The organism is Paraburkholderia silviterrae (assembly GCF_004353915.1).
GTDB classification, from domain to species: domain Bacteria; phylum Pseudomonadota; class Gammaproteobacteria; order Burkholderiales; family Burkholderiaceae; genus Paraburkholderia; species Paraburkholderia silviterrae.
The window spans coordinates 118620-174326 of sequence record NZ_SMRP01000013.1; the positions used below are offsets into that span (position 1 = coordinate 118620).

General features: G+C 64.4%; 45 protein-coding genes. 28 read left to right on the forward strand and 17 right to left on the reverse strand.

Annotated features, from left to right (window positions below):
• Nucleotides 1-176: 176 nt before the first annotated feature.
• From EYW47_RS23965 to EYW47_RS23985, 5 genes are all read right to left on the reverse strand, one after another.
• A complete protein-coding gene (locus EYW47_RS23965; RefSeq protein ID WP_133197323.1) occupies nt 177-1709 on the reverse strand; it encodes an amino acid permease in 1533 nt (510 codons plus the stop codon).
• A 174-nt stretch (nt 1710-1883) separates the two neighbouring features.
• Entirely contained in the window at nt 1884-2348 is a 465-nt protein-coding gene (locus EYW47_RS23970; RefSeq protein WP_133197324.1) for an Lrp/AsnC family transcriptional regulator, read from the reverse strand.
• A 99-nt stretch (nt 2349-2447) separates the two neighbouring features.
• A complete protein-coding gene (locus EYW47_RS23975; protein ID WP_133197325.1) occupies nt 2448-3206 on the reverse strand; it encodes a dimethylarginine dimethylaminohydrolase family protein in 759 nt (252 codons plus the stop codon).
• A 234-nt stretch (nt 3207-3440) separates the two neighbouring features.
• Nucleotides 3441-4265: a sensor histidine kinase gene (locus EYW47_RS23980; protein WP_133197326.1), complete on the reverse strand. Its 825-nt coding sequence runs from the start codon at nt 4263-4265 to the stop codon at nt 3441-3443.
• An 18-nt stretch (nt 4266-4283) separates the two neighbouring features.
• Complete coding sequence (locus tag EYW47_RS23985) at nt 4284-4949, reverse strand: response regulator transcription factor (RefSeq protein ID WP_133197327.1); 666 nt, start codon at nt 4947-4949, stop codon at nt 4284-4286.
• A gap of 265 nt (nt 4950-5214) precedes the next feature.
• Here EYW47_RS23985 and EYW47_RS23990 point away from each other — a divergent pair, with 265 nt between their 5' ends.
• Nucleotides 5215-6024 (forward strand): acetoacetate decarboxylase family protein, encoded by an 810-nt coding sequence (locus EYW47_RS23990; RefSeq protein ID WP_133197328.1) that lies wholly within the window; start codon nt 5215-5217, stop codon nt 6022-6024.
• A gap of 29 nt (nt 6025-6053) precedes the next feature.
• Here EYW47_RS23990 and EYW47_RS23995 read toward each other — a convergent pair whose 3' ends face one another.
• Entirely contained in the window at nt 6054-6467 is a 414-nt protein-coding gene (locus EYW47_RS23995) for a response regulator transcription factor (RefSeq protein ID WP_165976661.1), read from the reverse strand.
• A 157-nt stretch (nt 6468-6624) separates the two neighbouring features.
• On the opposite strand from EYW47_RS23995, the gene EYW47_RS41010 reads away from it, so the two are divergent.
• The 5 genes from EYW47_RS41010 to EYW47_RS24015 are packed head-to-tail and all read left to right on the forward strand — an operon-like array spanning nt 6625 to nt 11759.
• Nucleotides 6625-6786, forward strand: coding sequence for a hypothetical protein (locus EYW47_RS41010; protein ID WP_165976662.1), 162 nt, complete (start codon nt 6625-6627; stop codon nt 6784-6786).
• Complete coding sequence (locus EYW47_RS24000; RefSeq protein ID WP_133197330.1) at nt 6783-7085, forward strand: YtcA family lipoprotein; 303 nt, start codon at nt 6783-6785, stop codon at nt 7083-7085. The genes EYW47_RS41010 and EYW47_RS24000 overlap by 4 nt, the downstream gene beginning before the upstream one ends.
• A gap of 22 nt (nt 7086-7107) precedes the next feature.
• Nucleotides 7108-8163, forward strand: coding sequence for a multidrug transporter subunit MdtN (gene mdtN / locus EYW47_RS24005; RefSeq protein ID WP_133197331.1), 1056 nt, complete (start codon nt 7108-7110; stop codon nt 8161-8163).
• Between the two features lie 22 nt (nt 8164-8185).
• Nucleotides 8186-10273, forward strand: a complete 2088-nt coding sequence (locus tag EYW47_RS24010) for an FUSC family protein (RefSeq protein ID WP_133197332.1) — start codon at nt 8186-8188, stop codon at nt 10271-10273.
• Complete coding sequence (locus EYW47_RS24015) at nt 10266-11759, forward strand: efflux transporter outer membrane subunit (protein WP_240763887.1); 1494 nt, start codon at nt 10266-10268, stop codon at nt 11757-11759. The genes EYW47_RS24010 and EYW47_RS24015 overlap by 8 nt, the downstream gene beginning before the upstream one ends.
• 48 nt (nt 11760-11807) lie before the next feature.
• Here the strand turns inward: EYW47_RS24015 and EYW47_RS24020 are convergent, their stop codons facing one another.
• Nucleotides 11808-12209, reverse strand: a complete 402-nt coding sequence (locus EYW47_RS24020) for a DUF3331 domain-containing protein (protein ID WP_165976663.1) — start codon at nt 12207-12209, stop codon at nt 11808-11810.
• 133 nt (nt 12210-12342) lie between these two features.
• The gene (locus tag EYW47_RS24025) at nt 12343-14529 is read right to left on the reverse strand and encodes a PAS domain-containing sensor histidine kinase (protein ID WP_133197334.1); all 2187 of its coding nucleotides are present in this window, start codon (nt 14527-14529) and stop codon (nt 12343-12345) included.
• A gap of 374 nt (nt 14530-14903) precedes the next feature.
• On the opposite strand from EYW47_RS24025, the gene EYW47_RS24030 reads away from it, so the two are divergent.
• The 3 genes from EYW47_RS24030 (at nt 14904) to EYW47_RS24040 (ending at nt 18202) form a co-directional block, all read left to right on the forward strand.
• A complete protein-coding gene (locus tag EYW47_RS24030) occupies nt 14904-15542 on the forward strand; it encodes a response regulator transcription factor (protein WP_133197335.1) in 639 nt (212 codons plus the stop codon).
• A 130-nt stretch (nt 15543-15672) separates the two neighbouring features.
• Nucleotides 15673-16458, forward strand: a complete 786-nt coding sequence (locus tag EYW47_RS24035; RefSeq protein ID WP_133197336.1) for an SDR family oxidoreductase — start codon at nt 15673-15675, stop codon at nt 16456-16458.
• A 31-nt stretch (nt 16459-16489) separates the two neighbouring features.
• A complete protein-coding gene (locus EYW47_RS24040; protein WP_133197337.1) occupies nt 16490-18202 on the forward strand; it encodes a thiamine pyrophosphate-dependent enzyme in 1713 nt (570 codons plus the stop codon).
• A 65-nt stretch (nt 18203-18267) separates the two neighbouring features.
• Here EYW47_RS24040 and EYW47_RS24045 read toward each other — a convergent pair whose 3' ends face one another.
• The 3 genes from EYW47_RS24045 to EYW47_RS24055 all read right to left on the reverse strand — a co-directional run bounded on the left by EYW47_RS24045 (nt 18268) and on the right by EYW47_RS24055 (nt 19682).
• Nucleotides 18268-18609: a DUF4148 domain-containing protein gene (locus EYW47_RS24045; RefSeq protein WP_133197338.1), complete on the reverse strand. Its 342-nt coding sequence runs from the start codon at nt 18607-18609 to the stop codon at nt 18268-18270.
• A 143-nt stretch (nt 18610-18752) separates the two neighbouring features.
• Nucleotides 18753-18977 (reverse strand): zf-HC2 domain-containing protein, encoded by a 225-nt coding sequence (locus EYW47_RS24050; protein ID WP_133197339.1) that lies wholly within the window; start codon nt 18975-18977, stop codon nt 18753-18755.
• Between the two features lie 288 nt (nt 18978-19265).
• Nucleotides 19266-19682: a plastocyanin/azurin family copper-binding protein gene (locus tag EYW47_RS24055; protein WP_133197340.1), complete on the reverse strand. Its 417-nt coding sequence runs from the start codon at nt 19680-19682 to the stop codon at nt 19266-19268.
• A gap of 510 nt (nt 19683-20192) precedes the next feature.
• Between EYW47_RS24055 and EYW47_RS24060 the strand changes: the two genes are divergently transcribed.
• From EYW47_RS24060 to EYW47_RS24075, 4 genes are all read left to right on the forward strand, one after another.
• Nucleotides 20193-21347 carry an NHL repeat-containing protein gene (locus tag EYW47_RS24060; protein WP_205710148.1) on the forward strand — a complete coding sequence of 385 codons (1155 nt, stop codon included), beginning with the start codon at nt 20193-20195 and terminating at the stop codon, nt 21345-21347.
• Nucleotides 21348-21592: 245 nt separating this feature from the next.
• Nucleotides 21593-23191 carry an ABC transporter substrate-binding protein gene (locus EYW47_RS24065; protein WP_205710142.1) on the forward strand — a complete coding sequence of 533 codons (1599 nt, stop codon included), beginning with the start codon at nt 21593-21595 and terminating at the stop codon, nt 23189-23191.
• Nucleotides 23192-23238: 47 nt separating this feature from the next.
• Entirely contained in the window at nt 23239-23871 is a 633-nt protein-coding gene (locus EYW47_RS24070) for a gamma-glutamylcyclotransferase family protein (RefSeq protein WP_240763888.1), read from the forward strand.
• A gap of 269 nt (nt 23872-24140) precedes the next feature.
• Nucleotides 24141-26372, forward strand: a complete 2232-nt coding sequence (locus tag EYW47_RS24075; protein ID WP_133197343.1) for a tetratricopeptide repeat protein — start codon at nt 24141-24143, stop codon at nt 26370-26372.
• A gap of 921 nt (nt 26373-27293) precedes the next feature.
• Here EYW47_RS24075 and EYW47_RS24080 read toward each other — a convergent pair.
• The gene (locus EYW47_RS24080; protein ID WP_133197344.1) at nt 27294-27743 is read right to left on the reverse strand and encodes an ester cyclase; all 450 of its coding nucleotides are present in this window, start codon (nt 27741-27743) and stop codon (nt 27294-27296) included.
• A 1157-nt stretch (nt 27744-28900) separates the two neighbouring features.
• Here EYW47_RS24080 and EYW47_RS24090 point away from each other — a divergent pair.
• Nucleotides 28901-29584, forward strand: coding sequence for a hypothetical protein (locus tag EYW47_RS24090; protein ID WP_133197346.1), 684 nt, complete (start codon nt 28901-28903; stop codon nt 29582-29584).
• Between the two features lie 111 nt (nt 29585-29695).
• Here EYW47_RS24090 and EYW47_RS24095 read toward each other — a convergent pair whose 3' ends face one another.
• The 3 genes from EYW47_RS24095 to EYW47_RS24105 all read right to left on the reverse strand — a co-directional run bounded on the left by EYW47_RS24095 (nt 29696) and on the right by EYW47_RS24105 (nt 32056).
• A complete protein-coding gene (locus EYW47_RS24095; RefSeq protein ID WP_133197347.1) occupies nt 29696-30016 on the reverse strand; it encodes a DoxX family protein in 321 nt (106 codons plus the stop codon).
• 137 nt (nt 30017-30153) lie between these two features.
• Complete coding sequence (locus EYW47_RS24100) at nt 30154-31044, reverse strand: NAD-dependent epimerase/dehydratase family protein (RefSeq protein WP_133197348.1); 891 nt, start codon at nt 31042-31044, stop codon at nt 30154-30156.
• 103 nt (nt 31045-31147) lie between these two features.
• Nucleotides 31148-32056 (reverse strand): LysR family transcriptional regulator, encoded by a 909-nt coding sequence (locus EYW47_RS24105; RefSeq protein ID WP_133197349.1) that lies wholly within the window; start codon nt 32054-32056, stop codon nt 31148-31150.
• Nucleotides 32057-32581: 525 nt separating this feature from the next.
• Here EYW47_RS24105 and EYW47_RS24110 point away from each other — a divergent pair.
• From EYW47_RS24110 to EYW47_RS24135, 6 genes are all read left to right on the forward strand, one after another.
• Entirely contained in the window at nt 32582-32917 is a 336-nt protein-coding gene (locus EYW47_RS24110) for a septal ring lytic transglycosylase RlpA family protein (RefSeq protein ID WP_133197350.1), read from the forward strand.
• Between the two features lie 180 nt (nt 32918-33097).
• Nucleotides 33098-35503, forward strand: a complete 2406-nt coding sequence (locus tag EYW47_RS24115; RefSeq protein ID WP_133197351.1) for an eCIS core domain-containing protein — start codon at nt 33098-33100, stop codon at nt 35501-35503.
• 435 nt (nt 35504-35938) lie between these two features.
• Nucleotides 35939-37141, forward strand: a complete 1203-nt coding sequence (locus EYW47_RS24120; RefSeq protein WP_133197352.1) for a nitrate/nitrite transporter — start codon at nt 35939-35941, stop codon at nt 37139-37141.
• 46 nt (nt 37142-37187) lie between these two features.
• A complete protein-coding gene (nirB, locus tag EYW47_RS24125; protein WP_133197353.1) occupies nt 37188-39620 on the forward strand; it encodes a nitrite reductase large subunit NirB in 2433 nt (810 codons plus the stop codon).
• Between the two features lie 14 nt (nt 39621-39634).
• Entirely contained in the window at nt 39635-39967 is a 333-nt protein-coding gene (nirD, locus tag EYW47_RS24130) for a nitrite reductase small subunit NirD (RefSeq protein WP_338117839.1), read from the forward strand.
• A 40-nt stretch (nt 39968-40007) separates the two neighbouring features.
• Nucleotides 40008-42701 carry a nitrate reductase gene (locus EYW47_RS24135; protein WP_133197354.1) on the forward strand — a complete coding sequence of 898 codons (2694 nt, stop codon included), beginning with the start codon at nt 40008-40010 and terminating at the stop codon, nt 42699-42701.
• Nucleotides 42702-42727: 26 nt separating this feature from the next.
• Here the strand turns inward: EYW47_RS24135 and gcvA are convergent, their stop codons facing one another.
• On the reverse strand, nt 42728-43645 hold the full coding sequence (gene gcvA, locus EYW47_RS24140) for a transcriptional regulator GcvA (protein WP_205710143.1): 918 nt from the start codon (nt 43643-43645) through the stop codon (nt 42728-42730).
• Nucleotides 43646-43848: 203 nt separating this feature from the next.
• Here gcvA and EYW47_RS24145 point away from each other — a divergent pair, with 203 nt between their 5' ends.
• The 7 genes from EYW47_RS24145 (at nt 43849) to EYW47_RS24175 (ending at nt 52684) form a co-directional block, all read left to right on the forward strand.
• Nucleotides 43849-44694 carry a transketolase gene (locus tag EYW47_RS24145; RefSeq protein WP_133197356.1) on the forward strand — a complete coding sequence of 282 codons (846 nt, stop codon included), beginning with the start codon at nt 43849-43851 and terminating at the stop codon, nt 44692-44694.
• On the forward strand, nt 44691-45689 hold the full coding sequence (locus tag EYW47_RS24150) for a transketolase family protein (protein ID WP_133197357.1): 999 nt from the start codon (nt 44691-44693) through the stop codon (nt 45687-45689). The genes EYW47_RS24145 and EYW47_RS24150 overlap by 4 nt, the downstream gene beginning before the upstream one ends.
• A gap of 78 nt (nt 45690-45767) precedes the next feature.
• Complete coding sequence (locus tag EYW47_RS24155) at nt 45768-46532, forward strand: SDR family NAD(P)-dependent oxidoreductase (RefSeq protein WP_133197358.1); 765 nt, start codon at nt 45768-45770, stop codon at nt 46530-46532.
• 161 nt (nt 46533-46693) lie between these two features.
• Nucleotides 46694-47737, forward strand: a complete 1044-nt coding sequence (locus EYW47_RS24160) for a TRAP transporter substrate-binding protein (RefSeq protein WP_133197359.1) — start codon at nt 46694-46696, stop codon at nt 47735-47737.
• Between the two features lie 5 nt (nt 47738-47742).
• Nucleotides 47743-49602 carry a TRAP transporter large permease gene (locus tag EYW47_RS24165; RefSeq protein ID WP_133197406.1) on the forward strand — a complete coding sequence of 620 codons (1860 nt, stop codon included), beginning with the start codon at nt 47743-47745 and terminating at the stop codon, nt 49600-49602.
• A 97-nt stretch (nt 49603-49699) separates the two neighbouring features.
• Complete coding sequence (gene tkt, locus EYW47_RS24170) at nt 49700-51688, forward strand: transketolase (protein ID WP_133197360.1); 1989 nt, start codon at nt 49700-49702, stop codon at nt 51686-51688.
• Nucleotides 51689-51727: 39 nt separating this feature from the next.
• Nucleotides 51728-52684 carry a D-2-hydroxyacid dehydrogenase gene (locus EYW47_RS24175; protein WP_133197361.1) on the forward strand — a complete coding sequence of 319 codons (957 nt, stop codon included), beginning with the start codon at nt 51728-51730 and terminating at the stop codon, nt 52682-52684.
• Nucleotides 52685-52761: 77 nt separating this feature from the next.
• Here the strand turns inward: EYW47_RS24175 and mdtD are convergent, their stop codons facing one another.
• Nucleotides 52762-54147, reverse strand: a complete 1386-nt coding sequence (mdtD, locus tag EYW47_RS24180; RefSeq protein WP_133197362.1) for a multidrug transporter subunit MdtD — start codon at nt 54145-54147, stop codon at nt 52762-52764.
• 161 nt (nt 54148-54308) lie between these two features.
• Here mdtD and EYW47_RS24185 point away from each other — a divergent pair, with 161 nt between their 5' ends.
• A complete protein-coding gene (locus EYW47_RS24185; RefSeq protein ID WP_133197363.1) occupies nt 54309-55169 on the forward strand; it encodes a LysR family transcriptional regulator in 861 nt (286 codons plus the stop codon).
• Nucleotides 55170-55707 lie beyond the last annotated feature (538 nt).

A 55707-nucleotide genomic window follows, 5' to 3' on the forward strand; every position in this document is an offset into this window, starting at 1 on the left:
CTGTAACGCACACCAAACACATCGTGCATTGCACAGAATGCCGCTGCACGTCAGGCAGAACTCATGTCCGCGCGGGCCTGGCGAGTACTGCAACAGTCCGGCGAGGCGGGGGGCGCCGGGTGAGGGCGCCGGGATGAAGGCGCCTAACGACGCCACCTAACGACGCCACCTACTGATCACTGCGCCTGCTCGCGCCGCGCCACCACTTCATCAACTGCCTCGACCGAGCGCGTCAACCACGGCCGGATCTCCATCTCCTCATACGGCACGAGCCGGCTCTTCCTCACACGCCGATAAGCCCACCAAATCGCCACAAACAGCGGAATCCAGACATAGATGGAAAGCACTTCCATCCAGTCAACGCGAGCCGCGAAAAACGCCTGATAATCCTGCCCAACCGAGATAACAATACACACAGCGATAGCAAAAAGCGGCCCAAACGGAAACCACTTCGCCCGATACGGCAACTGATCGAGCCGGAAGCCCTGCTTCAGAAAACCCTTCCGAAACCGGTAATGACAGACCGCAATCCCAAGCCACGCAATAAAGCCAGTGATACCCACCGTATTCAGCAGCCACAGATAGATACTCTGATTATTGACCAGCGAAGTGAGAAAGCACAGCCCACCCACAGCCATCGTCGCATACAGCGCATTGCGCGGCACGCCGCCCGGCGACAACGTCGCGAACATGGCGGGCGCGCGCCCTTCCGCCGCGAGGTTATACAGCATCCGCGTGGCCGCATAGGTACCCGAATTTCCAGCCGACAACACAGCCGTAAGGATCACGAAATTCATCGCGTCGGCAGCAAGCCTGAAGCCCGCGTGGCTGAACACCAGCGTGAATGGGCTCACGCCGATGTCGGTCACGTCGCTCTTGAGCAGGTTCGGGTCCGTGTACGGAACCAGCAACCCGATCACGAAGATCGCGAGCACATAAAACAACATGATCCGCCAGAAAATCTGCTTCACCGCGCGCGGGATCGTCTTGCGCGGATTCTCCGATTCGCCTGCCGTGATCCCAACCAGTTCAGTGCCGAGAAATGAGAATCCGGCGATCAGCGCGACGCTCATCATCGCGTGCACGCCGCCGACGAACGGCGCGTCGCCAGTCGTGAAATTGTGCCAGCCGACCGTGTGCCCGTGCCCAAGCACGCCGGCCCCGATCAGCAGCCCCGCCGCGATGAACGCAACCACCGTGACAACCTTGATCAGCGAGAACCAGTACTCGGATTCGCCGAAGCCGCGCACGGACAGCGTGTTCAGCAGGAAGATCAGCACAAGGAAGCCCGCGCCCCACCAGATGCCCGGCACGGCTGGGAACCAGTACCGCATCACGATCTGCGCGGCGACCAGCTCGATCGCGATCGTGACAGCCCAGCTGTACCAGTAGGTCCAGCCAAGCGCGACGCCGAAGCCTTCGTCGACGTACTTCTCGCCGTAGATCGCGAACGATCCCGACACCGGCATCAGCGCGGCCATCTCGCCCAGGCCGGTGACGACGAAATAGACCATCAACCCAATCGCGATATACGCGGCGATCGCGCCGCCTGGCCCCGCCTGCGCGATCGACGCGCCCGAGGCCACGAACAGCCCCGTGCCAATCGAGCCGCCAATCGCGATCATCGCGACGTGGCGGCCCTGCAGACGGCGCTTGAGCGTCGTCCCGGGCGATACGGCCGTCTCACCTGCCGCTTGTACAGCATCCATAGTGCTCACCTTATAAGAGTTCGGGCTCATCGATTGAATTTGATTCGGAATGCAGATCGATGAGCCGGTTGTTTGAGCCGGAACCGTTACTGCCGACTGGCCGCGCGTCCGATGGCGTCGTATCGAACGCATATCGAACGCGAATCGAATACGTTTCGAACGCACCTCGCCGCGTCAGACGACGCTGCGCTTGATCGCCTGCAGCTCGGCCGTCGTCACGATCTTCTCGATCCGGTAGCGTGTGCTTTCGAGCCAGTCGTTCGCGATCCGCCGGTACTCGTCGAGGTCTTCGCACGCGAGCCGCACGAGAAAATCGAACGTGCCGCTGACGAGCCAGCAATCAAGCACGGCCGGATTCGCGCGCATCTCCTCTTCGAACGGCGCCTGCGAACGTCCATGATCGGCCAGCACGATCTGCGCGATCACGACGATCGGCTTGGTCGCGCGCGGCGCCTTGATGACCGCCCGGTAGCCTTCGATGACCCCCAGCGCCTCGAGCCGTTCCACGCGGGCCTGGCACGGGCGCGGCGTGAGATTCACGAGTTCCGAAAGCTTGCGGTACGAGATGCGTCCGTCGTTGCGCAGGATGTCGAGGATCCGGAGGTCGATCTTGTCGAGCTGCATTTTCTTGTCGGTCATCCGCGTTCGCTCCGGTCGGGTCGTGGCTCGTGCGCGCAACGTCTCCCATTGCGCGCGGGACCCACATTATCCGGCCGAAGCGGGCAGTACGCCAGCCGGCTAGAAGCGCAGCGACAGGCAGGTCAGGCCGCCATCCATCTTGCGGAACTCGCTCGTATCGATCACGTGCAGCGGCAGGCCGAGCGTGGCGATTGCGTCGTGCACGCGCGGATAGCCGGCCGGCGTGATCAGCGCACCGTTCACGAGCAGCGTGTTGCCCGCGTATTCGTCGGCGGCCGAGACCGCGATTCGGCGATAGTCGGCGAACGCGGGATGCGCGCTCAACGCTTCGGTGACGAGCAGCGTGTCGTCGCCGAGTGCGTTGACGACCGACTTCAGGTGCAGGCCGGCGCCCACCGGCACCGCGACGACTGTATAGCCGTAGCGCGACACGAGCGACTCGAATGCAGCGATGCCGTCGGCGTCGGTGCGGCCGGTCAGGCCGATGTAGAAGCGCTTGCCCACCTGCATCACGTCGCCGCCGTCGAGGCGGCCGTCGCGCATCGGCAGCAAGTCGCGATGCGCGGCCAGCGCCGCTTCGATATGCTCGGTCTCGCCACGTCGTGCGGGCGCGCCGGGGCGCGTGATCACGGCGAATTCCGGCGTCACGACCGCGGTGTCCTCAACGAAATGCGAATCGGGGAAGGCGTTCAGCGGCGGCAGCTCGGTCAGCTCGACGCCGAGCTGGCGCAGCGTCGCGCAGTAGGTGTGGAACTGCGTGAGCGTCTTGTCGTAATCGGGCGTGCCGAGCGCGGCGGTGGTCAGGCCCGCGCCGCAGGACGGCGCGGGACGGCGAACGATCGCTTGCGTGAATTGCATCGACTCCTCCATGGGTATTTCCGTACCCGTGCGGCGCACGGGGCAGGTGTGTTGTGTCCAGACCATTATCGGAGGTCAAATTAAGCAATTCGTGTCGAATTCGGCTGCGCCTGCAGCCGATCGCGTCGAATTGCATGGGGCACGCAGCGGTTTCGGCAGGCGGCCAGAATGGCATTGCATTCACAGGGCTCGCGCAGTCGAACAGCACCGATCGTGGCACGGCCCGCGCAGTGTTCAGGCGGGCGGCAGCGTGATGAGAAAAGTCGCGCCGCAGTCGGGATTGTTGATGGCGTGAATCTCGCCGCCATGCGCTTCGACAACGGATCGGCAGATCGCAAGGCCCAGTCCCAGCGCACCGTCCCGGGTCGTATGGAACGGCTCGAAGATCTGCCCCAGGTCTTCGCATGCTATGCCGGGGCCATTGTCGGCCACCGAGACAGCCAGCGCGCCCGTTTCATCGGTCCGTGAGGCAATGACGATGCGGGCGGGCCGCTCCTTCATCGCGTCCATCGCTTGCAGTGCGTTGCGCGTGAGGTTCATGAAAACCTGCTGGAGCTTGCCGGCGTCCGCCAGCGTTTGTGGCAGCGCTGGCGACAGACGCAGTTCGAGCGTCGCGCCATGCTGAGCCATCTCTTGCGCGATGAGCGGCGCGATTGCTCGCACCACGTCGTTGATCGACGTGGGGATCAACTGTGGAGGGGGCCGTCGCAGGCGCTGGCGAACCCGATGCACCGTCTCGGCCGCGCGGCGGCCGTCGCTCGTCATCCGCTCGACGCAGTCCCGCATCTCGTGCTTTGGCGGATTGTCCTGGCGCATCCACCGCAGGCACGCCTGGCCATCGAGCACGATGGCCGAGAGCGGTTGGGCAATCTCATGGGCGATCGAGGCGGTCAGTTCTTCGAGCAGGGCGAGGCGCATGGCTTCGTCGAGCAATGCCTGGGTATCCTGAAGATGTGCCCGGCTCGTCTTCAGCTTGCGCAGGCGCTGCACGAGCAGCGCGAGAGCCAGCAACGAAGCCAGCAGCGCGGCGAGTGCGAGCAATTCGGCAAGCCTGGGCATGGGCGCACGGCGTTCGCACTAGCGAGCCAGGTCCGGCTGGAACCGGGCGAGTCCCAGCAGCCCGGCCTTCTGGACGAGGTCGGCTACCGAGCGCGATCCCATCTTGTGCATCACCTGGCCGCGATGCATCTTCACGGTGACTTCGCTCAGTGCCAGGTCCGCGGCGATCTGCTTGTTCAGCGAGCCGCGCAACACGTGCGACATCACCTCGCGCTCGCGCGGCGTGAGCGTCGCGTAGCGCTGCTGCAAGTCGGCGTGGGCGGCAAGCGAGCGCCTGCGCTCCGAATCGCGCTCGATGCCCAGCGCCACCGCATCGAGCACCTCCTGGTCGCGCAGCGGTTTGGTGAGGAAATCCACGGCGCCCGATTTCATCGCCTTGGCGCACATCCAGACGTCGCCGTGCGCCGTGATGAAAACGATGGGGATCGGGTTGTGCCTGAGCGCCTGCTGGTCCTGGAACACGAGCCCGCTATAGCCCTGCAGGCGCACGTCGAGGACGAGGCAACTGGGCACCTCCGGCCGCTCGAAGCGCAGGAATTCATCGCAGGAGCCGAATACTTCAGCCCGCACGCCAGTCGAGCGCAGCAGACTCGATAGCGCCTTGCGCTGCGATTCATCGTCGTCGATCACATAGGCGATGGGGCTGGCCGCAGCCGGCAGCGCATCGCTCGAGACGTTGGCCATGACTTCTCCTCTCGCCATGGAGGGGTGCGTATTGGCGAGGCTCGATTATCTCCGGCCCTTGGCGGCTCTGCAGAGTAGGTAAGTTTTACAACGTGATTGGCACGCCCGTCTGAACGATCGGATGAGGACCCCATACGAAGGTCGGGGCTTCTGGCATGTCTACGTACAGTAGTTCGGAGCCCGTGGCCGCGTTAACGTGAACTGGCCTCGGGCCATTACCGTCCGATGCCTTTGCAGTCGCAATGGTCACTCTGCGGAGATTCCCATGCTCAAAGGTTACATGGCACCGCTTTCCCCGCTCGGGAAGGCCTCCATCAATCCGCCGCCGCCCTGGCATTACTCGGGCGACGTCATCGGCGCCGAATTCTGGGCCGAGCCGGAGGCCACGGCGGCGACATTGCCGCCCGGCCTCGACCCCGACTCCTCGACGGCCGGGCACGGCGTGGTCCTGTTCATCGACTGGCAGTTCACGGCGCAGGACGACGAGTTCCTCGATCCCGCGCGCTACCAGTACCGCGAATGTCTGTTCCTCGTCGATGCCGTTCACAAGGGCACGCCGGTCATGTGGTGTCCGTACATCTACGTCGACAACGATGCGGCGCTCGCGCGCGGCTGGGCACAAGGCTTTCCGAAGAAGCTCGCATCGGTGTATCAGACCCGCACGTTTGCGGCGCCAAGCGCGGCGGCGGCGCCCGTGGCGTCCGGCTCGCGCTTTGGCGCGAGTCTCTCGGCCCACGGCGAACGGCTTGCCGAGGCGCGCATCACGCTGCGCCAGCCCGTAGCGGATCCGAAGTCGCTGCTCGCGCGTCCGACCGTCAATCGGCGCTATTTCGCGAGTCTCGCGGCGGGCTTGCACGACAAGCCCGCTGTCGACGAACTGGTGCTCTCGGTCACCGACAACCTGAGCGTGGCCGACGCGTGGGCCGGCGATGCCGAACTGCTGTTTCCCGAAGCGCGCGGAGAGGAGATCTGCGCGTTCGGTCCGGTGAAGGTGGGCGGCGGCTTCCGGTTTTCATTGGCGTATTCGGTCACCGACCTGAAGCTGCTGGAAGACCTCAAGCACGCGGGTAAATAGCATGCGCTACCGTTGCCGCCACGCCGGGCTCACAGCGCTTGCGCGGGCGGTAGCGCACGGTGTGCACGGCGCGCGCGCGGCTCGAGGGCGCTCACGATCGAGTCGAGCAGGCGCGCGTCGTCGAAGGGCTTGGCGAGGACCCGGCAGGTGCTCGCGAGCCTGGCATTCCTGATGTTTGGATCGTCGCAGGCGGCGCTCATCAGAATGACTGGAATGCGTGCGTCTTTCTCCCGAACTTGAAGGTAGAGCTCCATGCCGCTCATGCGCGGCATATGGACATCGGTAATCAGACATTCCGTGACTTCGAAGTAGAGCGAATGCAGGAAGTCCTCGGCGCACGAAAACGTATAAACCGCGTAGCCGTGCGAACGAATCAGGCTGGTGATCGCCTGCCGGATCGATGCGTCGTCGTCGACTACTGCAATGACAGGCAATCGGGTCATGGTGATGTCCGGCGTGCGGATTCGCGCAGATTGGCAGGTGGAGCGGGGTGGCTCGATCATCACAGTAGTTTCATGTGCTGATATATGACCTCATACCAACGTATGGTCGGTCCCTATGCCAGGGTCCAGACCGCATGAACGTGGCAAGGAATCGAACATGGACGCTGCTGTGTTGTCTCTCGTGCCATCGACGGCGCCCGCGCGCGCCGCTTCGTGCGCTCAGGACACCATAACACCGGATTTGCGCAACAGCTTCAGGCTCGAACGGAGCTGGCGCGACACCGTGCCGTTCGATGGCGTCGTGGCGGCGACGCCATGACCCCGCGCCGCGAAAACGGTGGGCGTGGCGGGGCCCATGCGCTCAGCGCGGCGCGATGGGGGCGCACGGCATGGGCCTGCATCCTGTTGCAGGGCTGCAGCCGCTCGCCCTCCACGAACGTGCTGGGCGCCTATTACCCCGACTGGCTGTTCTGCATCGTGGGCGCGGTCGTGGCGGCGGTCCTGATACGGATCCTGTTGCTGCGCGCGGGGCTGGAGGACTGGCTCGATCCGCCGGCGCTCGGCTATCCGTCGCTCGTCGCGCTGCTCGCGTTGGCGGGTTGGCTGCTGTTCTTCTGAGGTCTGACGAAAGCGGGAATACATGGAAGAAAGTACTCAGGGCCGCAAGAAGAAGCTGTTCACGGGACTTCTTTTGCTGGCGGCTATCGCAATGGGCGTGCTGGTGATCTGGCGCGTGGATTCCGAGCCGCGCACCGACGACGCCTATGTGTACGCGGACACGATCAACGTCGTGCCCGAAGTGTCGGGGCGGATCGTGAATCTCGCGGTGCGGGACAACCAGCGCGTGAAAAAAGGCGATCTGCTATTTCAGCTCGACCCGCGTCCCTTTCAGGATGCGCTCGACCGTGCCCGCTCGTCGCTCGAGCAACTGAACCAGCAGATCATGCTGACGCAGCGCTCGGTCAACGCGCAGGTATTCAACGCCTCGGCGGCGCGGGCGAGCGTCGAGCGCGCGCGGGCCGCCGCGCAGCAGGCGGCGGATACCCTGCATCGCATGGAGCCGCTCGTGCAAAAGGGCTACGTCTCGGCCGACGATCTGGACCGCGCGCGCACCTCGGCCCAAAGCACGGCGGCGGAGCTTGCCGCGGCCGAACTCCAGGCCCGCGAGGCAACGGCCGCAATCAGCGGCGTGGACGCACTGCAAGCCCAGCGTGCCGTGGTGCAGGCCGAGATCGCCACCGCGACGCTGAACCTCGAATACGCGACGGTGCGCTCGCCGTTCGACGGCGTGGTGGTCTCGCTGCGCACGACGCGCGGCCAGTACGCCTCCGCCTCGACGCCCGTGTTCACGCTGATCGACACGACCCACTGGTACGTCATCGCGAATCTGCGCGAGACCGAGCTGGCCGCCATCCGGCGCGGCACGCGGGCCACCGTCTATTTGATGAGCAATACCGCGAAGCACTTCGAGGGAGAAGTGGACTCCGTGGGCTTCGGCGTCGTGCCCGAAGACGGCGGAAGCGTCGCCCAGGGCTTGCCGCAGGTGCAGCGCAGCATCAACTGGGTCCACGTTTCGCAGCGCTTCCCGGTGAAGATTCTGGTCAAGGACCCGGACCCCAACCTCTTTCGCATCGGCACCTCGGCAGTGGCGACGTTTCACCCGGCCAGCCGCCCCGACCGGCGCAATGCGGGCTGATCGTGCATAGGCATCCTTAACGATGAAGCGCCTTCTGCCTTTCCTCCACGACGAGCTCGCGCCGTTCCCGGGCCGCATGAACGTTGCGCTGCGCGCCATCGCCGCTTCGGCGATCGTGATCGTCGTGACGATGACGCTCGAAGTCCCCTATCTCGCCGTGTCGCTGATCGTCGTGTTCTACGTGACGCAGGCCAATGTCGTCATTACGCGATTGGTTGCGCTCCTGTTTCTCGCGGGCGTCACGCTCGCGGTCGGCTGCACGGTGCTGGTGCTCAAGCTCACTTTCGACGTGCCGTTATTGCGCATCGCATTGGCCAGCGCGATCTTCTTTTGCTGCCTCTATGCGATGCGTATCTTTCAGTTTGGCATCGTGTTCTTCGTGGCGGCGCTCGTCACCATCTACGTGCAGACCTTTGTGGACGTCACCCAGGACGCGGAATCAATCGTGCGCGCGACGCTCTGGGTCTGGGCCGCGGTGTGCTACCCGATCGCCGTCACGCTCATCATCAATTCGCTGCTGCTGCCGGCGGAGCCGCGCGACCAGATGCGCCGCTTGATGGTGGCGAAGCTCGCGGTGGTTCAGGCGCGCCTCGACGCGTGGCTCGACGGTTCGACCGTTCGCGCGCCGTTGACGGCGCACGATGTGGAGTCCACCACCACCGCGCTGCAAAAGCTGCTGAGATTCTCGGGCATGCGCGGCAAGGCCGACGCGCTTGCGCAGTCGCGCGACCTCGCCACCGTGACCGCGGTGTCGAACCTCTATGTCGCCGCGTCGAACCTGCGCCCGCCTGCGGCCCTTGCTGCTCCCCTTGCCGCGCGCGGGAGGGCGCTGCGCGATGCATGCGCAGCGTTGGCTCGCGCGATAGAGCACGATGGACCGTTTGCGCTGGCGGCGGCCGCAGAGCCGCGGATGGATCCCAACGCCACTTCGATGCAGGCCGCCGAGCCGCCGTGGGCGCTCGTGTCGATGCATCGCGCACTGCTGGATCTGAGCGCCTGCATGACGGCGCAGACCGTGGACATGCACCCGCCGCCGCGCCAGCCTGTCCTCGCAAAAGATGCCTGGACCAATCCGGTCTATGGCGAGTTCGCGCTCAAGACCTTGCTCGCCGTGCTCGTCTGCTACCTCTTCTATAACTCGGCCGACTGGCAAGGCGTTCATACCGTGATGCTGACGTGCCTCGTCGTGGCCCAGCCGGGCCTGGGCGCATCGAGCCGGCGCTCAATGCTGCGGTTCTGGGGCGCGGTGGCCGGCAGTCTGCTCGCGCTCTTCGTCGTCGTCTTCGTGCTGCCGCAGATCGACAGCATCGCGGCGCTGCTCGTGGCCGTGCTGCCCGTCCTGTTCGCGGGCGCGTGGATTGCCGCGGGCTCCGAGCGCATCAGCTACGCGGGCGTGCAATTGATGTTCACGTTCTCGCTGGCGTTTCTCGAGCAATTCGCGCCCACGTTCGACCTGACCGAGATTCGCGACCGCATGGTCGGGATTTTTCTCGGCATTGCCGTCGCGACCTTCGTGCAGATCACCCTCTGGCCCGAGGGAGAGGCGGCGTTGCTCAGGCGCCGTCTCTCGGCCTGCCTCGCCTCGATCGCGAAGCTGCTCGCGCCCGGCGATGCCCCGAGCGAGACGTCCGCGGCGGCGCACGCGCGCATCGCGGCATGGGCCGCGCTCAGCGACTGCGAGGGCTTGCTGCTGCGCGTGGCGCTCGAGCCGACCTGGCGCGAAGGCGAGGAAGAGCGCGTGACGCTGCTGGCGAACTCGGTGCTGGCGGCCGCGCGCGAATTGCTGCTCGCTGCGGACGCGCTGCGCAGTGCGTCCGATGCTGCCGGCGCGGCGTTGCCGGCGCATCTGAGCGAGCGGCTGCACGATTTCTCGTCGCGCGCGGCGTCGGCCATTGCGGAGTATGCGCAGGGGCTCTCCGCGCCCGCGCCGTCGGCCAGTGCGCCGCGCCTGCCGGGCATGATCGAGGACCGCGCAGGTGAGGGCGAACGCGGGGTGGAACTGATGGCCGAAGCCGAGCGCGTCCGGCGTGCCGTGTCGAGCCTGCCCGACTGGGTGGGCGACGCCACCGCTTCCCCGTTGGCGCTGCAAGCCGGGGCGCATCATGACTAGGGCCATCTCGCACGTGGGTCGCAAACGTCGAAGCGCGCTTTCACGATCGCTTTCGCTCTATATGGCCGCCGCGTGCGCGGCGATGCTGAGCGCTTGTGCGTTGATCCACCATGACCCCGGCGCGGCGGCCCAGGTCGACGCCACACGCGTTCAGCTTCCCTCGGAACTGGTGTTGCCGGCGGGAACCTGGCCATCGGAAACATGGTGGCAGCAATACGACGATCCACAACTCACGGTCCTGATCGAGCGTGCGCTCTCGGCGTCGCCGACCATGGCCATCGCGCGCGAGCACGTTGCGCTTGCCCATGCGCAGGCAAGGCTCGCGTGGGCGGCAGCCGGTCCGCAGCTCAACGCTTCGGCCGCCATCGACCGCGAGCGCGTGTCCTCGAACGGCTACCTGAGCGCCTATGCGGGCAAGGACCCGGCGATAGGCGCGGACGGCCCGTGGTACACGACCGGCCTCGTGGGTTTCGACGGCGCATGGGACATCGACATCTGGGGCCTGCATCGCGCGCAGATCGCGGCGGCGGTGGGTGTCGAGAACGCGCAGAAGGCGGAGGAGGCGGACATCGCGCTCGAGCTGTCGACCGATGTCGCGCGCATCTACTATACGGTGCAGACCGCGTACGCCAGCATCGACCTGTTGAAACAGGAGCGCGACGCGCTTGCCGTCCAGCTCGATGCACACCGTCTGCGCTTCGAGCGGGGGCTCGAGCCTGAAACACTCGCCAGGCAGTCCGAAGCGCGCATGCTCTCGGTCAGTCAGCAGATCGCGCAGACGACCGACGAGGTGACGACCGCTCAGGAGTCGCTGCGCGCGCTGCTCGGCGCCGATTCCACCGGGCTCGCCGCGTTGGCGCCGAAGCCGCTGCCTGCGCTCGCAACGGGCGTGCCGCCTAGCCTCGGTTTTCAGCTGCTGGCCCGCCGCCCCGATTTGCAGGCGCTGCACTGGTATGCCGTGGCATCGCTCAGGCGCGTGGACGCCGCCAAAGCGGCGTTCTATCCGAACTTCGATATCAAGGCCTTCTTCGGCTTTAACGCATTGGACCTCTCCCAGCTGTTTCTGCATCGGAGCCAGCAGATCGACATCATCCCCGGTCTCTCTCTGCCGGTGTTCGACAGCGGCAGGCTGAACGCCTCGCTCAGCGGCGAGCGCGCCGCGAGCAATGCCGCTATCCTCCAGTACAACCAGGCCGTATTGAACGCGGTGCGCGACGTGGCGCAAACCGGGAGCGAGCTTCAGGACCTCAGCGAGCGGACCGGCATGCAGCAGCGCAAGCTCGACGATGTGCAGTTCGCGTTCGACAGCGCTTCCGCCCTCTACGGGCGCGGGCTGGCCGACAGGCTGCAGGTGGAACAAGCGCGCGACACGCAGATCGAGGAGCGGCTGGCCATGCTGCAACTGCGCAGCCAGAGTCTGCAGGCCTCGATCGCGCTCACGAAGACGCTGGGCGGCGGGTATCAAGCGGCGGACGATGCCCATTGAACGGGCTGGGCTGTCCGCGCAAATCGCGCTGTCACGTTTTGAGCCGCGTTAGACCGGCTCCGCGAGCGGAATCGCTTCCATCACGGAGGCCAGGATCATGGCCTCGAAGTTGCGCGGCGCTGGCTGGACGAAACGAGGGCGGTAGACGGCTTCCCCCCGGGCGATGGCTTGTCCGCTGAGCGCGCATATGCCGCTCTTGCGCGCCACGCAGCGCCGCCAGAGCTGCTCGCCATAGCAGCAGGCGGTAGGGTCGCTCCATGCGACGGTGGCGCCGCTCGGACCCTGGCGCTCGATCACCTTGACCGCGCAGCGCGGGTACGCGTCGGCGCCGTATTCCGTGCGCGCGGGACAGGGAAAGGGGCGGGTGCGCGGCGTCTTGACGACGCTGTCGAGGCCGAGCAGTGTCATCGTGTGACACCAGGTGCGGCCGGCCGGATCGGCGTTCTTCATGATACGCAGTCCATAGTTAATCGAATGGGCGTGCAAGAGCGGCGCGGATCCCGATTCGAATCGGCGCGCTGGCTCGCCTGCATCACAGCATAGTGAGCGGCAGCCGAGCCCGCTATTACATGAATCTGCAGTATCAGGTGGCATTCAGCGCCTGCTGGGCAACGGTGACGGGCGCCACGGGGAGCAACGCGCTGAAAGTGGCGCCGTACCCCGCATTGTTGGAGGCGAACAGGCGTCCTCCATGGGCTTCGACGATCGAGCGGGAGACGGCGAGCCCGATGCCCAGCCCTTTGGTCTTGGTCGTGAAGAACGGGTCGAAAATGCTGTCGCCGTCGGTAATGCCCGAGCCGTTGTCGACGACTTCGATCAGCACCGACATGGCATTGGCATGCCCGACCTTGACGGCGACGCGCGGCGTGCGCCCGCTGCCGCGCGCCGCCTCGATCCCGTTGGAGATCAGGTTGATCAGCACCTGCTGGATCTGGATGGGGTCGACAAAAACCGCAGGCAGATCGCCGGGCAAGTCGAAGCCGATTTCCGCGTCGCGCTTGTTCTCGTCCTCGCGCAACAGGCGCACCGCTTCGAGCACCATGTCCCGCACATTGCGCCGCTGCTTCGTGAGCGACTGGCGCTTGCTGAAGAGCGCGCGAATGCTTTGCATCGTCTCGTCGGTGGCGTGCGCGTCGCGCACGAGGTTCTCGAGCGACGCGCGGGCCTCGGTCAGGTTCGGTGGCTGCGCCGCGAGCCAGCGCCGGCACGCCTGGGCATTGGCGATCACCGCGGTGAGCGGCTGGTTGAGCTCATGGGCGATCGAGGCAGACAGCTCCGCCACCGTCGCGATCCTGGTCGCGCGGGCCAGCTTCGCCTGGGTCTGCCGCAGCCGGTCCTCCGTGTGCTTGAACTCGTCGATATCGAGGCTGAGCCCATACCATCGGACGATATTGCCATCGCAGTCGCGCATCGGTTCGGCGGCCTGCTGGTGCCAGCGATACGTACCGTCCTTGCGGCGCAGACGGGTGACATGGCTGTACGGCTCGCCAGTCTCGATCGAGTGCGTGAAGGCCCGCAACACGCTGTCCCAGTCGTCGGGATGAATCACGCTGCGGTAGCCGAGATCCACGAGATCGCGCGCCGTCACGCCGGCATAGTCCGCCGTTCTTCGATTGATGTAGTCGGGCTGTCCCTGCGGGTCGGTGCACCAGATCATGCCGGGGATCGTTTCCGCGATCTCGCGCAACTGGAGCTCGCGCTGCACGAGCGCTTCCTCAGCGAGCTTGCGCGCGTGGATGTCCCACGCGATGCCGACCCAGCGAACCAGCTCGCCGCGCTCGCCGTTCACGGCCTGGGCGCGGCACAGGAACCAGCGATAGACGCCATCCGCGCGGCGCAGACGGATCTCCACTTCCTCGGGGTTGCGGCCGTCCGCGAGGTCTTGCCAGTAGCGCGCGTCGGCCGCCACGTCGTCGGGGTGGATGACCGTGTGGAACGCTTCGCACGCCTGCGCGTCAACGAGGCCGGTATAGCTGCGCAGGCTCGGGCTCAGATACTCGAACACGCCATCGGGGAGCGCCGTCCACACGTGGCCGGGAATCAGGCCGCCCATGGCTTCGAGCGTCTGGTTGCGCAGGCGCAGTTGCGCTTCCTCCTGCTTTTGCCGGTCGATGTTCCAGTGCATGCCGTACACGCGGAACACCTTGCCGTGCCGGTCCCGCTGCGTATGCATCACAGCGGCGAACCACTCGTAGGTGCCGGCGGCCGACCGGTAGCGGCAACGGTACTCCTGGGGCTCTGCCGTTTCCTTTGCGCGGGCGAGCGCCCGGGCGGGAATCCAGGCGTCGTCGGGATGGACGAGGGTGAAGGGCGCGCGCAGCTCCTCGAGTGTGCGGCCCGTGTAGTCCAGAATGGATTGGCTGACGTATTCGAGCTTGCCGTCGATGGTCCGCGACCAGATATTGCGGCTCAGCTCGTCGATGGGCAGGCCGAACGGGTCGTCCTTGAGCGTGGCGGTCGATGCGCGCTGCTTCGGCCGCGGCGCAACGCATTCCGCGCACAGCCATGCCGCGGCCATGGCGACGACCGCGTGGACGAGCGGGCTGGCCCCCATGGCCGAGAGCGGTGCACCGGACGGCGCAAGCACGATGCCAAGCGAGGTGAACCCCGCGGCCAGCCGCCCGAAGCCGCGGCCGAGCCAGCGCGTGACGGGCACCACCAGAAGGACGCCGAGGCAGCCGGAGAGCGGCTCGAGCCAGCCCGCCGCAGCCGACACGCCCGCTACGGCGACGGCGAAGAGGGCAAGCCGCGATGAACGTGGATATCGCATGGTAAGGGTCTGTTCACATTGGAAACAGGCTTGCGAACGTGCAGTCCTGCTCCGCGTTGCGGCGCCTATGCAAGCGATGATACGAGCTTTTGACTGGCCGGAACCTCGCGCACGGATGTTGGCAATTTGTCAGGTCGAACGCGGCGCATGGGCCCGCGCCGTAGCGACCGGATGAAAAGCCTATAACGCCGAATTCGCCCGCGACACTACATATTCCTGTAACCCGCAACTCCGGCTCGGGGCGCGCGGCGCGTCTCTCGCATGACTATAATTTGCGGATCATCGCCTCTCGGGCGGTCCTTTCAATGAGCTTTCCCGCTTGGGGCGGCCGTGCGCATCATCAAGCCGGTCATGCTGGGCGACAGAGGAGTTCGATGGAATCCGCGGGTGAAGTGGTCTATGTCGTCGACGACGACGCGCGTGTGCGCGAAGCGCTGTCTGCCTTGCTGCGCGCCAACGGCAAGAGCGTGCATGCGTTCGGCTCGGGCGCCGAGTTTCTCGAGGCGCCGCGTCAAGATGCGGTCGCGTGTCTGATTCTGGACATGAGGATGCCGGGGCTGGGCGGGCTCGAGGTCCAGAAGCTGATGGCGAGCGATCTGCCTGTCCCGGTCGTCTTCATCACGGGGCGCGGCGACATTCCCTCGACCGTGCTGGCGATGAAAGGCGGCGCGCTGGACTTCCTCACCAAGCCCATCTGCGAGGACGAGTTGATGCGCGCCGTGGACACGGCGCTGGCGAAGGCGCATGTGCTGCGCCGCGAGGCCGCCGATCGCGCTGCGCTGCGCACACGCTACGACACGCTGACGCCGCGCGAGCAGGAGTTGCTGCCGCTGCTGGCGAGAGGACTGCTCAACAAGCAGGCCGCGGGGATACTCGGGATTACTGAGTATACGGTGCAGGTGCATCGCGGCCACATCATGAAGAAGATGCAGGCCGATTCGTTTGCGATGCTGGTCAAGCAGGCGAGCCGGCTTCATCTCGACGTGTCCACGGAAGAATCCAGCGACGCGTGACGCGCCCACCCGGCGTCTTGTCCACTCTTCTCTACACATACAGGACCGCTCCATACCATCGTATAGGGTGCGCGGGGCGAGACTGTGGCCTACATTCGTTCCGTGCAGTGCACCTGGACGGAGGGAATTCATGGATCTGGGCTTGGAGAACAGGACTGCGCTCGTTCAGGGCGGCGGTGGTGGACTCGGTCGCGCGATTGCCGTGACCCTCGCGCGTGAAGGGGCCAATGTCGCCATCGCGGACATCAACGAAGACGCCTTGCAGCAGACGGCGAAGGCCGTCGAGGCCGTGGGCGGGAAATCCTTGTCCTTGCAGTGGGACCTTGCCGACCTGTCGCTGATCGAGCCTCATGTGGCCGCGATCGAAGCGGCGTTCGGCGGCGTCGACATTCTCGTCAACAACACGGGCGGACCGCCGCCCACGACGGTAGCGGGACAGTCGGCCGAAGTGTGGCAGAAGTACTTCGGATCGATGGTGCTCCCGGTGATCGCGATTGGCGACCGGATCCTGCCGGGCATGCGCAAACGCAAATGGGGGCGCGTGATCACCAGCACCTCCTCGGGCGTGATCGAGCCGATTCCCAATCTGGGCATGTCGAACACGCTGCGGCTCTCGCTCGTGGGTTGGTCAAAGACGCTTGCGCGCGAAGTGGCGGCCGACGGCATCACGGCGAACATTGTCGTGCCCGGCCGCATTCTGACCGAGCGCATCCGGTTTCTCGACGAGGCGAAGGCGAAACGCGAGGGCCGCACGCTCGAGTCCGTGGAGGCAGAAGCGGCGGTGTCGATTCCGGCGGGCCGGCTCGGCGATCCGCAGGAATACGCCGACGTCGTGACGTTCCTCGCCAGCGCGCGGGCGTCCTATGTCACGGGCTGCATCGTACGCGTGGACGGGGGCGTGATCGCCAGCATCTAGATTGAATGGACTCCTTACCATGGAGGTGGATATGGGCATGAAGGTTGCCGAGGTTATCGTCGAGGTTCTCGAGCAAGCGGGCGTCAAGCGCTGCTACGGCATCGTCGGCGATACGCTCAACCTGTTCGCGAAGAATCTGGAGAGCAGTTCCATCAAATGGGTCAGCGTGCGCCACGAAGAGGCCGGCGCGTTCGCTGCGGGCGCGGAGGCCGGGCTCACGCACAACCTGACCGCATGCGCCGGCAGTTGCGGCCCGGGAAGCCTGCATTTCATCAACGGCCTGTATGAGGCCAACCGCAATCGCGTGCCTGTCGTCCTGATTGCCAGCCAGGTGACGATGGGCGAGATGGGCTTCGAATTCATTCAGGAGGTGGACTTCAAGTCGGTATTCCAGGGCTGCTCGGTCTTCTGTGAAATGATCCTCACGCCCGACCAGGCGAGGAAGAAGACGGTGATGGCGTGTCAGGCCGCGCTCTCGAAGCAGGGTGTGGCGGTGCTGATCGTGCCGGTGGACATCTCTCACGGCGAGGTGAGCGAAGACTACCCTTATCGCGTCCACTACAGCCGGCCCGAGGTCCGGCCCGGCGATGCGCAAATGGAAGAGATTGCGCGCACCCTCAACGCGGGCAAGAAGATCGCCATCTATGCGGGCTCAGGCTGCGAGCACGCGCGCGACGAGATCGTCGCCGTCGCCGGGCGGCTCAAGGCGCCGGTCGCGCACACGTCGCGCGCCAAGTGTTTTCTCGAGCCGGACAATCCGTACAACATCGGCATGACGGGTATTCTCGGCAACGAAGCGGGCTACAACGCCGTGCTCGAATGCGACACGCTCCTGCTGCTGGGCGCCGATTTTGCATGGCGCCAGTTCTATCCCGACGATGCGAAGATCGTTCAGATCGACATCGATCCTACCCACCTGGGGCGGCGCCATCACATCACGATTGGCGCCGTGGGCGACGTTCGCACCACGCTGCAGGCTTTGCTGCCGCATCTCGAGGAGAAAAGCGACGCCGCGTTTCAGCAGAAGTACCTGCAACGCTATGCCGAAACGATGGCCGCGGAGCGCGAGAATCTCAAGCCCGGACACAACGACAGCATTCCCGGCTCATACCTCACTTCGCTGATCAACCAATATGCGGCCGACGACGCACTGTTCTGCGGGGATGACGGCACCCCGGTGGTCTGGGCGCTGCGTCTGCTCGAAGCGAACGGCAAGCGCCAGATTTTCGGCAGCCTTCTGCACGGCACCATGGCGACCGCGCTGCCGAGCGCGATTGGCATACAAAAGGCCGCGCCCGGCCGCCAGGTCATCGCCATGTGCGGCGACGGGGGCATTTCCATGCTGTTCGGCGAGCTGCTCACGACAATCCAGGAGGACGTGCCGATCAAGATTGTCGTGTTCGACAACGGCAAGCTCGGCTTCGTGGAAATCGAGCAAAAGTCCGAAGGCATGCTCGATACGTTCACGCGGCTGAAGAACCCGGACTTCGGCAAGGTGGCAGAGGCAATCGGCCTTTGGGGAAAGACCGTCAGGAATGCATCCGAATTGCCGGCGCTCGTGCAAGAGTGGTTGGCGCAGCCGGGCCCGGCTTTGCTCAATGTCGCCGTCAATCCGCTGGAGCTGGTCAAGCCGCCATTCTTTGAAGTGAAACCGGTGGTGGGCATGGCGCTTTACTCGGTTCGAGCCGTGCTCAACGGGCGCGGCGCGGATGTGCTCGAGATGGTGCGGGAGAATTTTCTTTGAGGCTTGGCTGTTCAGTTATGGGGCCCGCATTGCCGCGGAGCTCGCGAAGCTCCGCGGCGGGTGGCTCACGAGCCGAAGAAAATATTGCAGTAGCTGACAGGTCCGACGCAAGTTGACGGATCGGCGGGAGCCGTCTTTTTCATGGCGTGGCCGGCGTCGCTCGTGCCTGCCGTTGCGGCACCCATGCCACTGTCACTGTTCTCCTGTTTTTGCCGGTCGACTTGCTGTTGAAAGACCGGTGCTACGTCGGGGTACGATGCGTCGCTCACGAAATTCAGGCCATTGCGTTGGGCATCGATCAACTCCTGACGCACCTCCGCCCGGGTCTTTTCTTGAGCCTGTGCGCTGAGCGCAACGGGAACTGCAGCGAGGAAAAGCAGGGAAACAATCACGGTTCGCTTGTTCACTTTGGACTCCGATTTAAGTGATGGAACTGAGCGGACCGAAACGCTGCAGTCGTCGTCGGGCGTGCTCGCACACGTAATACCGGCAACGGGCTCAGCTTATTCCCAAAATTTTCGCGACGCTTTGGGTGATGTTTTGAACCCTTTTACAGGCTCGCCTGTGCGGCTAGATCAGCGAACAGCGCACGCAGGGCAGACCGCTGCGCGCAATAGTGTGCGACGGCGTTCGCCGCACACCGGTCGACGGCCAGGCGGTTTGCCAGCTGCTGGCGCTCCGCTCCCGGCAACTCGCCGTCGACGAATGCCGATAGCGCGCGCAGCACCGGCTCACTGAAGCCGGCCCCGGCTGTGGGATCGAAATCGTCGCGCATCGGGTTCACTCACTGCGTTCAATGCCGACGGGCAAGCCGGCCGCTGCCCACGCTTCGCGCTAGCCCGGCCCTACCACGAAGACGAGCAGGCGCACTTCACGCTGTTCAAGGTGGGCAATGCGTCTGCTCGAACGTCATCCCGGCCTCCTGAGGGACTGCGGACATAGACAGAACGTTCAGCATGCGCTCTTTATTCCGCGATGCCCAAAGGCCAGACTGCCCCAGCAAGGGGGATCGTTCGGCCACCCCCCGCGATCGATTGTGCAAGGGCCGGACCCATTTGCCGATTCAAGGCGTCACGGCGAGCGTCGTGTGCATTCCCGCTGCGTAATGGCCAGGCTTGTTGCAGATGAGCACATAGTGACCGGGCGCGAGGCTGAATGACATGTGCTTGCTCTTGCCCGGCGCGATATCTTCAACTTCCCCCACTTTCCTGAGCTGGTGCTCGGGCACCTGGCCCTTGTTGACGGGCAACGCGTTATCGGCGAGGTCGGTTTTGAGGACGACGAGCTCGTGCTCCATGTTGTTGTCCGCGGAATTTTTTACGTCGATCGTGACACGGCCTGTCTTCACCTTATGCTTGTCGAGCTGGATAGCGGTCGATAACAAGGTGGCCCTGACGGTTTGCTGCGCCCAGCTCGCAGGCGATGTCATGCCGAGAGCGGCTGCACCGATCAGGACTGCGATTCCGTAAGCGAGACGCATGGCGATCTCCTTTGCATCAAGACGTTGTGCCCGTCGGGCGCCTCGCGATTGCCGTGCGCCGGTTCGTTGAGCACGCGAACGCCCCTGCCTGAGCAATGGCATGAACGCGTCCTGCGGCGGGCTGTACGGGCAGTAAACGTGCGCCGCGAGCGGCATATTCCGGAATGAACGGGCCGAACATGGACTGAGCCCGGCACATACTGGAGTTGCCTGGCAGAGAGTGCGCGGTCCCACCTCAATTCATTGCTCGTGATGGTCGTAAGCGAACATGACGATGCCTTCCCATGCGTGCGCAACGACTCTCCGGTAGAGCATGACCGGATCACCGCGCTTTACGCGGCACTATCGCGATCTCGTGAATGCAATCTCACGCTGCCACCGAAAGTCTCCCGGAATAAGTGCATTGCCCGCTCGTTTACACAAAACGCGGGTCGCGCGAAGCATGGCAGACTCTCCGGCTGCGCGATTCGTCCCGGCGGTCCGGACCGTCCGTGCGAAAAGAGGTGGCAAATGAAAGCTTCTCGTTCTTTATCTGCATTCAGTTCATACATGGGCTTCGATAGGTTCGCGAAAGCGCCGCGCGCAATTCGCTTTGTGCGTCGTGCGGTGTGTGGAGCCGGTCTTCTCGCTCTATCGTTGGGGACTGTCCGGGCCGATGCCCAGCAGACGATCCTGCCGACACAGTCCATGACCGACTCGACCGTACCGGCCAACGGCGATCTCAATCCGTACGGTATCGCGTTCGTCCCGGCTGGCGTGCCGTCGTGGAGCACGCTTAAGCCCGGCGACGTGGTGGTGTCGAATTTCAATGCGAAGTCGAATTTGCAGGGCACGGGTACGACGATCGTCAAGCTCGTGCCTGGCGGCACACCCGTGACGTTCTTCGGTGGCAGCCATCTCGGTCTCACGACGGCGCTCGCCGTGCTGAGAAACGGCTTTGTGCTGGTGGGCAATGTGCCGACCACGAACGGCAAAAACGTTATCGCGCCAGGGTCGCTGCTTGTCCTCAACCCGCAGGGCGGGTTGGTCAAGGAGCTGAAAGATCAGCGCCTGCTGGATGGCCCATGGGATCTCGCGGTGATCGACGCGGGGCAATTCGTCAAGGTCTTCGTTTCGGATGTGCTCGATGGAAGGGTCGCCAGGATCGATATGGCGTTTGGGCCGAGCGGCGTCACGGTGCTGCCGAGCTCGACCATCATCGCATCGGGTTACCTGCACCGCACCGATCCGGCCGCCCTGGTGGTCGGGCCAACGGGGCTTGCGTACGACCCGTTGCGCGACGTGCTTTACGTCGCCTCGACAGGTGACAACGCGATATTCGCCATTTACGGCGCGGCCGGTTCGAACCACGACAGCGGTGTTGGCAGGATGATCTACCAGGACAACACTCACCTTCACGGGCCGCTCGCGCTGGCGCTCGCACCCAACGGCGATCTCGTCACGGCAAATGGCGACGCGGTCAACGCCGACCCGAACCAGCCGAGCGAGATAGTCGAGTTCACGGTGTACGGGCAATTCGTTGCGCAATTGTCGGTTGATTCCGTCTCGGGATCCGCGTTTGGTCTCGCATTCGGATTCGACAGCAACCAGCATTTGCAGTTTGCGGCAGTGGATGACAACACGAATACCGCTACGGTCTGGACGTTGCGCAAGAGCGGTCAATAAGCCAGCACCTTACTATTGCGGTCTGGGCGAAGCGCACCAGGTCGCCATGCCAGCGGCCGGTTCACTTCCGAACCGGCCGGGCGCCCGGCAAGCCGCTGCGCCCGGGCCGCATGATCCCTGCTGCGCGCCGGCGGATTTTGACTAAGCTATGGTTGGTGAATGCAGTGAGTGAGTCCCGTTTTTAATTAAAAATGTATGGGAGAGTGCGCATGTCATCCTTCCGCAGGCTATGTCCTGGTCGCCTCATGTCGCTTGTGTTTGCTTTCGGGATCGCAGGAACGATCTGGAGCGCGTCTTCGTTCGCTGCCGTATTGCCGGACAAGACGCTCGTGTTTTGTTCGGAAGGCAGCCCGGCGGGCTTCGACTCGGCCCAGTACACGACCGGCCTCGAATTCTCGGCTGCGTCGTACACCGTCTACAACCGCCTGGTCGAATTCGAACACGGCGGCACAAAAGTCGAGCCGGGTCTTGCGCAGTCGTGGGAGATTTCACCGGACGGCCTGACCTATACGTTTCACCTGCGCCATGGCGTCAAGTTCCACACGACGTCGTTCTTCAAGCCCACGCGCGACTTCAATGCCGACGACGTCATGCTGACCTTCGAGCGCATGTTCGACCCGAACAATGCGTTTCGCAATGCGTACCCTGTCCAGTTTCCGTATTTCAAGGACATGGGGCTCGACAAGAGCATCGCGAAGATCGAAGCGCTCGATCCCTACACCGTGCGCTTTACGATGAAGACGGTGAACGCGCCATTTCTCTCGGAACTGGCAATGCCGTTCGCGTCCATCCTCTCGGCTGAATATGTCGATCAGTTGACGAAAGCCGGCAAGGCGTCCGATATCAATCTCTACCCGGTTGGCACGGGTCCTTTCATCTTTGTCAGCTATACGAAGGACGCGACGATTCGCTTCGACGGCAACCCCGACTATTGGAAGCCGGGTGTTGTGCGGGTGAGCAAGCTGATCTTTTCGATCACGCCGGACGCCGCCGTGCGCGAGCAGAAGCTAAAGAAGGACGAATGCCAGGTCATGACCTACCCGCGTCCACAAGCCATTGCGTCACTAGAGAGCGATCCCGAGATAAAGGTGCTTCACCAGGTCGGCTTCAATCTCGGTTTGCTGGGGTACAACACGACGCACAAGCCGCTCGACAAGGTCGAGGTTAGACAGGCGCTCGACATGGCGATCAACAAGAAGGCCATTATCGCCTCCGTTTATGAGGGTGCAGGGCAGTTGGCGACAAACCCGTTACCGCCCACTCAGTGGTCCTATAACAAAGGGCTCAAGGATGCACCTTACGATCCGGGCAAGGCGAAGGATATGCTCGCAAAGGCGGGCTTTCCGAACGGCTTTGATATCACCCTGTGGGCGATGCCTGTGCAACGCCCTTACAACCCGAACGCGCGACTGATGGCGGAGATGATCCAGGCCGATTGGGAAAAGATCGGCGTGCACGCCAAAATCGTCACCTATGAGTGGGGCGAATACATCAAGCGTGCGCATGCGGGCGAGCACGACGCGATACTGATCGGCTGGACCGGAGACAATGGCGATCCAGACAACTGGCTTGGCGTGCTGCTCGGCTGTGCGTCGGTGAACGGCAGCAACTTTTCCAAGTGGTGCTATCAGCCGTTCGAGGATCTGATCCAGAAAGCCCGTGCGACAACCGACGTGTCGGCCCGCACCGAAGACTATATGCAGGCGCAGGATATCTTCAAGCAGCAAGTGCCATTTACGCCTATCGCGCATTCGACCGTTTATCAGCCGATGCGCAAGAACGTCACGGGCTTCAAGATCGATCCGTTTGGTCCGACCCAGTTCTGGAATGTTGGATTCAAATGACACGTGGGCAACATAAAAGGGTAAGCGCGCAGCTTCGAGGATTCGTTGTGGCACTGGCGCTCGCTGGCCCGGCGGCGCACGCGCAGACCGCCGACTTCTGGGGAGCGCGTCTTCCCGATCAGCCAACGCAGTTCATTTTCGGCTACGGCTCGCTCATCAACACGCGCTCGCGTGACGCCACGGCGGGCAAGCCGGTTGCGGCGATTCCGGTGCGCGTTTCGGCGGCATTCGGCTATGTGCGCAGTTGGAACGAGCGCGCGCCCTCGGGGTTCACGGCACTCGGCCTGCGGCGTCCGTTCAGGGGCGAGGCGCCGATGACGATCAACGGCGTGATCTATCCCGTTGCCGGCAACGACATGTCCGCGTTCGACGAGCGCGAGAAGGGATACGTGCGCGTCGAGGTGCCGCGCGCGCTCATCGAGGCCGTGTCATGGCAATCGCTGCCGGCTCAGGGGACTGTCTGGGTCTACGTGCCCAAGGCCGAAGGCAAAGCGCCCGGAGAAGGGCTGGCGGGGCCGGACGCGGAGTTTCCGCTCGTCGAGTCGTATATCGGTGGTGATCGAAGGCGGGCTCGAGTACGGGCCGCAATTCGCGCGCGAGATCATCGAGACGACCCGCGACTGGAGCCCCTACTGGCTCAACGACCGCACGCTCGCGCGCCGGCCATGGGTGCACGATAAGCAGTCCGAGACGGTCGACGCGCTGCTCGCGACATCGGCGCCGTGCTTCGCGCAGCGGGCCTTCTCCGAGGACTATGCCGCAGAGAGCGCCGCGATCGCCAAACGCAAAGGCGACGTGTGCCTTCGGGAGGCGCACGCTCGCTAAGGCGCGCGCGGAACGCTCGATGTCGGGCTGGTCTTCGTTGCTAAACTAAAAGGACACACTTCGGCCATCGTTCTTGAACCAGCGTCGAGACTCGCCGGGCAGCACTCCGGCAGAGGAGTTCGCCATGGCAGAGCCAACCAGCGATGCCGCCCCGGCCCCCGCGACGGACGCCAGCAATACGCCCGATTCCCGCGTCGACGCCGCCAGGGTGGAGCGACGTTTGTGGCCGCGCATCAAGCGGGGGGCCACGCGGACGTTTGCTATCGCCACGGCACTGTCCACCATTGCGCTCGCCATCTGGATTGCCGTACTGCTGACCATGGCGATTCCGCGCCCGCACAGTCTGGTTTTGGCCGTCGTCACGGTGCCGGACTCGCTCGACAAAAGCGGTTTCACCGACAAAGTCGTCACGCAGCGGCTGGCTGACGCAATCCGTTCGGCTCAAGAGCGCGCCGACACCTGGGTCGGCGAGACCAACCTGGAACTGCGCCAGGACACGGTGGACATCGTGATCCCGAAGGCTGATCTGTCACTCAACAGTATTGCAGGCGCTGTGCGCCATTTATTCCCAACGAGCTGGTTCCACGACGTGTCTGGAGAGATTACCGAGAATGGCAAGGCACTGTCGATGCGATTGCGCTTGAACGGGCGAGTTGTCGTGGCTGAATCCGTGTCCGGTGCAGACGGAATGGACGCGCTTATTGACAGAGCGGCCATCGGTATCCTGAAGATTGTCTCGCCCTATGCCGCGGGTGCCGCGTTGTTCACGGACGGCGATCTGGCGGGCGCGGATGCCGTGGCCAATGAGATCCTCGATACGTATTCTGTCGACAACGAAAACTATGATCCGGCCACCTTCCTGAAGGGACAAATTGCCATGGAGCGCAAGCACGATGACGAGGCGGTGGCAATTTTCAAGCAGATGCGGGATCGGGCAAGCAGCTTGTTTGGAATCGGGCTCGCCCGCGCGGACGAGGACCGATTTCCAGAAGCCATTCAGGCTTACCGCGCAGCCATCGCACTGAAACCGTCGAAAGTGGTCATTGCCGACGCAGAGAACAATATCGGCTCTATCATGCAGCAGCTTGGCAAGGACAAAGACGCGATCGTCGAATATCGTGAGGCGATCCGGTCGAACCCGAAGTCTGCGAGGCCGCACTACGGTATTGGCATCATTTTCGCAGATCAAGGCAAGGATGATGCCGCGATTGCGGAATACCGCGCGGCGACTCGCCTCGATCCGATGTTTGCCGCGCCTCATGACAACCTCGGAAACCTATACATCGCGCAAGGAAAGTATGATGACGCGATCGCCGAATTCCGCGAGGCGATCAGGCTGGACCCAAAGTTTGCCGAACCTCACAACGGGCTTGGCAATAGCCTCGTCAAGCAAGGCAACGATGCCGATGCGATTACCGAATTTTCTACCGCAATTCGGCTTGATCGGAACTTGGCCGCGCCACACTTCAACATCGCAATGATCTGGATGACGCAGGGCAAGACCGACGACGCGATGAATGAGTTCCGCGCGGCGATCCAGCTGGACTCCAGGTTTTCTGAGGCATACTTCGCCCTCGGCAACATCCTGGTGGCACAGGGCAAGAATGAGGACGCTGTCGCCCAATACGGCAAGGCGATCGAGCTAGCCCCGAATTCGCCGCGGTATCGCAACAACCTCGGCAATGCCTTGTACAACCTGGGAAAATACCACGAGGCTAGCGACGAATATCACGCGGCGATCCTGTCTGACTCGAAAATTTCCCTGCCACACAACGGACTCGGCAACGCCTTGGCCAAACTTGGCAAACTGGACGATGCGATTACAGAATATCGCAAGGCAATCGTGCTTGATCCCCACTCCTCTGCGCCGTACTTCGGCCTTGGCCATGTCTGGGTCGTGCTGGGCAAGTGGGACGATGCGGCCAGGAATTACCGCGATGCCATCCAGCTCGATCCTCGAAACGAACAGCTGCACGCCTTGCTCGCTGAAGTCTTGATCGTGCAATCGAAGTACGACGATGCCGTTGCTGAATATCGTCAAGCGCTCCAGCTTGAACCCGATAATCCAGCGCTGCACTATGCGCTCGGCTCCGCGTTCCTCCACATCGCGCAAAGCGAGACTTCCTCGACGAGCAGAACGTCGTCGCTCGACGACGCTTGTGCCGAGTTTATGCAAGGAGCCCAGTTAACTCATGCCGGGAATTTCTCAGCGGCAATGCATCGGATTGACAGGCTACTTCCCAAAGGACAACGCTGTCCTCCTGACAGCCTTCCTAAAAGGACGAATCTCGTGGGCGCCTCCTTTCGCTTGAAAGGGGATCGTCATGGAAATCGTTCCCTGGCCAGCCGCCCGTAGCACCGGGCCGCAGACACCCGATGCAACATCTGCCTCTTCTCGGCACCCCGGCGTTTGCGTGTCTCGCCAGGCGGCCTGCAGGTCTGTAAACGCTCATGCCCGAACCGATCGTACTGCACGATCTGCATATCTTGTCATTGCCAAAAGAGATTAGCGCCGCCTTGTAATGCGTAAGACGTGCATCTATCGTTGATAGATAAAAAATGACAGAGGTACAGCCAACCTGAACGTGGGCTGGTAGTCGGTAGTGAATCTTTCACCACATCTAAAGCACGCAATGGCGCGCCCTGCGCCAGCTCTCCAAACATCCTGAACGGTGGCAACGGGTGGCTCACGCCGTTCGTTCGCATCCGTGATGCTGTCGCGGTGAGCTCTTTGAGCAAGGAATGGTTTTTGCCAATTTCGGAACATCGCTGTTCTGTCAAAGGAGTGTCATCATGCCAGAGCGATCATTTCGGACAACGATTCAAACAGTTCGTCGCTCACCATGAACCTTACGTTCCAGCACTTGTGAGGAGGGGCATGGACCGAGGGTAACTGGACCCCGCCGAAGACGATCGCCCCGGGTGGCAATGGCGGCATGCAAGCCGAGAGCGATGGCGTGTTGACAGGGACGGAAGGCTACGTCAAGTATGACCTCGTGAACGGCAGCGCAAAGCAGGGCATGCTCTACGTCTACTGAAACAATCCATACATGAGTTTTAGCGGAACCCACTGGAAATACCAGACGGACACAAGTGACGTCCTGCCGGATTGTGATTACTTCTTGGTTGCCTCGAATGCCCCTTCCTTGCCCCAGAGCGGACCTTCACGGTTGGTGCCATGCCCATGAAACAGGCCGGGGTGCGCCCGGCCTGTTGTCGTTCTGGTGCTGGATGTGCGCAGGGTTGCTTGAGGATTACGCAAGCGCTGCGCCTTCGATCACGCTGCGCTGATGAGCCCGAGTTGCCGCAGCGCGGTTACGCCGTCGTCGAGCCCGATCTCTTCAACTATCTTGCCGTCTTTGAGCCGTAGCACGGTTGTGCCGGTAAAGTGCATTTTCCGGCCGGTCGCAGCAGGCAACGCGCCAATAAGGAAATCGCCAAATGCCGGTCCGGTATGGGTGCCGCCACCCTCCCAGCGGCCGACTACATAGTCTCCCTCGGCAATGAGATCAGCGGCGCCCCAGAAGTTGAGGTCCGGGAACGCTGCGCGGAAATCGGCCATGAATGCCTTGATGTCCTCGCGGCCGCGCCGCGGTTCGTGCAGCGAGTATTGAAGAAGCATGTCGGGCGCGGCAAGTTCATCGACGATGTCGAGATTGCAGGTCTTGCCCCAGAAATCGGTGAACCAGCGGCCCACGACGGCCTTGTTGTCATCTTCCTTGGACATGGTGAATTCCTCGTTGATTGCAGTTGGGAGAGGGCAATCAAATCGCTTCCCTCTGCCTGAACGATATGGGTGCAAGCGGTCGGCTGCTTCCCGTTTCTTGCTGCAATACTCGTTAGACCGACACATGGCTTATGACGACGCCGGTCGTCACGCGCGTCGTTTGGGCTGAGGTGCATCACGCCGGATCAAGCAGGAACAACAAGCGGCGTAAGCCGTTCGTGTTATCCGTTACTTTGTGTTTTCACTAACCACACCGCAAGAATCGGAGTGCCTGCGCCGAGTCGCTGCCCTATCGTGTCCACGCAATCGCACAGTAGACGAGGTCGTCGGGCGAAGGATGGGGCGCTCGAATGACATGTGCCTTGCGGGCGCCCGGTCGCCAATTCGATTATTGGCTTAGGGCTTACCTGTCCTTTATTGACTGGAATGTGATCATGTTGCCGCTCCTCTCGCTTCACGCGCTCGCAGCCCAACGCGGTGATGGACTGCGCCCTGAGCTAAAAGCCTTGTTCGAACGCCACGCCAGGCCAGCGAGCGGTCTGGCCGCTGCCATCGAGCCTGTCGAATCGGAGTTGCTGGCAGGCGCTGCCGCCGACGTTCCTGTGAAGGCGTCCGGGGCCGAAAAGCCGTCGGCGAGCGTCTCATGCAGCCGCGCGAGCGGACAGTAGGGCACGAAGCCTCCGGGCGACTCAGTTGGGGCGTGAAGCAATGATTCCAGCGAGCGCCAACGGTCTCCATTGCGCGCTGAAGCCATGCAAACGTGCTGTTTCCGTACCTGAACCGCTCGCCGGGGTTGAAATCCGTGCGAAGCAGTGCTTCGTCGCGGACGATGCCCGGAAGGGGGCTCGTGCGTGTCAGAACATGAAAAGCCGTTTATGGCCGGAGCTTTAACGCATCCGCCACTGCTAAAAGATCCCCATAAGGAGCTTGCTAAAAGCCAGCTGGCTACGGAGATAGCCGCTGTACACCTGGTAGCGCTTTTTCGCATCCATATGTCTTCGAACAGCCGCGAGCGGGCTATGTTCAATCTGGCGATTGATAGCAAACTACGGGGTCCAGCGGTAGGATTGCTCACTTGTGACGCGCTACGTACGTGGGTGAATGAGGGGTGTCCCTGACACTTTACGGTCACGGGCGAACATTACGGGCAAGTGGCCATGCAAGAGTACGATTTGTCTATAACAAACCATGACGCAGCATGGTCCGGCGGACTTGCTTATCCCGAGACCTCTAGCGGGTTTTACCTTGAGCGTGACGTACTGCGTCTCGTCGAGGGCATCCCTTACCTCCCTCTCAGAAGCCCGAAGAGCGCATTGCGATTCTGGGCACGGCTGCGGGATGACGGAATCGAACTGGCTCACCTCCTGCGCCAGTTTCCATTTGTAAAGTACGAGCCGCTTGAAACGCTGTACGCATGCGCGAGGGCGGCAGCGGTCCTGGATGAAAAACTCGTCTCCGACCTCTCTACGCATTACTCGTGGCGAGGCGTGGTCCTGGTCTCCTTTCTGATAGCGCTTCGCCCGCGAGCCATTTACGAGGGCTATCTGCAGCGGGCTCACGAACGCGTGCCGCATAACCAGTGGATTGTGGAATTGGCTCTGAGCGAGATACGCGGGTCAAATGACGACCGGCACATTGAGCATCGGCAGGCGCTCCGGGAACTACGAGGGGCTGTCGCGAACTTCCCAAAACAGCCTGTCAATCTGAGGCGAGGGCCAACGGCAGACGAATTGCCTGGATTGCGGTCGGCGACTGCCGCGGTAGCGGATGCCTACAAGAGCAGCGGCGTTCAACAAGCAAGAGCGGTGTTGAACGCATCGGCGTGGAGGGGCTTTCTTTGAGGAGAACGGCTCCGGCTAATTTCCCCGTGCGTCGATAGCCGGCCATCAACAGCCCAAATCCACCGTGCACGGGTATCTTGATACGCGTGCACGGGGTTGAGCGTTGCTTTCCTACGATGTGACTCCCCCCAGCGCGAGCATGACCATGAAGACGCCGAGTGGAGCAAGGTGGGAAAGCTCACGGTGACGCAAGACGGTCAAAGCCGCTGCGGCGATGATGACGGCACCGAGGATCAGGCCCAACCCACGGGTTGCGGGAAGTGCGATCAAGACGGCATTCGTTATCTCCAGCAGACCGGTGGCGCGATGCCACCAGCGCGGATACCCCCATCGGGCAAAGCTGGCCTGCGTGGCACGCGTGCCGATCGCGTTGAACAGCCCCGCACCGAAGAAGGCGAGAACGAGAAGCCAGATCGAAAACGTATGTAGCATCTAAACGACCCTCAAGATTTTGGCGAGCGCGTGGGCTCGCACACTGCGATGGAAATGCAGGAATGCAGAATGATGCTTCATTCACAACAAGCGAGCTCACGGCCCTTGGGTCTGGCGGTTGAAGAGGCCCAGTGCGCTCAGGCGTGCGCCGACGCGCAGGAACGCAGCTCCTCGACGATCGAGCGGCGCGACGGACGCCAATCAAGCTCGCGTTTTGCCTTTTCACCGGAGACGACCTGATCGCAGGCGATGGCGTCGGCGAATGCCCAGAGCGACTGGCGCGCCTCGTCGAGCGGCCATGCCTCTACGCGGCCCTCAGCGCCGGCGGCCTCGCTCGCCGCGCGCGCAATGTCGATAAGGGGTGTCGCCGCTCCGTGAACGCCGTTGAAGACCGAGCTAACCGGCGCTCGTTCAAGCGTGAGCGCGTAGAGGTCGGCGAGGTCGTCAGCGTGCACCGTCGACCAGCGGTTTTGCCCGTTGCCGACGTAGCGCGCCACGCCGTATTCCCTGGCCGCGCCATACATCATCATCGCGGTGCCACCCCAGTTGCCATAAACCCAGCCTGGCCGGATTACGCTCGGGTGAACACCCGTGGCCGCAGCCGCGAGGACCTCGTCCTCGAGCGCCTCGCGCCAGCGCACGAGCTCGACTGGATTGCGTGGGCTGTCTTCGGTTGCGGGTGTGTCGTCGGTCGATCCGTAGATCAGACAACCGCTGGTATAGACAAAACGCTTTCCCGTGCCGCGCAGGGCTTCAATGATCGAGTGCGTCGCAGCCTGGTCATGAGTCGCCGTATTCTGGTCGCCCGGCGAGGCGGCATGGATAACCGCATCAACGGCACGAGCGGCAGAAGCGAGGCTCGCCATGTCGGCAAGATCGCCGTGCATCACCGCAAAGCCCTCGCTGGTCAGCTTGTTCGCACTCGCTTCCGAACGGGCGAGTCCCACGACCTCATGGCCGCCCGCCCTCAAGCGACGCGCTACAGCGCCACCGATCAACCCCGTTGCTCCCGTCACCAATACACGCATGGCCGTTACCTCTTCCAATGTCGATGCGGCCAATGATAGGAGGCTGCGATTTCAAATGGAAATCGCGAGTTTTGATGTGCCGATATCGCTCGCGCCGATGACGTCAAACCGAGGCGGCGACCTCGGCGATGACGTTTTGCAGCCAGCAAGTGGCGGGGTGAGCGTCCGCGCGTCGATGCCACATCATCGCAAGCGTCCAGCTGGGCAGCTCGATTGGCGGTTGATGGACGGCAATGCCGACCCCGGTCGCTGCGAACCGCCGAGCGACACGGGAGGCGAGCGTCGCGATGAGATCGGTCTCGGCGATCACGAAGGGTGCGACCAGAAATTGCGGCAAGCTCAGTACCACGCGTCGTCCGAGCCCCAACTTGGCAAGCTCGCGATCGACCAGACTCGAGCGGTCGCCCTCGGGAGATACGAGGAGATGAGGCGCAGTCGCGAAGGCGTCGAGGCTGGCGCCATGGGCAAACGCGGGGTGCTCAGGACGCGCCACGCACGCAAAGTCCTCCTGGAGCAGAGGGCGCTTGAGGATGCGTGGCGAAGCTTCGACCGGGAAGCCGATCGCAAGGCTGACTTCGCCGCTGTCGAGGAGTTCGATCGCTTCATCCCGGCCGAACGTTCCGTGCACATGCACGTCGACATTGGGCGCCTCGATGTTAAGGCGTGCCAGCAGCGGCGGCAGTAGCACGAAAGCGGAATAGTCGTTCATCGCGATCGTGAACGCGTCACCCGCCGTTGCCGGATCGAAACCGTCGGCCCGTAACGCACCGCGTACGAGCCGGAGCGCATTGGATATGGGGCCAGCAAGATCGTGAGCCCGTGGGGTCGGCTGCATTCCCGAAGGCGTGCGCAAGAACAGCTCATCCTCGAAGATCTCACGCAAGCGGGTAAGGGCGCCGCTCATCGCCGACTGACTCAGGCCGATACGCAGCCCGGCGCGCGTAACGTGACGCTCCGCATAAAGCGCGTCAAACGCTTTCAGGAGATTGAGATCGAAGCCGCCTATATCCATATGGTCGAGAATACCTCAGTGCGATCGTTGACGCCGGCTTGCGGACGTTCGCAAAGGAACATGCAGCGGCCTCACGGCTCCTGAACGCCGGCCGTCAGCCAAGCCACGAACTGCTGTGCGGTCCACGAAAAGCCTGTTTGCGTGCCCGGGCCGCCCGGTGACCTGCCCTTGAATACCTGAGAGCGCGACCGTCGACAACGGGTCGCGCAGAGACACGCTGCATCGCAAGGCGTGAGTCAATCGGATCGGCGCCCATCGCAACGAAATGAGGGGCGGATTTCAGGGACGTTGCGTGTCATTTAAAATACTGTCAGGGTGTTGCGTAATACGGGCACGCCCTCTGCGCAAACTTTTGAATACCGTTTTAACCACGTCTCATTGATTGACTGCTGGCATATGGCGCTATCACTTCGCTATCTGGAAGTCTTGGGAATCTGCGTTTTGTTGGCCGCTTGCGGGCAGATTCCGCCCAGGCATACTGTGTGCAGTACTGATTCATGCCGCCCTCGGCACGAGCACGAGCGGTTGCAATCCGGCGAGGCGTCATGGTATGCGGCAACCTTCCAGGGGCATCTGACCGCTAACGGCGAGCGCTACGATGGCGGCGCCTTGACTGCCGCCCATCGAACATTGCCGCTCGGCAGCTATGTGCGCGTCAGATCGTTGGCTACCGGAAAGACCGTTGTGGTCCGCATCAACGATCGCGGACCCTACGTCAGCGGCCGGATTATCGATCTCTCTTACGCCGCAGCGCAAGCCTTGGGTTTGACGGAGGCGCGGTCGATGCGAGTGCAGATTGAACGTGTGGAGAAGACACAGGCGGGATCGGATGAGGGCGGAACCTTGACGACAGAACGCTGAAGTCCCGGCCGGTGCTCTGGGCAAGTCGCTCGCTCAGCGCATCGGCAAGACTGCGTAGCCAAGGTTCTGCACGACCGGAACCCGTATAGAATTGCCGAGGCCGTATCGGATTTCATCGAAGATACGATTGCCCCATCTCGGAGTCCTGTTTGCAGGCAGTTCGCGCTTGCCAGGAGGTTCATGATGTTCGCGCGCAAAACCCCTGTTTCACCCAGGACAGTCGTGGCGGGCGCGCAGTCGAAGCACGCTGTTACTCACCCGCCTGAGCAGGTCCAACCCGCCGCGCCGCAAGCTTGCGCGCCAGCCATCAACTACGATTTCAGTCTTATGCCTGTGCGGGCCGGCATGCGCTCGCCCGCGCGAAAAAGGGCCGTCGATTTACCCGGCGGCATCGGCCGGCGAGAAGCCGAAGCAGGCGACGCACGGACGCCGCCGATTGTGCATGACGTGCTGGCCTCGCACGGCCACCCGCTGGACGCGCAATCGCGGCTGTTCGCGGAGCGGCTTTTCGGACATGACTTCGCCCACGTGCGGGTGCACGCGGATGAGCGCGCGGCGCAATCGGCACGGGCGGTGCACGCATCGGCCTACACCGTGGGGCGCCATGTGGTGTTCGGCGCGGGAGAGCCGCCGACGCACCTCGCGTGCGGCCGCGACCTCCTCCTGCACGAGCTGGCCCATACGATTCAGCAACAGCACGCGGTATTGGACCGCGCGCCGCTGCGCGTTTCGCGCTCCGGCGACGCTGACGAGCGACAGGCCGATGCAGCCGTTCAGGCGGTGCTGAGCGGCGCGCCCATTCCCACGCTGGGCTCGAGCAACGCACACGTCGCGCGGCAGCCGAAGACCAAAGAGAGCGCCACCGGGGACGAAGCGCCCGTGGACACGATGGCGGGCGCGCTGGTGTCGCAGATCATTGTCTGGCTGGATCAGAAGCGGGTTGGGTTCCAGACCTCCCGCGGTTGGGTTTTCGGTGACGTTGACACGGACCTGACGGAGGGAAGCTATGAGTTGAAGCCGGATGTCCAGAAGCGGAAATGGGTCATCTCGAAGCCGGCTGTGAAAGTGGGTCTCAGGTTCTTCGTCGACCTCGAAGGGGCAATCCCCTGGACGCTTGGCTACCCGGCAACGTTGCCGCTGACCGTCACGTCCGGCGCGGCGAAGATCGAAGAAGGCGATATCCCGGACACCTTCGGCCTGGGGTACAACACGATCTACAAGGCCGCGGGGCCTGGCTCGAAAGCCGCGGTGCTCGCGCTCGCCTCGCTCGAGACTCCGCGCATGTTTGTCGATGTCGAGGCGTACAAGAAGCTCGATGCGTCAGTGAGGAAGTCGATCCTCGACCTCGAGCCCCACGCCGCGGGGACCGAATGCGCCGGCTGGTTCGACGTGATGCGCGCCAACGACCCTGACTTCAAGCCCAAACTTACGCCCGAGCAGATCGCCGCGGGCGATGCGGCGTACTACGAGTCCATGCGCGAGGCGCGGCTGGGAAAGAAGGTGGAAGCGGCGAAGGCGGACGCTCCCACACTCGAGCGCGGCGCGGTCGAGAACAAGTGGAGCGCCAACAAGTACGGGCTCGTCGCGGCGGCGCAGGCGCCGAACCACGGGGTCAAGGCCGAAGCGCTTCACCAGATCTGGGTCAAGTACTGGGCCGACAAAGTCGCGATTGCGGACAAGACGCTCAGCGCGATCATCGCGACCGAGCAGCGCGACCACGTGGACCTCTCCGAAACGGATACCTACCGCGAGGCGAAGCGGGTGAACGATTTGGGCTTGTACGTGCTGGCCGACAGCGTGGGCGCTCTCGAGATCTGCCGGGCCGCGGATGCTGCGGGAAAGAGCCTGACGCTCGATGAGATTACGCAGCGCGTCATTTCACACGCGCAGTTCATGGAGGGCATGGGGCTCTTCGCGGCTGCCCTCTCCGGTAAGGCAATGGAAGGGCGTGGCCCCGCTCTTCGCGGCCCAAAGACCGACCCGATCAAGGCTGGGCCCGTGAAGACGCCGCGCATCGATCCGGAAATCTCGGCCGAGGTCGACAAGGCATTCGAAGGCGTCGAAGGCAATGCCCCAGGCAAAGTGGGACAGGTGCGCTCAGGCATTGGCGTTCGGGTGCCTGTCGACAAATCAGGGAAGGCGGCCAGCGTGATGACGGTCGGAGGCGGTCGACAAGAGACAAAGGACCTCGGCATTCCGCCTGACCGGCAACTCGTCAACGTTACCAGGACGGACGTTGATCGTGACGTCAAGCCGGATGTGATAGTTGATGCCGAGAAGGCGATTCCCAAGGAGCAGCAGGGCAAGCATACGGCGCTACTGATCAACAATCCGTACAACTACACGCCCAACATCGGCGAACTGAAAGCTGCGCTCACCCCGCAGGGAAAAATCATCGTCCAGGGAAACTGGCGCGCGAACAAATTCTTTCGCGCACTCGCGACATCGGAAGTTCCGGCTGGAATGAAGCGAACGATCGAACGGGGTGTGACGCCGCTGGGTACCGGCTTCAAGTACACCGATCCCTCGCGCAGCGGTGCGCCGATACCGGATTCGCGCATCACGTTCGAGTTCTCCGGGGAGTAGGGCCTGTTATTGGCGTGAACAGGCCCTGGGGTCGCCATGACCAGGTCTTGCCCCGGCGCCCCGCGCTCGCGCCCACCACGACGATGCGCGCTGCGCCGCACGAGTGCGCGAACGGAGCCCGCCGCACTGCTGCGGTGCAAAAATTCCCCGGCCAGAATGGTGCGTGGCCGTGGCATCGCCTGATGCGTAAGGATTCCACCGGTTCTGGCACGCACGTTGCTTAGTGATTCGCGTGCCCGGCAACGAAGCCGGGTGCGCGAATCGCAGGGCGTTGCGCAACCTCGAAAGGACGCGCAACCGCATACCCGGGCAACGGCGTCCTCTCGTGCGCAGGCACGGGCGGACGCCGTTTTTATTTGGTCGAGCAATGGCGCTGCGACGTTGGCCCCCCGTTTGATGATGAATACGGTGCGGCCTGACGACGGAACTCCCAACATGGATCGCAGCTTCTGGCGCAGTGGTCACACCCCCACGCTCTTCTCGGCCTTCTTCTATTTCGACCTGAGTTTCATGGTCTGGTATCTGCTCGGGCCGCTGCAGATCCAGATCGCGAGAGCACTCGAACTGAGCACACAGCAGCGCGCGATGATGGTCGCCGTGCCGATCCTGGCCGGTGCGCTGTTGCGCCTGCCGATGGGCATGCTGGCCGATCGCATCGGTCCCAAACGCACAGGCCTGCTCGGCCAGGCCGTCGTGATCGCGACACTGCTGGCGGCCTGGCGGCTCGGCATCCACAGCCTGCATCAGGCTCTCGTGCTTGGCGTGTGCCTCGGCGTGGCCGGTTCGTCGTTCGCGGTCGCGCTGCCGCTCGCCTCGCGCTGGTATCCGCCGCAGCACCAGGGCACGGCGATGGGGATCGCCGGCGCAGGCAACTCAGGCACGGTGCTGGCCGCGCTGTTCGCGCCGGCTCTGGCGATTGCCTACGGCTGGACCAACGTGTTCGCCTTCGCCTGCATCCCGCTCGTCTGCGTGTTCCTGTTCTACGCAGCCTGCGCGAAGGATGCGCCAGGCGCCGCGCAGCACAAGCGCATTGGCGACTACGCGCGCATGCTCCGCAATCCCGACGCCTGGTGGTTCATGTTCTTCTACGCGCTCACGTTCGGCGGCTTCTCGGGCTTCGCCAGCTCGCTGCCGGGCTACTTCCACGACCAGTTCGGCTTCGATCCGAAGATGGCCGGCTGGGCCACGGCCGCCTGCGTATTCGCGGGCTCGGCGATGCGTCCGGTTGGCGGCCTGCTGGCCGACCGCATCGGCGGCACGCGCTCGCTGCTGGGCGTGTATGGCGCGGTCGCGGTGCTGATAGGCATCGCGGGCTACGGCGCCGGCACGCCGGGCGCGTCGCTCGCGCTGTTCATCGTCGCGATGCTGTGTCTCGGCGCCGGCAACGGCGCGGTGTTCCAGCTCGTGCCGCAGTGCTTCGGCAAGGACATCGGCGTGATGACGGGGCTGATCGGCATGGCGGGCGGCGTGGGCGGCTTCGCGCTCGCGTCGAGCCTTGGCGCGGTCAAGCAGGCAACTGGTTCGTACGCCGAAGGTTTGTGGCTGTTCGCCGGTCTCGCGCTGTTCGGCTGGATTGGGCTTTCGTATGTCAAGCGCCGCTGGCGCGAGGCGTGGACGGGCGCAGTCGCGCGCGTGTGAACACAGGTCATTGCCCATCTGATTCGCAATTCGAGGACATCCCATCATGAACAAGCCCCGTCTAGTCGTGATCGGCAACGGCATGGCCGGTATCCGCACGATCGAAGAACTGCTCGCGCTGGCGCCCGATCTCTACGACATCACGGTGTTCGGCTCGGAGCCGCATCCGAACTACAACCGGATCCTGCTCTCGCCGGTGCTGGCCGGCGAGCAGAATTTCAAGGACATCGTCCTGAATCCGCTGTCGTGGTACGACGAGAGCGGGATTCACCTGCATCTGGGCAAGACGATCGAGCGGATCGAGCGCAACAACCGCATGGTGGTCGCGTCCGATGGCACCCAGGTGCGCTATGACCGCCTGCTGATCGCGACGGGCTCGTCACCCTTCATCCTGCCCGTGCCGGGCAAGGACCTGAAGGGCGTGATCACGTACCGCGATATCTACGACACCGAGGCGATGATCGAGGCGGCCAAGGTGAAGCGGCACGCGGTCGTGATCGGCGGCGGCCTGCTCGGGCTCGAAGCGGCCAATGGCCTGAAGCTGCGCGGCATGGACGTGACGGTCGTGCATCTGGCCGAGACGCTGCTCGAGCGCCAGCTCGACGCGACCGCAGGGACGTTGCTGCAGAAGTCGCTCGAGGAGCGCGGCTTGACATTCCTGCTCTCGACCGCGACGAGCGAGATTGTCGGCAACGAGGCCGGTGAGGTCGCGGGCCTGCGTTTCAACGACGGCAGCGAGATCCCGGCCGACCTGGTCGTGATGGCGGCCGGCATCCGCCCGAATACGACGCTGGCGCAAAGCGCGGGCCTGCATTGCAACCGCGGCATCATCGTCAACGACACGCTGCAGACGTTCGACCCGCGCATCTACGCGGTTGGCGAATGCGTGAGCCATCGCGGCGTTGCCTACGGGCTCGTTGCGCCGCTGTTCGAGCAGGCCAAGGTGTGCGCGAACCACCTCGCGCTGATGGGGATCGGTACGTACAAGGGCTCGGTGCTCTCGACCAAGCTCAAGGTGACGGGGATCGACCTGTTCTCGGCCGGCGACTTCCTCGGCGGCGAGGGCACCGAGGAGATCGTGCTCTCGGATCCGGCGGGCGGCGTGTACAAGAAGCTCGTGATCAAGGACGACCAGCTCGTGGGCGCCTGCCTCTACGGCGATACGGCGGACGGCGCGTGGTACTTCAAGCTGCTGCGCGAGGGCCGCAAGCTCGGCGACCTGCGCGATCACATCATGTTCGGCGAGACCAGCGTGGGCGACGTTGGCGTGGCCGGCCACAACCGCGCGGCGACGATGGCCGACACCGACGAGGTATGCGGCTGCAACGGCGTGTGCAAGGGCGCGATCGTCAAGGCGATCACGGAGAAGGGCCTGTTCACGCTGGACGAGGTGAAGAAGCACACCAAGGCCGCGAGTTCGTGCGGCTCGTGCGCGGGCCTGTGCGAGCAGATCCTGATGAGCACGGTGGGCACCGACTTCCAGGCCACGCCGAAGACCAAGGCCGTGTGCGGCTGCACCGACTTCAGCCACGACGACGTGCGCCGCGCGATCCGCGAGCACAAGCTGCTCACGCACAACGCGGTCTTCGACTTCCTCGAATGGCGCACGCCGAACGGCTGCGCGACCTGCCGCCCGGCCATCAACTATTACATGCTCTCGACCTGGCCGCGCGAGGCGGTGGACGATCCGCAGAGCCGCTTCGTCAACGAGCGCGTGCACGCGAACATCCAGAAGGACAACACCTTCTCGGTGGTGCCGCAGATGAAGGGGGGCGTGACGACGCCCGACGAGCTGCGCCGCATCGCGGACGTGGCCGACAAGTATCACATTCCGATGGTCAAGGTCACGGGCGGCCAGCGCATCGACCTGCTCGGCGTGAAGAAGGAGGACCTCGTCAACGTGTGGAAGGACCTCGGCATGAAGTCGGGCCACGCGTACGGCAAGTCGATCCGCACCGTGAAGACCTGCGTGGGCGCCGAATTCTGCCGCTTCGGCACGCAGAACAGCACGCAGATGGGCATCGACCTCGAGACCATGCTGGCCAACATGTGGTCGCCGCACAAGGTCAAGCTGGCCGTGTCCGGCTGCCCGCGCAACTGCGCCGAGGCGGGCATCAAGGACGTCGGCGTGATCGCGGTGGACAGCGGCTGGGAGCTGTACGTCGGCGGCAACGGCGGGATCAAGACCGAGGTCGCGCAGTTCCTCGTCAAGGTCAGGACGTCCGAGGAGGTCAAGGAATACACGGCCGCTTTCCTGCAGCTCTATCGCGAGGAAGCGCATTACCTCGACCGCACGGTGCACTACCTGGAGCGCGTCGGCATGGAATATGTGAAGAAGCGCGTGGTCGACGATGAAGCGGGCCGCCGCGCGCTGTACGAGCGTTTGCTGTATTCGCTCGAAGGCCTGGCCGACCCGTGGGAGGCGCGCATCGGCGGCGCGCAGCAGCGCGAGTACATCCCCATCAAAGCCATTGCCTGAGCCGAGGATCGAACATGAACATGAACCCGCCCCTCACCTGGAACTGGACGCGCGCGTGCGAAGTCGAGGACATCCCGCGTCTGGGCAGCCGCGTGCTCGAGCGCGCGGCCGGCAACATCGCGGTCTTCCGCAACTCGCAGGACCAGGTCTTCGCGTTGCTCGACCGCTGCCCGCACAAGGCCGGCGCGCTGTCGCAAGGCATCGTGCATGGCAACACCGTGACCTGCCCGCTGCATGCCTGGAATATCGCGCTCGACACCGGACACGCCTGCGCGCCCGACGAGGGCTGCACGCAGCGCTTTCCCATCAAGGTGGAAGGCGGCGAAGTCTTCATCTCGCTCGATTGAGCGCGCCGCAATGCCGTAATCGATTCAAGAGAACCGCGCCATGAAAACCGTTACCCGTTCCACTTGTTGCTATTGCGGCGTGGGCTGCGGCGTGCTGATCGAAAGCGAGGACGGCCGCATCACCGGCGTCGAGGGCGACCCCGATCATCCGGCCAACTTCGGACGGCTTTGCACCAAGGGCCGCACGCTGGCGCAGACGGTACGCAGCACGAGCGGACGCGCGCTGCGTCCGGAAATCCGCACGACGCGCACCGCCGCGCGCGCGAGCGCCGATTGGGATAGCGCGCTGGATCTGGTCGCACAACGCTTTGCCGACGTGATCGAGCGGCACGGTCCCGACGCGGTGGCGTTCTATGTTTCCGGCCAGCTGCTTACCGAGGACTACTACGTTTTTAACAAGCTGGCCAAGGGCCTCGTGCGGACCAACAATATCGACACGAACTCGCGGCTGTGCATGTCGAGCGCCGTGACGGGCTACAAGATGGCGTTCGGCGCCGACGGCCCGCCGACCTGCTACGACGATCTCGAACGCGCGCGCACGGTGCTGTTCGCGGGCAGCAACATGGCCTATGCGCATCCGGTGCTGTTCCGCCGGCTGGAGGAGGCGAAGGCGCGCGATCCTTCGGTGCGCTGGATCGTCGTCGATCCGCGCCGGACCGACATGGCCGCGATGGCCGACCTGCATCTCGCGATCGAACCGGGCACCGATGTGGCGCTGTTCAACGCCATGCTGCATCACCTGATCTGGGAAGGTCTCGTCGACCGCGACTTTGTGAATGCGCATACCGCCGGCTTCGATGCGCTCAAGGCGCTGGTGCGCGAATACACGCCGCGTGTGGCGGCCGAGATCTGTGGCATTGACGAGCGCGACGTGATCCGCGCGGCGGAGTGGTTTGGTGAGAGCCCCGCCGCGCTCTCGCTCTATTGCATGGGGCTGAACCAGTCGAGCCACGGCACGGAGAAGAATCTCGCGCTGATCAACCTGCATCTGGCCGCGCGCCAGATCGGCCGGCCAGGAGCTGGGCCATTCTCGCTGACCGGGCAGCCGAACGCGATGGGCGGCCGCGAGGTCGGCGGCATGGCGACGATGCTGGCCGCGCATCGCGATATCGACAACCCGGCGCACCGCGCCGAGCTCGAGGCGCTGTGGGGCGTGAGCGGCGTGTCCGCGCGGCCCGGGCTGCCGGCTGTCGAGATGTTCGACGCCGTGCGGCGCGGCGAGATCAAGGCGGTCTGGATCGCCTGCACGAACCCGGTCCATTCGATGCCCGATATCGCGCGCGTGCGCGAGGCGCTGGAGAAGGCCGAGTTCGTGGTCGTGCAGGAGGCCTTCGCGCAGACCGATACGGTGCCGTATGCCGACGTGCTGCTGCCCGCGTCGAGCTGGGGCGAAAAGGCCGGCACGGTGACGAATTCGGAGCGGCGCATCTCGCGCGTGCGCGCCGCGGTGGACGCGCCCGGCGAGGCGAAGCCCGACTGGTGGATCGCGAACGAGGTCGCGCGGCGGCTCGCGCGGCGCCTGCGCGCTGACGAGGGCCTGTTCGGGTTCGCCACGCCGCAGGCCGTCTTCGACGAGCATCGCCTGCTGACGGTGGGCCGCGATCTCGACATTGGCGGACTCTCGTATGAGCGGCTCGAAAGCGACGGTCCGCAGCAATGGCCGTTTGTGGCGGGCGCGAGCACGGGCAACGCGCGGCGCTACGAGAACGGCGTGTTCGCGACCGGCGACGGACGGGCGCGCTTCAATCTCACGCCGTACCGGCCGGTTGCCGAGCCGGTCGATGCCCGCTATCCGTTCCGGCTCGTGACCGGGCGCCTGCGCGACCAGTGGCACGGCATGAGCCGCACGGGCCGTGTGGGCGCGTTGTTTGCGCATGCGCCGGAACCCGCGCTCGCGATGCACCGTGCAGACGCCGCGCGGCGCGGCATCCGCGAAGGCACGCTGGTCAGCGTGGCCAGCCGGCGCGGCGCGCTGGTGCTGCCGGTGCAACTCTCCGACGACGTCGCCTCCGGCACGGTGTTTGCGCCGATGCACTGGAACGGGCAGTTCCTGAACAGCGGCGGCATCAACGAGACGACGATTCCGGCGGTCGATCCGTACTCTAAGCAGCCCGAACTCAAGCACGCCGCGGTTTCGGTGCAGGCCATCGACCTGCCGTGGCGGCTCTCGGCCGCGCGGCGCTGCGACGACGCGCTGGCCCTGCAGGCCGCCGTCCAGCCGCTGATGGCCGAGCGCCGCTACGCGTCGCTGCGCATCGAGACGGCCGACGACGGCTGCGAAGTGCTGGTCGTCACGGCCGCCGACGCCGCGCCCGACGCGGCCTGGATCGAGCGCCTGCATGACGCGCTCGGCTTGGCACGCGACCTGGACCTGCTCGAGTACCGCGACGCGCGGCGCGGCCATCAGAAGCGTGTCGTCTGGCGCGACGCGCTGGTGCATGGCTACCTGCTCTCGGGCGACGCGAACGGCGCGGCCGGCCTGCTTGCGCGGCTGCGCGCGGGCGAGCCGTGGCAGGGTCCGCGCCATGCGGTGTTCGTCGACGGCCCACGCGTGCCGCGCGAGCGCATCGTCTGCAACTGCAAGCAGGTGACGGAGACCCAGATCGTGGAGGCGATCGCTTCAGGTGCGGATCTCGCCGCGCTCAAGTCCGTGCTCGGTTGCGGCAGCGTGTGCGGGTCGTGCGTGCCCGAGATCCGCCGCCTCTACGACAAGGCGCCGAGCGCGGCGCTCTGACGTTGTGAGCCGGCGGCACCTCGCGCTCAGCTGGCATTGACGAATCCGGGCCGACCTTCCCCGAGCTCCTCGAACAGCCAGTCCTGAAAGCTCTTCAGCTTCGGTAAGTCCGCGCGCGATTTCAGCAGGTTGAGGGTGTAGCCATTCACCCTCAACCCCTCCAGCCCCAACGGCGCGACCAGCGTGCCGGCCTCCAGTTCGCGTTGCACGAGCAGCAGGCTTTCCAGGCACACGCCCATGCCGTCCGCCGCCGCGCTGATCGCCATGAACGAGCGGTCGAAGCGCGGCCCGCGCGTGATGTCGAGCACGACCTTGCGATGCAAGCGCATCCAGTCGCGCCAGCCGACGAGACACCCCTCGCTATGAATGAGCGTGTGATGGCGCAGGTCCGCGACCGTGCGGATCGGATGCTCGCCATTCGCGAGGCGTGGCGAGCAGAGCGGCACGATGGTTTCGAGCGGCAGGTCGAGCACCATCGTGCCCGCCGGCTGCAAGCGCCGCGCGCCGTAGCGAATGTCGACATCGACCGATTCCTTGATGAGGTCCACGGCCGCCGACGACGCATTGAGCCGCACGTCGATATCCGGATGCAGCGCGCTGAAGCGCGCGAGCCGCGGCATCAGCCATTGCGTGGCGATGCTAGGCGTGGCGTGCACCGTGAGGATGTCGCTCTTCTCCACGCGGCCGATGTCGCGCGTGGCCTTGTCGATGCGCGCGAACGCCGCGCCGATTTCCTCAGCATATTGACGGCCCGTGTCCGTGAGGACCACCGCGCGATGCACGCGGTGAAAGAGGCGCACCCCCAACTGGTCCTCCAGCAGCTTGATCTGATGGCTGATCGCCGAGGGCGTGACGAACAGTTCTTCTGCTGCAAATGCGAACGACGAGAGCCGCGCGGCGGCCTCGAAAGCCTGTATGGACTTGAGTGTGACGCGATTGTGCATGGCAGCATTCACATGAACTCACTTCAACAATAGCCCACTTTAATTCGTTTGAGCGAACGTATTCAAGCCGATACGCTTGATTCATTCGCAGCACTTCGGAATCGAGGGATTACCCGGAGCCGCGAACGAGACGATTCATCCCGCCACGACATACCGGCGCCCGGCGCATCCACGCACCGGGACGCCACCAGAAGGAGACAAGCGTGAATACGAGCGAAGCCGGGCGCACCGCCCAACTCGCGCAACACGCCTGGCGCATCCGCCGCAATGCGGTGCTGATGGGCGAGGTACAGGGGCAGGGCTATATCGGCCAGGCGCTCGACATTGCCGACGTGCTGGCCGTCGCGTACTTCGGTGCGATGCGCTACCGCCCCGAAGACCCCGAATGGGAAGAGCGGGACCGCTTCCTGCTATCCAATGGCCACTACGCCATCGCGCTCTACGCCGCGTTGTTCGAAGCCGGCATCCTGCCCGCCGACGAGCTCGAAACCTATGGCAGCGACGACAGCCGCCTGCCGATGTCGGGCATGGCGAGCTACACGCCGGGCATGGAGATGTCGGGCGGCTCGCTCGGCCAGGGCCTCACGATCGCCGTGGGACGTTGCCTCGGTCTGAAGCGCAAGGGCTCGGACGCCTTCGTCTACACGCTCTTTTCCGATGGCGAGCTCGACGAAGGCGCGATCTGGGAAGGCCTCATGTCCGCCGCGCACTGGAAGCTCGACAACCTGATCGCCATCGTCGACGTGAACAACCAGCAGGCCGACGGCCCCTCCACGCAGATCATGGAGTTCGAGCCGCTCGTCGAGAAGCTCGAAGCGTTCGGCTGGTACACGCAGCGCGTGAACGGCAACGACATCGAGGCCGTGAAGCAGGCCTTCGACAATGCGCGCGAGCACAAGGGCGAGCAGCCCCGCATCATCGTCGCCGATACGAAGATGGGCTGCGGCGTGCCGTTCCTCGAAGCGCGCGAGAAAAACCATTTCATCCGCGTCGATGCGCACGAGTGGCAACTCGCGCTCGAAGCACTCGATGCCGGGAGGCCCGCATGAGCACCGTCCTCAAGAAACCGCGCCTGAAGACCTCCGCGATGATCGCGTCGATCGCGGGCGAAGGCCAGGTCACGCGCTCCGCGCCGTTCGGCCATGCGCTTGCCGAGCTGGCGCGCAAGAAGAGCCAGATCGTCGGCATGACCGCCGATCTCGGCAAGTACACCGACCTGCACATCTTCGCGAAGGCATTCCCCGAGCGGTACTACCAGATGGGGATGGCCGAGCAACTGCTGATGGGCGCGGCGGCCGGCTTCGCGCATGAAGGCGCGCAGCCGTTCGTCACGACTTACGCGGTGTTCGCCACGCGCCGCGCTTACGACTTCATTCACCAGTCGATCGCCGAAGACAACCTCGACGTGAAGATCGTCGCCGCGTTGCCGGGGCTCACGACCGGCTACGGCCCGAGCCACCAGGCGGCCGAAGATCTCGCGCTGATGCGCGCGATGCCGAACATGACCGTGATCGATCCGTGCGACGCGCTCGATATCGAGCAGATGGTCCCGGCCATCTCGGCGCACAAGGGCCCGGTCTATGCCCGCCTGCTGCGCGGCAACGTGCCCGCCGTGCTCGACGAGTACGACTACCGCTTCGAGCTCGGCAAGGCCAAGCTGCTGCGCGACGGCAACGAAGTACTCCTGATCTCTTCCGGGATCATGACGATGCGCTCGCTGGAGGTGGCCAAGGCGCTGGCAGCCGACAACATCGGCGTGGGCGTGCTGCACGTGCCCACCATCAAGCCGCTCGATACGGCCACGATCCTGCGCGAAGCGAAGCGCACGGGCCGCATGGTGATCGTCGCGGAGAACCATACGGTGATCGGCGGCCTCGGCGAAGCCGTGGCGCGCACGCTGCTGAGCGCGGGCGTGACGCCGCCGTTCCGGCAGATCGCGCTGCCCGATGCGTTCCTCGACGCGGGCGCGCTGCCCACGCTGCACGAGCGCTACGGCATCTCGACCGACACCATGTGCGACACCATCAAGGGCTGGCTCGGCTGAGGCCGCCCAATACGACAACCCGACGACAACCCGACGACAACCCCAGTCAAATCCATAATCAGGAAGGAGAGCAGCATCATGTCTGAATCGCGTCTTCTGGACGGCAAGGTCGCCGTGATTTCCGGCGCCGCCTCGCCGCGAGGCATCGGCATGGCCACCGCGCGCATGTTCGCGAAGCACGGCGCCAAAATCGCCATTCTCGATCTCGACCTCTCGGCGGCGCGCGACGCGGCCGCTTCAATCGGGCCGGAGCATCGCGGCTATGTCTGCGACGTCACCAGCCGCGAGGCTTGCGAGGCCGCCGTGCAACAGGTCGTGGCCGACTTCGGCGCCGTCGACGTGCTCATCAATAACGCGGGCATCACGCAAGCGGCCAAGCTGCTCGACATCGACTCCGCAAGCTGGGACCGCGTTCTCGACGTGAACCTGCGCGGCGTGCTCAATCTCTCGCAGGCCGTCGTGCCGCAAATGAAGAAGCAGCAGAGCGGGGCGATCGCCTGCATGTCGTCGGTTTCGGCGCAGCGCGGTGGCGGCATTCTTGGCGGTCCTCATTATTCGGCTGCGAAAGCGGGCGTGCTGGGCCTAGCCAAGGCCATGGCGCGCGAGCTCGGCAACGACGGCATCCGCGTGAACTGCGTGACGCCGGGCCTGATCCAGACCGATATCAACGCGGGCAAGATCAGCGACGACAAGCGCGGCGAGATTCTTGCTGGTATTCCGTTGAACCGGCTCGGTGTGCCCGACGACGTCGCCGGCGCGTTTCTCTTTTTGTCGGCGCCGATTTCGTCGTACATTACCGGCGCCGTTATCGACGTCAATGGCGGGATGCTGATTCACGGCTGATTCACGGCTGATTCAGCGCAGGTGCACAACGGCGCGCGGTGGAGTCCGGCCCGCCGCGCGCGTCACAGCGGTAGCCGGGCAGACGCAAACACGCCCCAGAGCGTGCTGTACGGGAAGACATATAACGCGATACCTGCGTATCCATATTGGAGGAGCACATCATGAGCAAAAGCTCGACCTTCGGCCGGGGCATCGACCGGCGGACCTTTCTGAAAGCGGGCGCGAGCGTCGCCGCCGCGGCGCCGCTCTGGGGTCTGTCGATCCGCCGTGCGTCGGCTGCCGACTTCTCGTACAAGCTCGCGACGGGGCAGGACCCCAAGCACCCGGTCAACGTCCGCGCGCAGCAGGCCTGCGACAAGATTCGCGCCGCCACGGGCGGCAAGCTCGACATCAAGGTCTTTCCCGCCAACCAGCTCGGCTCCGACACCGACCTGCTCTCGCAGGTGCGAAGCGGCGGCGTGGAGTTCTTCAACCAGGCTTCGTCGGTGCTCGCGACGCTCGCGCCGGCGGCCGGCATCGTCAACACGGGCTTCGCTTTCCCCGACTACGACACGGTCTGGAAGGCGATGGACGGCGACCTGGGCGCCTACGTGCGCGCCCAGATCGAGAAGACGGGCATCGTGTCGGTCTCGCGCGTCTGGGACAACGGCTTCAGGCAGATCAGCTCCTCCACGCGCGTCATCAAGCAGCCCGGCGACCTCAAGGGCTTCAAGATCCGCGTGCCGCAGGCGCCCATGCTCACGTCGCTGTTCACGGCGCTCGGCGCCGGCCCCTCGCCGATCAATTTCAACGAGCTGTATTCGGCGCTGCAAACGGGCGTCGTGGAAGGGCAGGAGAATCCGCTGCCCATCATCGCGACCACCCGGCTCTACGAAGTGCAGAAGTCGATCAGCCTCACCTCGCACGTGTGGGACGGCTACTGGATCCTCGGCAACCGCCGCGCATGGGAGAAGCTGCCAGCCGATATGCGCGCGATCGTGACGCGCGAATTCGAAGCGGCGGGCCTGCTCCAGCGCGCCGACATTGCGAAGCTCAATGGCACGCTGCGCAACGACCTGAAGGCGAAGGGCATCAATATCGTCGAAGTGGACCGCCAACCGTTTCGCGACGCACTGCGCAAGACGAGCTTCTACAGCGACTGGAAAGGCAAGTATGGGGAGCAGGGCTGGAGCCTGCTCGAAAAGTACTCCGGAAAACTGGTATGAACACCATGCACACCGTCACTTTCCCTCACCCGTCGCCGCGCCGTGTCGTTGTCTTCGTCGACAACGTGCTCGCGCGCTGCGTGGAGATTCCCGCTGCGCTGCTGGTGCTCGCCGAGATCGCCGTGCTGCTGGCGGGCGTCACGAGCCGTTATGTGCTGCACACGCCGCTCGTCTGGTCCGATGAGCTGGCCTCCATGCTGTTCGTATGGCTCGCGATGCTCGGCGCCGTGATCGCCTTGCGGCGCGGCGAGCACATGCGCATGACCGCGCTCGTGGGCAAGACCTCGCCCCAGGTGCGCGCGTTTCTCGATGTGGTGGCGATTGCTGCGCCGCTCGCGTTCTTGCTGCTGATCGTCGGACCCGCCGTCGACTTCGCCCAGGACCAGGGCATCATCACGACGCCCGCGCTCGGTATCTCGGACACGTGGCGCGCCGCGGCGCTGCCCGTTGGCAGCGCGTTGATGCTCGCCGTCGCCTGCCTGCGCCTCATTCGCACTGCCAACTGGCAGATGGCGATTGGGGCGCTCGCGTTCGTCTGCGCCATCGCGGGCGTCTTCGTCGCGGCGGGTCCGTTGCTGCAGAATCTGGGCAACGCGAACCTGCTGGTCTTCTTCGTCGGGCTCGTCGCGCTGTGCGTGCTCTCGGGCGTGCCGATCGCCTTTTCGTTCGGCCTCGCCACGTTCGGCTACCTCGCGCTCACCACGAGCACGCCGCTCAGCGTCGTCGTCGGCCGCATGGACGAAGGCATGTCGCACCTGATCCTGCTCTCCGTGCCGCTGTTCGTGTTCCTCGGCCAGTTGATCGAGATGACCGGCATGGCGAACGCGATGATCTCGTTCCTCGCGAGCCTGCTCGGCCACGTGCGTGGCGGCCTCTCGTACGTGCTCGTGGGCGCGATGTATCTGGTGTCGGGCATCTCGGGCTCGAAAGCCGCCGACATGGCCGCCATCGCGCCCGTGCTGTTCCCCGAGATGAAGGCGCGCGGCGCGCAGCCCGGCGACCTCGTCGCGCTGCTCGCGGCCACCGGCGCGCAGACGGAAACCATTCCACCGAGCCTCGTGCTGATCACGCTCGGCTCGGTCACGGGCGTGTCGATCTCGGCGCTCTTCACGGGCGGCATGCTGCCCGGCATCGTGCTCGCGATCACGCTGTGCTCAGTGGTTTGGTGGCGCTATCGCGGCGACGACCTCTCGGACGTGCGCCGCGCGACGCGCCGCGAGATCTTGCGCAAGCTCGTCGTCGCGCTGCCGGCGCTCGCGCTGCCGTTCGTGATCCGCTTCGCGGTAGTCGAAGGCATCGCGACGGCGACCGAAGTCTCGACCATCGGCATCGTCTATGCGGTGCTCACGGGTCTGCTCATCTACCGGCGTTTCGAGTGGGCGCGCATCAAGCCCATGCTGATCGACACGGCCTCATTGTCGGGCGCGATCCTGCTGATCATTGGCGCCGCGACCGGCATGGCGTGGGCGCTCACGCAATCGGGTTTCTCGGGCCAGCTCGCGCAGTCGATGGCGGCGCTGCCCGGCGGCGCCGCGACCTTCATGGCCGCATCGATCTGCGTGTTCGTGGTGCTCGGCAGCGTGCTCGAAGGCATCCCGGCAATCGTGCTGTTCGGCCCGTTGATGTTCCCGATCGCGCACGAGATGGGCATCAACGAGGTCCACTATGCGATGGTCGTGATCCTCTCGATGGGCGTGGGTCTGTTCGCGCCGCCGTTCGGCGTGGGCTACTACTCGGCATGCGCCGTGAGCCGCATCCATCCCGACGAAGGCATGAAGCCGATCGTCGGCTATATGGTCGCGCTGGTGGTCGGCTTGATCATCGTGGCCGCCGTGCCCTGGATCTCCACTGGCTTCCTGCACTGACGCCCCTGCGCCGCGTCCTTTCACAGACGCGGCGCTTCCCCCCTTTTCAATTCAAACGATAGCCGCCGCCCGAAGGGCGCCGCGGCAAGGAGAAGTCATGTCCGCACTCACGCCGTTGCACGCCACGCGGCCGCTTGCCAATGCGATCCGCTTTCTTGCTATCGATGCCATCGTGCGCGCCGGCGAGGGCCATCAGGGCGTCCCGCTCGGCATGGCGGAGATCGCCACTGCGCTCTTCACGCAGCATCTGAAGTTCAATCCCGCCGACCCGCAATGGCCCGACCGCGACCGCTTCGTGCTCTCGAACGGCCACGGCTCGATGCTGCTCTATGCGCTGCTGCATCTGAGCGGGTATGCGCAGTTCGGCATCGACGAGATCAAGTCCTTCCGCGCGATGGGCTCGCGCTGCGAGGGCCACCCCGAATTCGACCCGGCGGCGGGCATCGAAGTGACGACGGGGCCGCTCGGCCAGGGGATCGCGAACGCGTTCGGCATGGCTGTCGCGGAGGCGTATCTGAACGCGAGATTCGGCGACGGCATCGTGAACCACTACACGTATGCGTTCGTGGGAGACGGCTGCCTGCAGGAGGGCGTGGGGCAAGAGATGATTTCGCTGGCGGGCCATTTGCAGCTCGGCAAGCTGATCCTCTGCTGGGACGACAACCGCATCACCGACGACGGCAGCACGTCGCTCTCGATCAGCGAAGACGTGAGCGCGCGGTTTCGCGTCGCCGGCTGGCATGTGATTGAAGTCGACGGACACGATCTCGACGCCTTGTCGGCGGCGCTCGCCGAAGCAAAGCGCGATGCGCGCCCTTCGATGCTCGCATGCCGCACCGTGATCGCGCGCGGTATTGCGCGCCTGCAAGGGCAGCGCGGCGGCCACAGCGGCAAGCTGTTCGAAGCCGATGCCGACGCGGCGCGCACGGAGCTGGGCTGGGCGCATGCGCCGTTCGAGATTCCGCACGACGTGCTCGAAGCCTGGCGCGCCGCGGGACGGCGCAGCGAAGGCGAATATCTCGCGTGGCGCGAGCGGCTGGCCGCATTGCCCGACGATGCGCGCGCCGAATTCGAGCGCATTCAGGCGGGCCGCTTGCCCGAGGGCTGGCAACGCGTGCTCGAAGACTACAAGCGGCAAAGCATCGAACGCGGCGAGGGCGAGGCGGGCATCCTGATCTCCGCCGAGATCAACGACCGGCTCGCGCAATTGCCTGAGCGCATGGTTGCCTGCGCCGACCTCGAGGCGCCCACGAGCCACAAGCGCAGCCTGCACGCATTTACCGCCGGGGACCGCAGCGGCGCCTATGTGCATTGCGGCGTGCGCGAGCACTTGATGGGCGCCATGGCGAACGGCATGGCCGCGCACGGCGGCGTGATCCCGCTGGCGGTCACCTACCTCGCATTTTTGGACTACGAACGGCCCGCGATGCGCATGGCCGCGCTCATGGGGCTGCCCGTGAAGTTCGTGTTCAGCCACGATTCGATTGGCGTGGGCAGGAACGGGCCGACGCATCAGCCCGTCGAGATCCTCGCCTCGCTGCGCGCGATGCCGAACATGCGGGTGTTCCGGCCCGCCGATGCCGTGGAGGCCGCCGAATGCTGGGCGCTCGCCTACGAGCACCGCAGCGGCCCGAGCACGATGGTATTCGCGCGGCAGAACCTGCCGCTCGTGCGCACGCGCCACAGCGCGGAGAACCGCTGCGCGCGCGGCGGCTACGTGCTCGCGCAGGCCGAGGGCGGCAAGCGCCTCGTCACGCTGCTGGCAACGGGCTCGGAGGTCGCGCTGGCGCTCACGGCGCGCGAGCGCTTGCAGCGCGAAGGCATTCCCACGGCTGTTGTCTCGCTGCCGTGCTGGGAAGTGTTCGACGAACAGGACCCCGCGTATCGCCAGGAGGTGCTTGGCACGGACACGGTGCGCGTGGGCGTAGAGGCCGCCGTGCGCTTTGGCTGGGACCGCTACCTGGGCGAACGCGGCGCTTTCGTGGGCATGGCGGGGTTCGGCGCATCAGGGCCTGCCGAGGACTTGTACCAACACTTCGGCATCACGCCCGAGCATATCGTCGCTGAAGCCAGGCGTCGCCTTTAAGCCGTTTCACTCAACTCAACACCATCGACAGGAATCAGCATGGAGAAGATCGTCTTTCTCGACCGCGCGACGCTCGCGCCGCAAATCCGGCTTTCGCGCCCGCTATTCGAACATGAATTCATCGAGTACGACCATACTTCGGCCGACCAGGTCGCCGCGCGCCTTGCCGGCGCCACCATCGCCATCACCAACAAGGTGCCGCTCACGGCGGAGGTGCTTGCACAATTGCCTGCGTTGAAGTTCGTCGCCGTGGCGGCGACCGGCACCGACTGCATCGACAAGGCGGCCTGCGAGCGGCATGGCATTCGCGTGTCGAATATCCGCGGTTACGCGGTCAACACGGTGCCCGAGCATACCTTTGCCTTGATGCTGGCGCTGCGGCGCAATCTGGTTGCCTACCGCGACGACGTGCTCAACGGCGAATGGCAAAAATCCGGCCAGTTCTGCTTCTTCAACCACCCGATCCACGATCTGGGCGGCATGACGCTGGGCATTATTGGCGAAGGCGTGCTGGGGCAACGCGTGGCCGAGATCGCGAAAGCGTTCGGCATGCGTGTGTTATTCGCGGCGCACAAGGGCCGCGAGGGTCTCGGGCCGCTCTACACGCCGTGGGACGAGATGCTGGCGACGAGCGACGTGATCACGATACACAGCCCGCTGACGCCGCAGACGCGCGGCATGCTTTCGACGCCCGAGTTTCGCGCGATGAAGCGCAAGCCGCTCATCATCAATACGGCGAGGGGTGGGCTCGTCGATGAGGACGCGCTCGTGCGCGCGCTCGACGAAGGGCTCATCGGCGGTATAGGGTTCGACGTGCTTTCGAGCGAGCCGCCCACCGACGACAATCCGTTGATGAGGATTGCGAAGCGGCCGAATGTGATCGTGACGCCGCACGTGGCATGGGCCTCCGACGAGGCACAGCAAAGCCTCGCGGATCAGCTGATGGACAACATTCACCGCTTCGTATGCGCGGAGCCCGCAAACCTGGTGGTGTGAGTGGCAGCAGCCATGGCGGCAGATAAAGTGTCATAAGCGGGCGGCGTCTGGCGTCTCGTCGCCCGCTTGCGCCCCAGTCAGACGGAAGAGACAGCGCCGCGCCGCACGGTGGGCGCCTCGTCGATGCGGCGGAAAATCAAGGCGGACGCGAGCGTGATGAGGCCCACGCAAACAAAGCTCATCCGGAACCCGAGGGTGGCGGATCCCCACTGATGCGCGAAGACGCTGACCAGCGCACCGCCGATCGACACGCCCAGGCCCATCGCCAGCATCTGCACCATCGAAAAGAGACTGTTGCCGCTGCCCGCATCCTCGTGCGAGAGACCCTTGAGCGTGACGCTGTTCATGGCCGCGAACTGCATCGAGTTGGCCGCGCCGAAGATGGCCAGCACCGCGATACCGACAAGCACGGGCGTGCCGCGCGAGATCAGTGCGAAGGCAACGATCGAGCCGCCCACGATCAGCGTGTTCACGAGCAGGAACGTGTCGTAGCCGTAGCGGCGGATCAACGGCGCGATCCAGCGCTTGGCGAGCGCGCCGGCGAGCGCTGCGGGCATCATCATGAGGCCCGAGCGCAGCGGTGAATAGCCGAGCTCGAGTTGCAGCAGCAGCGGCACGAGAAACGGCACCGCGCTCGAACCGACCCGGCACACGAGATTGCCGATCAGCCCCACGCTGAAATTCGGCTCGCGGAAAAGCGCAAGCCTGAAAAGCGGATCGGGGCGGCGACGCGCATACGGAATATAAAGGAGTGCAGCGCAGAGCCCGAGCACGAACAGCGCGCTCGCCCATGCGGCGCGATGCGACTGCGCCGGCACGTCGACCGCGAGCGAAAACGCGATCATGGACAAGGACACCAGTGCGCAGCCCGGCAAATCGAAGCGTGGCGCGGCGGCGCTCGCGTTGCCGGGCAGATAGCGATGGACCGCGAACATCCCGGCGAGGCCGATCGGCACGTTGATGAGGAAAATCCAGTGCCAGGAAACCGCTTCGACGAACCAGCCCCCGAGCGTCGGGCCGACGATCGGCCCGGCTTGCCCGGCGACTGAAATCATGGCAAGCGCGGCGACGTATTGCTCCGCGCTCACGGCGCGCAGCACGGCGAGGCGGCCTATCGGCATCAGCATCGACCCGCCTATACCCTGAAGCACCCGCGCGACGATCAGCTGTCCCAGTGTGTGTGCGCCCGCGCAGCACAGCGAGCCCAGCACGAAGATCAGGATCGCGGTGAAGTAGACGTGGCGCGTGCCAAAGCGGTCGGCGAGCCAGCCGGAGGCGGGCGTCAGCGTGGCCATCGTCAGCGTATAGGCGACGATGACCGGCTGCATCACGAGGGGCTTGACCCCGAGGCTGTGGGCCATGGACGGCAGCGCGGTGTTGACGATCGTCGTATCCAGCGCCTGCATGAAGAAGCCGGCTGCAGCGATCCAAAGCAGCGCGGTGTGACTCGAATTCTGTTTCATTGCGGTTTTGTGCGTCCCGCGCCCTTGCGGCCCAACCCACACCGAAGAGCGCCGATGCTGCCCGACTCGGTTACCATGACGCCATGATATCGGTACCATCGCCGATCGGGAATCGCACTGCAGGCGTTGACTGTTATCGGCATTGCCGATAACAATGCGTCATGCTCAATCCAGTCTGGCTCAAAAGCTTCGCGACGGTCGCGGCCTGCCACAGTTTCACCGAGGCGGCGCGCCAGCTCGGCCTCACGCAATCGAGTGTGAGCGAGCATATCCGGCGCCTCGAACAGGAGGTCGGCCGGCGCCTGTTCGTACGCGACACGCATTCGCTCGCGATCACCGCCGACGGCGAGGCCATGCTCGCGCACGCGGGCGCGATCCTGCAGGCCATCAACCGCGCCGAGTCGCAGTTCCGCGCGCCGCGCCTTAAAGGGCGCGTGCGGCTCGGTTCATCCGACGACGTTGCCCTCGGCCCGCTGCCGGCCGTGCTCACGGCGTTCCGCAACGCGCATCCCGATGTGGAGCTCGAAATCACGATTGGTATGACCGGGCACCTCTACGAGCTGCTGGACGAGGGCGCCATCGACCTGATGATCGGCAAGCGACGGCTTGGCGACAGGCGCGGCGTGGCGCTTTTCACGGGGCGGCTGGAGTGGCTCGCGCGCACGGGCACGATGGTCGATCTCGGGCAGCCGCTGCCGCTGATACTCGTGGCCGAGCCGAGTGTCACGCGCGCGGTTGTGCTTGATGCACTTGCCCAGACGGATTTTCGGTGGCAGATCGTGTGTACGAGTAGCAGCCATGCTGGCTGTGTGGCGGCGGCGCGTGGCGGGTTTGGGATCACGGTGCGGCCGCAATATCTCGCTGCGCGTGGGCTTGCGCCGCCGGTTAATGTGGCGAGCTTGCCTGTGCTGCCTGATGTGGAGTTCATTGCGCTCGCGGCGAAGCGGCTCAGCCGACCCGCGCAAACGCTGTTGCAACTGCTGCATGAGAGCGACCTGCGTGGGTCTTGGATTGGGGAGTAGGTTTTTTTCCATTTACATGGGGGTGTTGGCATTTCCTTGTTTTCATGTCGGTATATTTGTGTTGCCCCTGTGCGGGGCGGCACCTACTTTTCTTTGCAGCGGCAAAGAAAAGTAGGCAAAAGAAAGCCGCTCAAACCGCCAGTGTGACGCAGTACACCACTCGACTTAGATCGGAGCGGCTCCGGGGCGTCTGTCGCCACGCGTCGTCACACGGAGTGACTAAGGGCTCATCCATCCGGCGGCGCTGCGCGCGCCGTGGGGCATAGCCCAAACCAGTGGGGCGCACGCGTTTTCGTAGGACTCCAGTGTATTTTCTCGGCAGTACTACCGCGCATTCGCCGGGCAGCACGTCTGGTTTTCCTTGCAGGCCCTTCCGCCCGCGCGTAGCGCGTGGCGGGAAGGATGAGCCCTTTGTCACTAACGCGGAGTGTGCGAGGTGACGGATGCTCCGGAGCCGCTCCGATATAAGTCGAGTGGTGGACTGCGTCACACTGGCGGTGTGAGCCGCTTTCTTTTGCCTACTTTTCTTTGCGGCTGC

What these genes read in the sequence shown, in the direction of transcription:
- EYW47_RS24025 (WP_133197334.1), bottom strand. Translation starts at nt 14,529, where the DNA reads ATGCGATATCCACGTTCATCGCGGCTTGCCCTCTTCGCCGTCGCCGTA.
- EYW47_RS24035 (WP_133197336.1), top strand. Translation starts at nt 15,673, where the DNA reads ATGGATCTGGGCTTGGAGAACAGGACTGCGCTCGTTCAGGGCGGCGGT.
- EYW47_RS24055 (WP_133197340.1), bottom strand. Translation starts at nt 19,682, where the DNA reads ATGCGTCTCGCTTACGGAATCGCAGTCCTGATCGGTGCAGCCGCTCTC.
- EYW47_RS23965 (WP_133197323.1), bottom strand. Translation starts at nt 1,709, where the DNA reads ATGGATGCTGTACAAGCGGCAGGTGAGACGGCCGTATCGCCCGGGACG.
- mdtD (WP_133197362.1), bottom strand. Translation starts at nt 54,147, where the DNA reads ATGAAACAGAATTCGAGTCACACCGCGCTGCTTTGGATCGCTGCAGCC.
- nirD (WP_338117839.1), top strand. Translation starts at nt 39,635, where the DNA reads ATGAACATGAACCCGCCCCTCACCTGGAACTGGACGCGCGCGTGCGAA.
- EYW47_RS24030 (WP_133197335.1), top strand. Translation starts at nt 14,904, where the DNA reads ATGGAATCCGCGGGTGAAGTGGTCTATGTCGTCGACGACGACGCGCGT.
- EYW47_RS24020 (WP_165976663.1), bottom strand. Translation starts at nt 12,209, where the DNA reads ATGAAGAACGCCGATCCGGCCGGCCGCACCTGGTGTCACACGATGACA.
- EYW47_RS23990 (WP_133197328.1), top strand. Translation starts at nt 5,215, where the DNA reads ATGCTCAAAGGTTACATGGCACCGCTTTCCCCGCTCGGGAAGGCCTCC.
- EYW47_RS24135 (WP_133197354.1), top strand. Translation starts at nt 40,008, where the DNA reads ATGAAAACCGTTACCCGTTCCACTTGTTGCTATTGCGGCGTGGGCTGC.
- mdtN (WP_133197331.1), top strand. Translation starts at nt 7,108, where the DNA reads ATGGAAGAAAGTACTCAGGGCCGCAAGAAGAAGCTGTTCACGGGACTT.
- tkt (WP_133197360.1), top strand. Translation starts at nt 49,700, where the DNA reads ATGTCCGCACTCACGCCGTTGCACGCCACGCGGCCGCTTGCCAATGCG.
- EYW47_RS24165 (WP_133197406.1), top strand. Translation starts at nt 47,743, where the DNA reads ATGCACACCGTCACTTTCCCTCACCCGTCGCCGCGCCGTGTCGTTGTC.
- EYW47_RS23980 (WP_133197326.1), bottom strand. Translation starts at nt 4,265, where the DNA reads ATGCCCAGGCTTGCCGAATTGCTCGCACTCGCCGCGCTGCTGGCTTCG.
- EYW47_RS24120 (WP_133197352.1), top strand. Translation starts at nt 35,939, where the DNA reads ATGGATCGCAGCTTCTGGCGCAGTGGTCACACCCCCACGCTCTTCTCG.
- EYW47_RS24150 (WP_133197357.1), top strand. Translation starts at nt 44,691, where the DNA reads ATGAGCACCGTCCTCAAGAAACCGCGCCTGAAGACCTCCGCGATGATC.
- nirB (WP_133197353.1), top strand. Translation starts at nt 37,188, where the DNA reads ATGAACAAGCCCCGTCTAGTCGTGATCGGCAACGGCATGGCCGGTATC.
- EYW47_RS24010 (WP_133197332.1), top strand. Translation starts at nt 8,186, where the DNA reads ATGAAGCGCCTTCTGCCTTTCCTCCACGACGAGCTCGCGCCGTTCCCG.
- EYW47_RS23985 (WP_133197327.1), bottom strand. Translation starts at nt 4,949, where the DNA reads ATGGCCAACGTCTCGAGCGATGCGCTGCCGGCTGCGGCCAGCCCCATC.
- EYW47_RS24065 (WP_205710142.1), top strand. Translation starts at nt 21,593, where the DNA reads ATGTCGCTTGTGTTTGCTTTCGGGATCGCAGGAACGATCTGGAGCGCG.
- EYW47_RS23995 (WP_165976661.1), bottom strand. Translation starts at nt 6,467, where the DNA reads ATGACCCGATTGCCTGTCATTGCAGTAGTCGACGACGACGCATCGATC.
- EYW47_RS24080 (WP_133197344.1), bottom strand. Translation starts at nt 27,743, where the DNA reads ATGTCCAAGGAAGATGACAACAAGGCCGTCGTGGGCCGCTGGTTCACC.
- EYW47_RS24040 (WP_133197337.1), top strand. Translation starts at nt 16,490, where the DNA reads ATGGGCATGAAGGTTGCCGAGGTTATCGTCGAGGTTCTCGAGCAAGCG.
- EYW47_RS23975 (WP_133197325.1), bottom strand. Translation starts at nt 3,206, where the DNA reads ATGCAATTCACGCAAGCGATCGTTCGCCGTCCCGCGCCGTCCTGCGGC.
- EYW47_RS24115 (WP_133197351.1), top strand. Translation starts at nt 33,098, where the DNA reads ATGATGTTCGCGCGCAAAACCCCTGTTTCACCCAGGACAGTCGTGGCG.
- EYW47_RS24090 (WP_133197346.1), top strand. Translation starts at nt 28,901, where the DNA reads ATGCAAGAGTACGATTTGTCTATAACAAACCATGACGCAGCATGGTCC.
- EYW47_RS23970 (WP_133197324.1), bottom strand. Translation starts at nt 2,348, where the DNA reads ATGACCGACAAGAAAATGCAGCTCGACAAGATCGACCTCCGGATCCTC.
- EYW47_RS24075 (WP_133197343.1), top strand. Translation starts at nt 24,141, where the DNA reads ATGGCAGAGCCAACCAGCGATGCCGCCCCGGCCCCCGCGACGGACGCC.
- EYW47_RS24095 (WP_133197347.1), bottom strand. Translation starts at nt 30,016, where the DNA reads ATGCTACATACGTTTTCGATCTGGCTTCTCGTTCTCGCCTTCTTCGGT.
- EYW47_RS24060 (WP_205710148.1), top strand. Translation starts at nt 20,193, where the DNA reads ATGAAAGCTTCTCGTTCTTTATCTGCATTCAGTTCATACATGGGCTTC.
- EYW47_RS24155 (WP_133197358.1), top strand. Translation starts at nt 45,768, where the DNA reads ATGTCTGAATCGCGTCTTCTGGACGGCAAGGTCGCCGTGATTTCCGGC.
- EYW47_RS24050 (WP_133197339.1), bottom strand. Translation starts at nt 18,977, where the DNA reads ATGCGCGACGATTTCGATCCCACAGCCGGGGCCGGCTTCAGTGAGCCG.
- EYW47_RS24015 (WP_240763887.1), top strand. Translation starts at nt 10,266, where the DNA reads ATGACTAGGGCCATCTCGCACGTGGGTCGCAAACGTCGAAGCGCGCTT.
- EYW47_RS24100 (WP_133197348.1), bottom strand. Translation starts at nt 31,044, where the DNA reads ATGCGTGTATTGGTGACGGGAGCAACGGGGTTGATCGGTGGCGCTGTA.
- EYW47_RS24175 (WP_133197361.1), top strand. Translation starts at nt 51,728, where the DNA reads ATGGAGAAGATCGTCTTTCTCGACCGCGCGACGCTCGCGCCGCAAATC.
- gcvA (WP_205710143.1), bottom strand. Translation starts at nt 43,645, where the DNA reads ATGCACAATCGCGTCACACTCAAGTCCATACAGGCTTTCGAGGCCGCC.
- EYW47_RS24185 (WP_133197363.1), top strand. Translation starts at nt 54,309, where the DNA reads ATGCTCAATCCAGTCTGGCTCAAAAGCTTCGCGACGGTCGCGGCCTGC.
- EYW47_RS24105 (WP_133197349.1), bottom strand. Translation starts at nt 32,056, where the DNA reads ATGGATATAGGCGGCTTCGATCTCAATCTCCTGAAAGCGTTTGACGCG.
- EYW47_RS24160 (WP_133197359.1), top strand. Translation starts at nt 46,694, where the DNA reads ATGAGCAAAAGCTCGACCTTCGGCCGGGGCATCGACCGGCGGACCTTT.
- EYW47_RS41010 (WP_165976662.1), top strand. Translation starts at nt 6,625, where the DNA reads ATGGACGCTGCTGTGTTGTCTCTCGTGCCATCGACGGCGCCCGCGCGC.
- EYW47_RS24000 (WP_133197330.1), top strand. Translation starts at nt 6,783, where the DNA reads ATGACCCCGCGCCGCGAAAACGGTGGGCGTGGCGGGGCCCATGCGCTC.